This window comes from Paenibacillus sp. NEAU-GSW1 (assembly GCF_009737085.1).
GTDB lineage: Bacteria > Bacillota > Bacilli > Paenibacillales > Paenibacillaceae > Pristimantibacillus.
In genome coordinates this window covers 115,344-164,696 of the sequence record NZ_WOVL01000013.1, presented here as the reverse complement: position 1 = coordinate 164,696, position 49,353 = coordinate 115,344, and the positions used below count along the sequence as shown (strand labels likewise).

Below are 49,353 nucleotides of genomic sequence, written 5' to 3'. Positions count from 1 at the left end.
ACACAACAAATCCGATCGAGCGTATGAACAAAGAACTACGCAAACGATTAAAGCCGATGAATAGCCTTACTAATATTGAAGCGGCAGAAAAGATCATTTACCTGCAAGCACTAGATTACAACGAAAAGTGGTGTGGCAGAGCCATTCGCGGCTTTGTCGATCCTGATACGAAGGTCGCGTTTGAGCAGATGTACAACGAGCGATATGCGAGAGGGGCAGACTAAGACCTTTAATCTCCCGCGCCTGCGCTTGGGCTACGCCCTCCAACCGAACAAGCATCATATTCTTTATCCAACGTTCCGATGGATAATCTTACTACACAAACTACTTGACGCTACCCTCATCCACTCCATTTGCATTCCTAGAACCAACTCTTCCTCGGTTAAATCAATAGTTCCCTGTACGCTCGCAACTACTGCTATATAGCAATGTGACCTTTGCAAAAATCGATTTTTCACTTTGTGTTCATCTATGTAGCCCAAATAAAGTTTGATGACGGCATCATAGCCTGTTTCTTCTTTAATTTCTCGCAGGAATGCCACCTCTGCTTTTTCTCCATCCTCTATACCTCCGCCAGGCAGCTTATACAGATGAGTAGCAGACAATTTCATAATTGCAATTTGCCCTTGTTCATTTAGTAAAATGCCTCTTGAAGCATCACGGGATACTTCATCCATGAATCTAGCTTCGCCGCCGTATAAATCACTTTCCGTAATGTTTCTGATAAGATGCATCTATTCGCCGCCTCTTCTTATAATTATTTCCCACCCAAAAGATGTTGGATTCATTATATTTCCAGCGTTTCATAAATTGCAATAAAAAACCACTCCATTAGTGGGCCAGTGCGATCCCAATAAAGATGTGGTTAAAATATTGTCTTTTCTCTAATCGTCTAATCTTTCGAATCCCAAAAAGAAAACCGCCATTATCGGATGCGTCGAATCCGATAAATGGCGGTTTAAGTTGCTAGCTCACCTTATGCTCGATCCGCAGCTTGTCAGCGACCATCGCGATGAATTCCGAGTTGGTAGGCTTTGATTTGCTGATGTTGATCGTATAGCCAAACAGGTGGCTGATGCTGTCGATGTTGCCGCGAGTCCAAGCGACTTCAATCGCGTGGCGGATCGCACGTTCAACGCGGGAAGGCGTTGTTTTGAATTTTTCGGCGATTGCTGGATACAGCGTTTTTGTAATTGCGCCAAGAATTTCAATGTTGTTATACACCATTGTGATCGCTTCGCGCAAATATTGATATCCTTTAATATGTGCAGGTACGCCGATTTCATGTATGATGCTCGTAATATTCGCATCCAAGTTTTTACCCTTAGCAAGCGGCACAACATTGGATTTAACCGTTGTCGTCGTCGAGCTGTAAGTAGAAGTGGAAGCAAATGCGCTATTGCCGACTAGCTGGCGAATCCGATTTGCCAAAATTTCCATATCAAATGGCTTCAAAATATAATACGATGCGCCCAATTGTACTGCTTTTTGCGTAATGTTTTCTTGGCCGAAAGCAGTCAGCATAATAATTTTCGGCATTGGAGACAAGTTCATTTCTTTCAGTCGCTCCAACACGCCAAGTCCGTCCAAATGGGGCATAATTATATCGAGAATAAGCACATCCGGAATTTTTCCCGTTTCTTCAAGGTGGGCCAATACTTCTTCTCCGTTGTACGCGATTCCGCATACGCTCATATCACTTTGTTCCGATATGTACTCCGATAACAGGTTAGTAAATTCACGGTTGTCATCTGCCAACAAAACTTCGATCTTGTGCAAGGTATGGTCCTCCCTTAAATTGTTTGTTTATTCGATTATGATTACCTTCCCATAGTTGTCTTGCTTAATGGTTTCGACATGGCCAACCAAATTCCTCCTGTCGAAAATTATTTATCTTTATTTTTTTTCAGATTTTCGTTATAATTAATAATTTATTACATTTAGTGATTTTGTTCGTTTTATTTCGACAGTTTCAGCATCGTCCTGTCGTTTAATCTATGAAGCAAAAAACCGCTGCCGGCAACGAGGTCACGTTAGCCATCAGCGGTTTCTTTATTGATACGTTAAGCTGCTGTTCCGATATTAGATGGTTTATGACCGGACTTGTCCGAACGCATCAAAACACCGGCATCCTGCAACATCCATTCAATAAAACATCCGTATCCAGAAGATGGATCATTAACAAATACATGAGTTACAGCCCCGACAAGCTTGCCATTTTGAATAATTGGACTGCCTGACATCCCTTGTACAATTCCGCCTGTTTTATCAAGGAGTCTCTTGTCTGTAATCTTGATAACCATTCCTTTTGTTGCAGGGGCAGGCTGTTTGGTTACATGGGAAATTTCAATATCGAAGCGTTCGACGCGTTGACCGTTTACGACGGTCAATATTTGCGCAGGACCTTCCTTTACTTCTTCGGCAAAAGCAACGGGAATCGACTTTTCACTATAACTGTGGTTCGGATTCTCGTTCATTTTACCGAAGATGCCAAATGGCGTATTGCGTTCAATATTCCCAAGCACTTTGCCTTCTTTGACAAAATGGGCTCGTTTCTCGCCCGGATCGCCATTTTGGCTCTTGTTTATGGAAGTTACGCTTGATTGCAATATTTGACCGTCACCAACTTCGATTGGCGTTTGCGTGTCCATGTCGGTAATTACATGACCAAGCGCACCATAAACCCCTTGATCCGGCGCATAGAACGTCAAAGTGCCGACACCTGCAGCGGAATCGCGAATATAAAGTCCAAGCCGCCAATTTCGCTCTTGTGCGTCAAGTACCGGGCTTAAACGCGTTTCCGCTAATGTACCGTTGCGTTTGTAAGTAATAGCCAGCGGTTTCTTCGCAATACCGGCTTGTTCAACGATTTCGGCTACCTTACGTACTTCATTAATGACTTTACCGTCGATTTTAACGATGAGATCGCCTAACTTTAAACCTGCTTCTTCACCTGGAGATTTCTTGATTCCGTTGTTGTCTGCAACTTGATGATGACCAACCACAAGAATACCAGCTGATTTCACCTTAACGCCAATTGTCTGACCGCCTGGAATTACCTTTAAATCTGGAACGACATTCACTTTAACGGTCTTGAAAGGAATTTTACCAAATAATTTCACTTTCATGCTTGTCTGGCCGCTATGATAAGGCTGCAGTGACAAAGTGTCGTTTAAATTAACGGACAACGATTGCTTCGGTGAACCGTTAATTTGAAGCATTTGAGGATCTACAGTTACTTCGGCATGTACGGGAACCCCATAATGCAGTCGTTTCAATTGGCCGGAAAACAAACGGATTTCATTTGGGAATGCGGCAAAATGTTGAAACGGTGCGGAGAGCCCGCCTATGCAAACGAAGAAAACGAGAACCAGGCCAAACCATCTCTTCCTTGGGCTGGAGTTCAATGATTTCACGCTCCCTGTTATTCCATCGCATGACGAGAAAGGCATCATCGCCATTGGCGTACCTATAAGGTACCCTGCACCGTTTGTTTTATGACCGCAAAAACATTCCCTGAATACCTTCCATTAGGCTCCCTTCTGCCGATTCGCCAAATCAAGCATTTCTTGTGCATGATGACGTGTTTTTTCCGTTACTTCGACACCGCCAAGCATTCGCGCAAGCTCCTCGATTCTTGTCTGCAAACTAAGCTTAGTGACTGAAGTGCAAGTCCGCTGTCCAACCACTTGTTTGCTTATTTCATAATGATGATCCGCCATGCAAGCCACTTGCGGCAAATGCGTAATCGAGAAAATCTGGCACCGCATGGACAGCTGCGACATTTTCTCCGCGATCGCTTGCGCTGCACGTCCGCTAACGCCTGTATCGACCTCATCGAATATAAGTACGGGAATTTGATCAATCTCTGCAAAAATTGATTTCAAGGCAAGCATAATGCGCGACATTTCACCGCCAGAAGCAATTTTGCTGAGCGGCTTTAACGGTTCGCCTGGATTCGTCGACATCATAAAAACGGCCTCATCCATTCCGTTGCCGTTCAGGCTGATTTTCGCCTCCTCAACGCTTTCATGTTGACCGATTCGATCCAATTGTACACAAAAGATTGCTTTATTCATTTGTAATTGAACGAGCTCTGATTCAATCGACTCCGATAATCGTTTCGCTGCATGCGTTCGAAGCTGCGAAAGCTCTGCAGCAAGCTCAACCGCACGCTCATACAATACACGTTCTTCTTTTCGCAGCTTGTCTAAATAGTCATCGCGATTTTCAATTTTATCGCGCTCGAGCGAGGTTCTCTTCAAATAAGCAAGTATATCGGGAATGGTCTCTCCATATTTGCGCTTTAAGCTGTTGATCAAATCAAGACGATCATCTATAAAAGCCAACTGCTCCGGATCCGAATCAATGCTGTCGCGATAATCCCTTAGCTGAAATGCCGCGTCTTCTGCCTGATAATAAGCGGATTGCAGTTGCTCCAGCAATGGCGATATTCGTCCGGGATCAAACGTCTGTATGTCCATCAGCTTTGTAATTGCCTTATTCAAAGCATCTATTCCTTTGCCGCCGGTCAGATAGCTGTAAGCGTCGGATACGCTGTCCATTCGTTTGCCTGCATATTGAAGCTTTCTCTTCTCTTCCGCGAGCTTCTCATCTTCACCAGGCTTTAGCTGAGCATTCGTAATTTCTTCAATTTGAAACCGATATAGATCAAGCATTTGCACATTTTGCCTTGTCGATTCCTCGAGCTCGCGAAGACTTGATCTTGTTTTCTGAAGCTCGTGAAATACGGCACGATATGCCTGTTTCCGCTCGATCAACAAATCGCCCGCGAACATATCCAGCCATTCCAAGTGCTGTTCTGTCCGCAGCAATGATTGATGCTCGTGCTGGCCATGAATATTGACGAGGCATTCGCCGATTTCTCGCAGCATCGTCATCGTAACCAGTTGTCCGTTCACGCGGCTGCTGCTCTTGCCTTGAGACGTTAATTCCCGGCGAATAACGAGCATCTCATCGGCTGAAGCATGAACGCCAAGCTTGTCCAGTACGCGCCAAACCGGATGATTGCGATGAAGATCAAACATCGCTTCCATCTCCGCTTTATCGCAGCCGTATCTGACCATATCTGCTGAGCCGCGTCCACCGACGATCAAGCTGAGCGCATCGATTATGATGGATTTACCCGCTCCCGTCTCTCCCGTCAACACATGGAATCCATGGTGAAACGAAACGTTTACCTCTTCAATAACCGCTAAATTTCGAATGGACATCTCACGCAGCATGGCGCAAATACCTCCTATATTGTTCTTCATTGTATAAACATGTGAAATGCGCTTAATTCCGCCAGTTCTAATTCAACAGCTCCAGCAGCTTCTCAACAAGATCCGAGCTCATTTCTTTATTTCTGCAAATAATGAGGATAGTGTCATCTCCGCAAATCGTTCCCATAACTTCAGTCCATTCCATATTGTCAATGAGTGCCCCGATTGCATTCGCAGTTCCCGGCGAGCATTTCATGACGACCAGATTGTCCGTGTAATCAATATGTACGAAATGATCCAGCAGCGCCCTCTTCAATTTATTTATGGGGTTGTGCCGCTGCTGATCCTGAGGAAGAGAATATTTGTACCGGCCGTCGCCGACCGGGATCTTAATGAGCATTAATTCCTTCATATCGCGAGACACCGTAGCTTGAGTAACCTGCAAACCGGTTTCCCTCAACGCTTCGACCAATTCCTCTTGAGTCTCGATCACTTGATTGGTAACTAATTCTTTAATTCTGTACTGCCGAATTCCTTTCATAAAATCCCTCGATTCGTATGGAATAATTATTCTCCGACATGAAAACGAATGGTTCGAATAGCCTGTTCCTTCACATCTACGAACAAAACCCCTGCGCATTCCGGTGCGATCAGCGAATAAATGAGGAGCCTGTCTCTCACTCCGCTGCCTGTCCAATCCATCGGCATCCGATCACGCGCAGTCTTTACTATATACATTGTGCCGTCTTGCTCGGCAATATAATCGATATACAATCGGCTTGCAAGCGGTTCCCCATCAAGCTCGATGCCTACCGGCACCCGATGCTTGCCTGAAACAACCTCAAAGCCTGCCTGTTCCAAAAAAGCAATGTTCTCATCGTTATCGTCAAGCTGTCCGCCTTTCCCAAGCTTTATGCGATTGACAGTATAAGGCGTGTGCAGCCAACGGTAAAATGAGCGATAGATCCATATCGCCAGCAGCGAGCCGGCAATCAGCATTACAAACCATTCAATAAAGCTCCCCACATGTATGCCTCCCTCTCACAATCTCGATCATAATCGCTTCTATAACATTTCGAGATGAAGGATAATTTTCCCTGTTCGGATTGGCAACAGAAGAAGCGAACGCATGTTTGGTGTTTTTAGTTTATCAAATAGACCGCCCTTCTGTAAAGTGCGAAGACGCAAAAAAAGAGTCTTGCCGCCAAGATGACGCAGACTCTGTAGCCTTTTATAGCTATTTCTTTTTGACCGTAAACGTATCGCTCGCTTCCCGCACCACCGATAGAATAACGGAATCGTCCGGAACAGCTTGATTGGCGCGCCCCGTCCAAACCCAGTAAGCAAGAAACTCAATGTTTCCTTCACCGCCCGTAATCGGCGAGAACGTTAATTGATTCAAATCAAAACCGATTTCCGCAGCCGCTCCAAGCACGCTCCGCAGCACTTCAGCATGAACAGACGGCTCGCGCACGACGCCAGACTTCCCGACTTGCTCGCGTCCCGCCTCAAACTGCGGCTTAATAAGCGCGACAACGCCGGAGCCTTCGCTGACAAGCTGTCCGAGTGCAGGCAAGATCAGTTTTAGCGAAATAAATGAAACGTCAATCGATGCAAAATTAGGCGCAGGACCGGTCAAATCCTGTGACGTCATGTAACGAAAATTCATTCGCTCCATCACATTGACGCGCTCGTCCTGCCTGAGCGACCAATCCAATTGATTGTAACCAACATCAATCGCATAAACATATGAGGCGCCGTTTTGCAGCGCGCAATCGGTAAAGCCGCCTGTTGAAGCTCCGATATCAAGCATCACACGGCTATTCATATCGATGCCAAACTGACGAATTGCCTTCTCCAGCTTCAATCCTCCGCGGCTTACATAAGGGTGTACAGCTCCCCTTACTCTTATGTCGGCTGTACGGGGAACTTTCATTCCGCTTTTATCAATCGGCACATTGTCGACGAGCACAAGACCGGCCATTAGCGCGGCTTTTGCTTTTTCTCTGCTTGGATAAAAGCCGCGCTCGACCAGCAGCACATCGATTCTTTCCTTTGGTGTATTGGTCATTTTTCTCCTTAAACAACGTACATATAGAACGTATAGACTAGCTTAATGCTGACTTGATGCTTTCATTTTACGGGCAGGCAGCATAGTTTTAAATTCCGTTGATACGCGTTCGGCTGTTAAGCCGACTTCGATCTGCTGCTCTCTAATGGAGCCGTGCTCGATAAATTCATCCGGTATGCCAATAATTCGAATCGATAAACCATAAATATTGCGCAGCGAGTAAAATTCAAGCACAGAGCTGCCGAAACCGCCAAGCTCCGTCCCTTCCTCAAGCACGACAATCGGCTTGCCTTCCTCAGCAAGGCCGAGCAACAGCTGTTCATCAAGCGGTTTAATAAATCTTGCGTTTACAATTCGAATGTTCAAGCCGTCGCGCTTCAACAGCTCAGCAGCTTCATGAGCAACTTGAAGCATTGGTCCGATTGCCAAAATAACGCCCGATTCGCCTTCGCGAATGGTCTCCCATTTGCCAAAAGGCAGCGGCTTAATGTCCGTTTCCATCTCGACGCCGAGGCCATTAATCCGCGGATAGCGAATAGCAATCGGTCCGTCGTTATAGTCGATTGCCGTTTTCATCATACGGCGCAGCTCATTTTCGTCCTTAGGCATCATAATGGCCAAATTTGGCACATGGCGCAAAAAGGCGATATCGTATATGCCTTGATGCGTATCGCCGTCCGGACCTACGAAGCCCGCGCGGTCGATTGCAAACACCACATTAGCGTTATGACGGCAAATATCGTGGACAACTTGGTCATACGCGCGCTGCAGGAAAGTCGAATAAACGGCATATACCGGTTTCAAGCCTTCCATTGCCATTGCAGCGGATAACGTTGCCGCATGCTGTTCCGCTATGCCGACATCGATCATGCGATCCGGAAACTTCTCAGCAAACTTGAGCAAGCCGGAGCCGCCGGGCATCGCCGGCGTAATCGCAACGATCCGTTCGTCCTTTTCCGCCAGCTCGATAAGCGTACTGCCGAATACTTCTGTATACATTGGAGGCCCTACAGCTTTCAGCATTTGGCCCGATTCGATTTTGTAGGACGTAGCGCCGTGCCACTTGAACGAATCCGCTTCCGCTGGCGAGTAGCCTTTGCCTTTTACCGTAATGACATGGACTAGCACTGGTCCTTCAATCGAGTCGGCTTGCTTCATCAATTCGGCCAATTGCTCGATATCGTGACCGTCTACCGGTCCCAAGTACGTAAAACCAAATTGCTCGAATAGAATGCCGCTGACAAGCAAATACTTCAAGCTGTCTTTGAAACGCTCCGCTGTTTTGGCCAGTTTGCCGCCAATCGCAGGGATTTTGTTCAGAAAATGCTGAAGCTCATCCTTGGCCTTCTGATAATGGCGGTCCGTCCGGATTTTGCTTAAATAATGGTGCATCGCGCCGACATTTGGCGCGATAGACATTTCATTGTCGTTGAGCACGACGATTAAGTTTTTCTTCTCGTCGCCGATATGGTTGAGCGCCTCTAACGCCATACCGCCAGTTAAAGCGCCGTCTCCGATAACAGCTACTACGCGGTTGCTCTCGCCCTTCAAATCGCGAGCCAGCGCCATCCCCATCGCAGCGGACAACGATGTGCTGCTGTGGCCGGCTTCCCAAACGTCATGCTCGCTTTCGGAACGTTTGACAAAACCGCTTAAGCCCTTATATTTGCGTAAAGAATCAAACCGGTCTTTGCGTCCGGTTAAAATTTTATGAACGTATGATTGATGGCCCACATCAAAAATAAACTTATCCGTCGGGCTGTCAAATAAGTAATGAAGCACTAAAGTCAGCTCCACTACCCCCAGGTTAGGCGCAAGATGGCCGCCCGTAACGGAGAGCTTTTCGATTAGAAATTGACGAATTTCCCCCGCCAGCTGTTCCAGCTCGGGGACCGATAAGCTTTTCAAATCCTGAGGTCCGTTTATATGGTCAAGCAGCACGTTGCTTCCTCGCTTTCTAAAAACGCTGTATGCGTTCCACTGTCCGAAGACGAAAGAATATTGCTATAAGTATAGCATATTGCATATTTTTTTCCCAATCGACAACATTCGCCGCTCTGGGAAATCAATTAATATTCCCGTTGCACCAAATAATCGGCTATTTCAAGCAAACGCTTCGGCATCGCAAGCTCCGCTTCGAGTACAGCAGCTTTCGCTTCGCGCGTTAAACGCTTCACTTGCGACTTGCTCTCGTCAATTCCGATCAAATACGGATACGTAACCTTTTGCTGAGCGACGTCGCTGTTCGTTTTTTTGCCTAGCTTTGCCTCATCGCCAATTAAATCGAGAATATCGTCTTGAATTTGGAAAGCCAAGCCGATATTGCGTCCGTATTGCTCGAGCAATTCCAGCTGCGCCGGTGACGCCCCGCCGATTCTTGCTCCTGCAGTGACAGAGAACACGATCAAATCGCTTGTTTTATGCAAATGGATATATTCCAGCTCTTCAATCGACGTTACGCCTTGCTCGCCAAGCACATCGGCTACCTGACCGCCAACCATTCCCCGCGCTCCCGCTAACATAGCAAGATCTTCGACGATATCCAAAGCCGCTTGAGCGTCAATGCCGCCTTTGCGAGCCGCTTGCGGGATCAGATGAAACGCGTGCGTTAGCAGTGCGTCGCCTGCAAGAATCGCCATCGCTTCGCCGAATACTTTGTGATTCGTCAGCTTCCCTCTGCGGTAATCGTCATCATCCATAGCCGGCAAATCATCATGAATCAGCGAGTAGGTGTGTATGCATTCGATTGAACAGGCAACCGGAAGCGCATTTTCAGCAGCGCTGCTTTTGCCCTGAATAGCTTCAGCCGCAGCCAATACAAGCGCAGGTCGAATTCGTTTGCCGCCAGCTTCCAAAGAGTACATCATTGACTCCCGAAGTTTGCCCGGAACGTCCCATTCCGCGGGAAGCACATTAGCAAGCGATTGCTCTACTATTGCAGCGCATTGTTGCAAATAAGACTTGATTTCAATCCCGTCGCTCAAAATGATTCTCCTCTGTCATCGTTCGCCGCTGCAAACGGTTTTTTCTGAAAACCTTGCTCCGTTTCAATCAGCAGCTCGATTTTACGTTCAACCTGCTCAAGCTTGCCGCCGCAAAGCTGCGACAGCTTCATCCCTTGCTGAAACAAATCAATTGCCTTCTCTAAAGGAACGTCACCGCTCTCAAGCTGCTCCACGATTTGTTCCAGCTGCTCCATCGCAGCTTCAAAGCTTAGCTCCTCCGTCGTCTCCATCGCTTCCGTCTCCTTTCATCGACCAGACATGACAATCAAGCTGACCGTCCGCTACCATGATTTTGATCACATCGCCAGGCTGTACCTGCGCAATCGATTTAATTAAACGCTTTTCCTCCTCGTCATAAACGAGGCTATATCCTCGAGACATCACTTTAAGCGGACTTAACGCGTCAAGCTGACGCATCGTTCCGTGCAGCTGAAGCCTTCTAACCTTCACAGCTCCTTGCATCGCCTGCTCTAATCGTTTGACGCCCGCATTCAGCCGATTAGCCGCAAATGCGGCTTGCTCTCCCGGATGATGCCCCATAAGCGCGCTGTTCAATTGCAGCAAACGCGCTCTGCCTCTCTCTGCCGTCCGCTCTGTCCGCTGCGCGAGCCGTTCGCGCAAGCGGTCCAGCCGCTGGGCTTGATCAAGCAAATATTTGCGCGGGTGCACGAAAAACGGAGAACGGCGAGCACGCTGCAGCCTTTCTTTGCGTCCTTGAAGCATCATGCGAAGCGCCTGCTCCAAACGCTGCCGCTGCCTGTCTAACTGCTGGCGAAGCTCCGCTGCATGAGGTACCGCAAGCTCAGCCGCCGCTGTTGGCGTAGCCGCTCTAAGATCGGCGACAAAATCAGCGATTGTAAAATCGGTTTCATGTCCGACGGCACTAATGATCGGAATTAGCGATGCAGCTATACTTCTGGCAACCGCCTCTTCGTTGAATGCCCAAAGCTCTTCAAGCGAACCGCCGCCTCTTCCTACAATTAATACGTCAACTTCGGCAAAACGGTTCATCGATTCAATGGCTTTCGCAATAGAAGGCGCAGCCTGTGCGCCTTGCACAAGAACCGGCAATATGTATACTGGCACCGATGGATGCCGACGTTGCAACGTTATAACAATATCGCGCACCGCCGCCCCTGTAGGGGAGGTGATTACGCCAATTGCTTTCGGAAAACGCGGAATGGGCCGTTTGCGCGTTTCGGCAAACAAGCCTTCCGATTCAAGCTTTTGTTTCAACTGCTCGTAAGCAAGATACAAGCTCCCGATTCCGTCAGGCTGCATCGTCGTAACGTAAAATTGATAGTTGCCGTCCCGCTCATAAACCGAGACATTTCCTCTTGCCATCACTTTCGTGCCTTCGCGAGGTAGAAAAGGAAGCCGCTGATTATGCGAGGCGAACATAATGCATTTTAGCCGGCTGTCTTTATCCTTTAGCGTAAAATACATGTGGCCGCTGGAGTGATGGGTGAAATTCGAAATTTCACCCCGCAGCCACACGTCTCCGAGCAGCGAATCCGACTCCAGCTTCATACCGATATAACGATTAATTTCTTTAATCGTGTAAATGCGAGGCTGATTCGCCATAGAAATCGTCACACTCCGATTTTATGGGCTTTTTTTGCCGCCTTAATCGTATTGGACATCAGCATCGTAATCGTCATTGGACCAACGCCGCCCGGAACTGGCGTAATATAACCGGCGGTTTCCAAGCAATCTTCATAATCAACGTCGCCTGCAAGCTTGCCGTCCGGCAAACGGTTAATGCCCACGTCAATTACGATTGCGCCCGGCTTCACATATTTGCTGTCGATTGCTTTCGCTTTGCCGATGGCAACAACTAGAATGTCAGCTTGCTTTGCGATTTCTTCCATATTCGCAGTGCGCGAATGGCAAATCGTAACCGTTGCGTTCTCGCGCAACAGCAGCATGGCTACCGGTTTGCCGACAATGTTGCTGCGGCCGATAACAACAGCATGCTTGCCCGAGATGTCAACGCCGCTGCGTTTAATCAGCTCAATACAGCCGGCAGGCGTACATGGCAGCAGGCTGTCGTCGCCGATTACCAGGTTGCCGACGCTTTCCGGGTGGAAGCCGTCGACGTCTTTGCCCGCGTCAATCGCATCGATAACCGCTTTTTCATTAATATGCTTAGGCAACGGCAGTTGCACCAAAATTCCGTTAATTGTAGCTTGGTTGTTCAGCTTGTCAATAAGCGCAAGCAGATCCGCTTCAGACGTGTCTGCAGGCAGACGATGCACCTCGGAGTAGAAACCGAGCTGCTGACAAGCTTTTTCCTTCGAGCCGACATAAACCTTGGAAGCTGGGTCCTCTCCAACAAGTACGACGGCCAGTCCTGGTACTACGCCTTGCTCTTTCAATGCAGCTGTTTCTAATTTAATTTCTTCACGGATCAAATCGGAAATTTTTTTGCCTTCAATAATTTGTGCGCTCATTCGTTTCTCCCCCTGTTGGTTGTCTGATTTATAAATCGACCCGGATGATTATTCAGCCGTCGTTTCCGAGTTCGTCTTCGTTCCGTCTGGATCAATGCTTTGCAGCAGCTTGCCGAGAACGCCGTTTACAAACTTGCCTGATTCTTCGGTTCCGAAATGTTTCGCAAGCTCAATCGCCTCATTAATGGATGCTTTAGGCGGCACGTCGTCACGGAACACCATCTCGTAACACGCAAGGCGAAGCACTTGACGATCCACGCGAGACAAGCGATCTATTTGCCAGCCTGTTAAATGCTGCTGAAGCATATCGTCAATAGCCGCTTTACGCTCGGCAACCCCATTAACAAGCTCACGCACATAACGATCCGTGTTATCGCTCTCAACAAACTCAGCGCCAATCTCGTTCTCCGAACGCGCTTCCTCCATAAGCATATCGACTGCTTCTGCTGCTGTTACATCATTCATTTCCATTTGATATAAGCTGGATACTGCAATTTCTCGTGCTAATCTTCGTTTCATAATACCTCCGCGGCATTGGCTGCGCCTTATATTTTCAAAAAAAACCTATGATCTCCTCCCTGCCCGAAAACTGGCGGTATTCCGGCTTCCGGAGTACGGAGGAGACCACAGGATCATCTAAACGGTCTGTATCTTTCCATTAACCAATTCCAAATCCGTTGCCATGGAAAAACAGGATCGTTCCCCAAGTCCTTTTTCTTGCCAATCCAATAACCGATTGATACGAGCAGTATGAAGAACAGCATGTCCCAAAAACCGGCAAACAAATAAACAAATCCGAAAAAAAGTCCAGCGATTGCGCCGACCGTACGTTTCCCGTAAGCTGCCCAGAATTCTCTCCACATCGGTCAATTCACCTCTATTCTACGCGGCTCTTCACCGTTCCGGTCTGAATGACGTTGGCTACGAAAACGGCTACGCTCGTAACGGGAATCCCGGCGATCTCCTCTACATGCTCCTTGACGCTGCGTTGGATATCTTCCGTCAAAGCGGGGATCGAACCTTCTCCGTCCACAACGGCGCGAAGAACGATATCCATACCGGAATCCGTCGCGCGAATGCGCACCTTGAGATCTTTAACGCCACGGTTTTTCGAAGCTGCTTTAAGTGCGAGATTCTCAATCGTATCAAGCGAAATGCGAATATCGCCATAATCTGTACGCTGATCGATCGACGGCGCGGATGCTGCGCCTCCACGGTGCAACGATACAAAAAAGAAGCGCAAGCTCATAAGAAAAAGCACAATGCCGATAACGATGAACGTAATTTGGAATGAGCTTGTTGCGTACAATTCGTCTGCTAGCTCGTTAATGTCGCTCAAGGAAATCCAGCGAAATCCGATGCAAGCAATAAAGACGGACAAAGCACCTACGACGAGGCTGTATAGAAACAAAAGCAGCTTGTCCACGATTCTGATCAAAGAATTGCCTCCTCCGTCTGAGCGAATGAAAACCCCCTTGCGCGAATGCGGCATGCCCATCACGAGGGGGTGACATCAGGACATTGAGCGGAGCTCAATGTCACTCATTATACATCAGGACTTTGAGCATGACATCAGAATCTTTGAGCGGAGCTCAAAGTCTCTCTTTATACTCAAAGTCACACCTTTTTATCAAAGTCATTTCTAATTTCTATTTCACGCGCAGATGACTTTCGTCCTCTTCCGGCTTTTCAGCTGCCTTGAAATGCACATCGTGAATATGTACATTCACTTCAATGACATTCAGACCGGTCATCATTTCAATCGAACGCTTCACATTGCGTTGAATTTCCGAGGCGATTTCCGGAATTCGGTTGCCGTACTCCACGATAATCGAAACATCGACCGCAGCTTCGCGCTGGCCGACTTCAACCTTAACACCTTTGGACAAGTTTTTCCGTCCAAGCAGTTCTGCGATTCCCCCTGCCAGTCCTCCGCTCATGCCCGCTACGCCGTTTACTTCTACGGCTGCCAATCCGGCTATCACTTCAATAACTTCAGGCGCGATCTGAATGGTGCCAATGTCCGTCTTCTCATAATCTGCAGCAATCGTATTCATGATGAATTACACCTCCCTAAATTGCGCGTCCCGGCTTTTCGTTACCGGGTGTTGTCTACCGCATCTTATTTCTATACTATAACATTCGACGCGAATTATGACAAACAGTTGTCCCGCCTACACTTCGTACTCTTCCAAAAACTTGATGTCAAAATCGCCCTCGACAAACTTAGGATGATTTAGAAGCTTCAAATGGAACGGGATCGTCGTTTTGATGCCTTCGATCGCGAATTCGGATAGCGCGCGCTTCATGCGCGCAATCGCTTCCTCGCGCGTTCTGCCCCAAACGATGAGCTTGGCGATCATCGAATCGTAATGCGGTGAAATCGTATAGCCCGGATATACCGCGCTGTCCACTCGTACGCCAGTACCGCCCGGAGGCAGATAGAACGGAATGTGACCCGCCGACGGCATAAAGTTGCGTTCGGAATCTTCCGCATTGACGCGGCATTCGATCGCCCAGCCGTTAATTTTCAAATCATCTTGCTTGAAGGACAACGGATTGCCCTCCGCTACGGAGATCATTTCTTTAATCAGGTCAACGCTCGTAATCATCTCCGTTACCGGATGCTCAACCTGAATTCGCGTGTTCATCTCCATGAAGTAGAAATTGCCGTCCGGACCGAGCAAAAACTCCAGCGTGCCCGCACCGGAATAATTAACGGCAAGTGCGGCGCGTACTGCCGCTTGCCCCATCCGCTCGCGAAGCTCTGGCTCCAGCACTGGGCACGGCGCCTCTTCGACAAGCTTCTGGCGGCGGCGCTGCACGGAGCAATCACGTTCAAATAAATGAACGGCATTGCCGTGTTTGTCCGCCATAATTTGAATTTCAACGTGCTTCATGCCCGTCAAATATTTTTCCAAGTATACGCCGGCGTTGCCGAACGCTTTTTGCGCTTCTTGCTGCGCTGTTGTAATTTGCTGCACGAGCGACTCTTCGTCTTCCGCAATGCGGATCCCTTTGCCGCCGCCGCCGGCAGTTGCTTTAATGATGACCGGATAACCGATGCTGCGCGCTATCGTAACCGCTTCATCCATGTCTTCAATCAAGCCGTCAGAGCCTGGAATAACCGGCACGTCAGCCAACTGCATCGTTTTCTTCGCAACCGCTTTGTCCCCCATTTTGCTGATCGCTTCAGACGACGGACCGATAAACGTCACGTTGCAGGATTCGCTGATTTCGGCGAAATCGGCATTTTCCGCAAGAAAACCGTAGCCGGGATGAACGGCGTCGCATTCCGTAATCGTCGCAACGCTCATCAGATTTGTATAGTTCAAATAGCTGTCCTTCGACGCCGTCGGGCCGATGCAGTAAGCTTCGTCAGCCAGACGGACATGAAGGGAATCGCGGTCCGCTTCCGAGTAGACCGCAACTGTCGAGATGCCCAGCTCGCGGCATGCCCGTATAATCCGAACGGCAATTTCGCCGCGATTGGCGATTAGAATCTTTTGAAATTTCACGGTGAATACTCCTTTCAAGTGACAGTTTCTCCTAGCTTCTCGAACTTCTATCAGGAGAAAGGATGCTATTCCGGTTTAACGAGAAACAGCGGTTGGCCGTATTCAACTAACTGGCCGTTCGTTACAAGAATTTCGACGATTTCGCCGCGCACTTCCGCTTCGAGCTCGTTCATCAGCTTCATCGCTTCGAGAATGCAAACGACGCTTTTCTCGTTTACGCGGTCGCCGACCTTTACGAAAGCCGCTGCGTCAGGAGACGGCGAGCTGTAGAAAGTGCCGACCATCGGCGAAGTAATTTGATGCAGGTTGTCCGTATTTGGACGTGCCGCAGGCGCTTCTGGAGCGGCCGTCGTCGGCGCAGCTGCCGGTGCGGCAGCTTGAGGCGCGGCAACCGGAATCGGCGCCGGCGAATATGTATGCGTGATTGGGGCTGCTTGTACATTCACCACTTCTGTTTTGCCCGGTTTGCGGATAAGCAGGCGTACCCCTTCGTTTTCAATCTCCAGCTCATGAACGGAAGTTTGATCGACCAGCTTGATCAATTCTTTAATCTCGCTCAATTTGAACATGAATTGTGTCAACTCCTTAAAATTTTGCGTTAGTCGCGGCAAGCGCAGCTTTACCGGCAAGCGCTTCGCGGTATGCGCTATTTGCCCATTGTAACCAATTCTTTCACATAACGTTTAACATTATATCATAAACCGTTCAGAACACGAATCAATTTTTTATTTTTCGAAAGCAAAGCGGCCGCCCCAATGGGACAGCCGCATGAACCGCGCAAATTGCGCGAAGGTTGCCGCTCATTACGGCACGTAAGTTACGGTAACTTGATCTGCGCGCACGTCGAGCGTTTTAATGACGAGACCGATGATGCTTGCGGCTTGCGTTTTTTCAAGCTTTTCGCTCTCGACAACGACTTTATAGCCGTCATCCTCCCGGTCGATAATTGCCGTATGGAACTCCTTCATGAGCTCCGTTTCGATATCCGTCATTTTCGCAAATTTATCTTCGAGAAGCTCAAGCGCTTTAGATGCCTCTTGCACCTCTTCTGCTGACTTCTTCACATCAGCAATGATTGCATAGTATTTATTCGACTCCTCATCGTATTGCGCTTTTCGTTTCTCTTGCGTTTGCGCAAATACGCTGAGGGCAACTCCGCCTTCCGCTTCCACCTGCTCCAGCACATCCTTGTCCGTCGGTTTGTCCCCGCCGCTTGCATGATCAACCTGGTCGACTACAAGCTGGTCGTTACCAGTTGCGGCTGCCGTTGCATCCTTACCGGCTTTTTGCTCGGTTTGCGTGCCGTCCGAAACGAGATCCGGAGATTTGCTGTCTTGCGTAAACAGGTAATAAGCCGAGAGAACCACCATCAAGCTAAGCATCGATACGAGCCAAATCGTTTGTCTTTTCGTGTTCATGTGAACACCCTCCCCATTTCCATTCGTTTTTTTGGAATTCATTCGATCATTGCTTGCTTGGCGCAACTGAAATCCGATTTGCCGGCACATTTACGCCTTTTTCCACCGCGTCTATAATCAAGCGCCTTACGGTCGCGTTCTCCGCGCCATTGGCGACGACGAGCACGCCGCGAATACGCGGATTGATCGTTTTGGTGACGATCGGCTTTTGATCGCCGGACACCTCGGAAATGACGATTTGCCCTTTTTTTGTAATCGAAGTAATATGTCTTCGTCCTCCGTTGCGATCATTCTCATCCGTAATCGACTGGGTTTCTTCCTCATTCTGCTCAACGACAATCTCCTCGGTTGAATCAACGGTCACGAGAACATCAACCGAGCCGACGCCGACGATCTTCTCCAAAATCTCCTTCAAGCGCTGCTCCAACGGCTGCTCGATCGCATCAAACCGCGTCCCGTCAACGGCTCCTCCGCTCCATGCAGCCTCATCGTTTGCGGGCGACGGATTCGGATCCATAGCCGAAGGCTCGACCTTATCGAAGGTGAGGAAGGAGTTTAAGACCATTAGCGAGGCGCCCACTAAGCCGATGATGAGTAGAATATGCAACGTTTTTATTCGTTTCGGCCCTCCCGGCCCGCCTCCGTCTACGATGGACTCCAGTCCTTTCAACCATTTGGCCAACGCCTTATGCCTCCTTCCGAAAATTACGGATCCGTTATCCTGCCGCTTCTTGGCGAATTTGCACGATTTCCGGACTTATCCCCCAGCCTTTGGCTAACGTATCGCTGATTTTCTCCGCTAATGCCGGGGTCACGCGCGTCCAAGCACTTTCACTGTCCTCGCCGGCCTCTTGCTCTGCGGCGTCATCCAGCCTATTGCCTTCTCCGTTTTCAACGGTCACTGAAACCGCCACATCGACAGGGAGCACTTCCTCCACCTCGACATCCGGCAGCTCTGACGCCGAGCTTGCCGCCGCTTGTTTCTTTTCCTCGGCGGCCATCGTCACCAGCACGCTGCCCAAGTATGGATTTCGCTGCCCTTGATGCGCGATCCATTTCAATGCGACGTCAATCTGCTCAACCTTTGCCTTTGTCCGCTCCTCAACGGCAGCCTCCATCGCCTTCTCCAGCGTTTGCTCCATCAACGCCGCCGCCTCGTCATTGCGCCGGTCGCTCAACTTCTCCGCATTTTTCTGAATATCGGCTAGGCTCGGCATTTGCACATTATTCGTTTGCGAGCCGCGCTCCCAAAGCCCAATGCCTTCCTGAAGCTTGGCGTCAAAGTCGCCTTGCAGCACGCGCAGCAGCGGAGAAAGGATCGTCAGCAAGATAAGAAGACCGACAACAAGTCTCGCATAGCGCTGCATCGCCTTGTTGGGAAGCAGCAGCTCCATTAGAACGGCAAGCATAATTACGGCTATTATGTTTCGGAGCCAATCGCTCAGCCACTCTATCATCCTGCCGTCTCCTTCCGTGCCCGATGCCGTTATTTGGCCATTATTGCCGCGTTCCCCGCTGTCAGGATGATCGTTACGGCCAGAAAAAACATAAAACTTACGGCTGCCAGAGCGGCAAACACGTATAGCATCGTTTTCCCGATCGTTTGCAGGCATCCGACGATCGGCGAATTGCCAAGCGGCTGCATGACAGCTGCTGCTACATTGTAGATGAGCGCCAGCGTCAATATTTTCAAAGCGGGAAAAGCGCACAGGAACAACAGAATAATAACTCCAGCGATACCGATCGCATTTTTCGCGAGCATCGAAGCGGAGATGACCGTATCGGCTGCGTCCGAGAACATTCGGCCAACGACCGGTACAAAGTTGCCGGTAACGAACTTGGCCGTTCGCATCGTAATGCCGTCAGTAACTGCACTGGTCGCGCCTTGTACCGAAATAACGCCAAGAAAGACCGTGACGAGCGTGCCTAGAATGCCTACGCCGATGTTGCGCAAAAGGTTTGCCAGCTGCGTGACCTTGAACTTTTCCGTTAGCGCGCTCACGATATGAAGGACCGCAGAGAAGAACAGCAGCGGAAAAACAATCGTGTAGATCAGCGTTCCGACTGCGTGAATCATAAAAATAATGAGCGGGTGAAGCACCGATACGGAGACAACATTGCCCATCGAAGCGAGCAGCGTCAGCAGCAGCGGAATCATGGCCAGCATGAACTGAATCATGCCGCCGATTGCGTTCTTCGCATAACCGATCGCTACATGAAAGCTGTTTACCGCAATAATGACAAGCACCATATAAGCGATGGCGTAAGCGACTTTGCTGACCGTATTCCGCTCGAAAGCGTTTTGCAGCGTCTCCAGCACCATACTGAATACCGTCAGCATGACGATCGTGACAAGAAGCTTGCCGTTGTAGAGCACTTCATGCAAAAAGTAGCCAAGCAAGCCTTTCAACACCGTTTCGAGCTTTAGCCCTTCGCCGCCCGGCATAATCATCTCCATGAAGCTCGGCATCTGCTGATCTGGAAAGTAGCCGCCGTACTCATCCTTTAATTTGTTCCAGAACGATTCTACGGCTTCCGTATCGATCCCGCTCATCTCGTTGTCCATAAGCCCGTCTGCCGCCGAATCTTGTTGCGGATCAGACCGTGCCTCCTCTTGTCCAACTAAAGCTTGGCCGCTTGCCGGAACTGCCGTCCATAGCAGCCATACGGCCATAATCGCAAACATGAGCCGCCACGCTCCGACCGCCATCCGATTCCTTTCCAGTTCCGATCACCCCCCTGCCGGCAAAAGGCCGATAACGGTTTCGACAATAACGCTGATGATCGGAACGGCCATGACGAGAATAAGTACTTTGCCTGCAAATTCCACCTTGGAAGCGATGCTTTCCTGACCCGCGTCTCTTACAATCTGCGCGCCGAACTCGGCGATATAGGCGATACCGATTATTTTCAATATCGTCTTCAAATAAATCGACGGGATGCCGGATCTGTCTGCCAAATCTTCCAGAACGGATATAACCGCGTCGATTTTGCCGATCAGGTACAAGAAAATAAAAATGCCGGTAAATGCCGCAAGCAGGAAAGCGAACATCGGCTTTTGCTCTCGTACGACAAGGATAAGGACGGTGGCAATAAGCGCTAATCCGACGATTTGAATGATTTCCACTTCGTTCACCTACTCGCGGCTTTCGATAAAGTCTATTGACTATTGAAACAAAAAAATCGTTTTGATTTCTTGAAACAAGTCATTCAATAGCCGAACGACCATAAACAACACAACTACAAACCCGATAACCGTTACCCAATGCGCCATATCTTCTTTCCCCATTTGCTTCAGCACGGTATGAATCATTGCGATAATGATGCCGATACCTGCAATTTGGAAAATGGCGCTCACATCCATGTTCATTTCCGCGGCACCCCACTAAACCATCAAAATGACAACGAGCACAGCGATCAGGATGCCAAGGCTTTTCCACATTTTCTCGTAACGCCCTTGATCGTCCTTGGCCGCATCTTCCTCAGCCTTCAATTGAAGCAGCGCCAGCTTAATATGCTTCAATTGATCGTCCTTGTCGCTAATGCCCAGCGCGGAGCCAAGCCGGATCAGCACCGCCTGCTCGCCCGCCCGCATGGCCGTTGCTTCCCAGCCTTGTCTCACAGCGTTTTCCCAGCTTTCACGGAAAGAGATATCCGTTTGGCCAGTCACCCCTTCAGCCGCAAGCCGAAACATATCGGCCACCGGAGGCGGGATACTGTGCGCAACACGGTAGAGCGCCTCGGGCAACGGCGTATGGCCGTAGCCGATTTCGGTCTCGAGCCGCTGCAGCGCATGCGCCAGCTGGCGCAGCTGGCGGGGCCTTGCCGCAAATCGGGCTGCCTGCTGAAAGCCGATCAACGTTCCTGCCGTCAGAATGAGCACAGCGCCAAGCAGCTTAATCAACCGGCACCGCCTCTTTGCAGCCCATTCGCGAACGACGGCCGTTCGAAGCTCCGTGCTGCAGCTCCCGCTCCGCTTGCGGCAGCCGTTAGTGTAGGCTCTCGCGCGGCCGGTCCTCGGAACGACGATTCCGCATTAACGATACGGTGCATAAAACCAGAAGGCGATCGGCGCAATTCGACGATTTGCGAGAAAGCCCCTTCCTCCAGAAGACGCCGCAGCACCGGTCTGCCTAACGCGTCCGGCACGTCATAGGCGTGTGCCGTAGCGATCACGCTAACGCCGGCATGGCTCGCCTCGCGTATCGCCTCGCCATCCTCGTCGCGTCCGATTTCATCGGCGACGATCACTTCGGGCGACATGGAACGAAGCAGCATCATCATGCCTTCCGCTTTCGGACAAGCATCCATCACATCGGTGCGCGGCCCTATGTCGAAGGTCGGGATACCGCGCACGCATGCTGCGATTTCGGATCGCTCATCGACGATGCCAACTTTCCTCCCTTGCCATCCGGCGATCTCGCCATGCCCCCATAAGCCATAGCTGACGGAACGAGCGATATCACGAATCAATGTCGTTTTCCCTTGTTGCGGAGGCGCGAGAATGAGCGTTGAATGGATGCTCTTTCGGCTTCGATCAAGCAGCTTCGGCAGCAAATGATTAGCTGATCCCACAACCTCGCGGGCGATCCGGATATTAAACGCCCCGATATCGCGAATGCCCCGGACGTTGCCGCCGTCTAGTATGGTTCGGCCGGCTAGTCCAATCCGATGGCCTCCCGCGACTGTTATAAAACCTCTCTTAAGCTCTTCTTCCATTGCATAAAGCGAATAATTCGTAATTTTCTCCAGCAGTTTGCGGCATAAATCTCCCGTTGGCTTGAAAGCGCCGTCCGCCGACATCCGAAGTGTGCCGTCGGTTGCGGCAAATCGCGATTGTCCGCGAAAGCCAAGCTCCAGCGGCCTGCCTTCACGAACGCGAATTTCTTCCAGCTGCTCTAGCATCGATTCTGGCAAACGCTCCAGCACCGCTTTCAGCTCTACCGGCAGCAAGTGCGCCACTCGGTTCAGCATGCTTTCATCACCCCCTGATGTTTGTCCTTCGTAGTACCCATTGTATGCTTGGACATCGATAATATGTCCAAGTCTGCATATTTAATAGAATCTATTATTTTTTCAATATGCCGATGAACAAACAGCCAATTCCGAGCGCAATCCAAGCGATCTTTGCAAAAGAAAGCTTATCCGATAAGCCGACCAGCCCAATCGTCGTCGTTGCAATCAGAATAAGCGGTCCGACAAGCGCGAGTGAGGAGTTTACAAGAAGCGCTTTATCGATTTGATTCAACCTAAGCATAAGCAGCGCCGCGCAAATCTCTATCATCCCCGACGTCAGGCGAAGCGAAGCCATGCTGAGCACGATTTTATTCAACACCTGCGCAAACCTCCTAATTCATAATGCGAAGCCGCAGCTATAAATGAAGCTTGCGTTTCTCTATTACTCTATGCAGGCTTGTCTCCTATCTATTCCACTCAGGGCGCAATCATTCCGCAGACAGTCGGGCACACGCCCAGCCTCCTTTGCATATATTGCTTGCATGATTCGCTGTGATCGCGAATGCATGGGAGAAAGAAGTTTAAGAGAAGGAAGGCTCATTCGAATGCGGGTGCAAGTCATTTCGAGCGTAAACGAAGCAAGCTCGGCGCGGTTCCATCATAAAACGGCGATTATCGTCGATGTGCTGTGCGCCACGAGCACAATCGTCTCCGCGTTGGCATCAGGGTCATCGGGCATCGTACCGGTTGAGACAGTGATGGAGGCGCGCGCTGCGCGGCAAGAGGGCGACTTGCTCGGGGGAGAACGATTTAGCCGAAAAATTCCCGGGTTTGATCTCGGCAATTCACCGGAAGAATATTGCAGTCCGGCTGTAAAAAATAGAAGAATTATTTTTACGACCACGAACGGAACGCGGGCCATCCATAAATCGTCAAGAGCCGATTATGTATTGACCGGCGCATTGCTTAACGCTACAGCATGCGCGAAAGCCGCCGTTGATCTGAGAAGAGATGTAGTCATCCTTTGCGCAGGGAGCAACGATGAATTCGCTGTTGAAGACGGGCTGTGCGCCGGACTGCTGCTAGACCGTTTTCAAGCGTTGGCCGGCAGCGCTCTGGAGCTGGACGACTTCGGCCATGCCATGCTGTCGCTCTATTGCGACCGGGCCCAATCGATTCGAGAGACGCTCCAACACGGCATGACCGGCAAAAAGCTGCTAAAGCTCGGTTTGCGCCGCGACTTGGAAAGCTGCGCGATCATTGATCGCTACAACGAAGTACCGCGCTTATTCGGCGATATGTTGATCAACGCTTGATGGAAAACCGTCTGGTTCCGGGCCGATTCCCCGGGTACCCGACGGTTTTTTATTGCATTATTGGCGTATGTTTGTACGATGAGCTCAAGGAATGCGGACATCCATGTCGAATCAAGAAGCGAGCAGCAGTCCTATTTCGTCTTAGCCGGGAGGTATGCTTTTGAACAAAATCGGAAAAACAAGGGATTTAATCTATGTCAGCAAAGAGGATCATACAAACTGTTTTTACTCCTATGGCATTGAATTTCATGAATTTATGAGCTGCATACCTGATAGGCCGGACAACCTTTTACTGATTAAACACAATTTTGAAGAAGCGCTTATGAATCGGCATACAGGATTTGAATATGTAACAAAGCAGGAAATAAATAAACTGATTGAAGATGATGTTTATGGTTACGGGGATTTTTGCTGGGTTGACTTCATTGACGAAGAGGAGCTGGACGCTTTAAGCAGCGATCAAATTGCGCAACTTTTGTTTTTTGGCCATCTCGCCAGACCGCTCCACAAAATACCGATGAATCGATTCGCCTATTTTGCACATGATGACGGTTGGTTTAACAAGCTGTATATTACGGAGCATCAAGATTATGAAAACCTTTTAGCAAACGTTATTCCTATGAAACTAAGACGTTTGACCGGAAGGAAAGTTAACGGCATCCCGTCTGCGATTGCCTCGAAGCTTGTCACTTGCGCCAAAGACGGTTTATTCATTGACCTTTCCAACGTTATAAAAAGCAGAACTCAATTAAAAATTCCAATGACAGCGATCGGTCATTGGACGGACATGGATCAAGTTTACAACTTAAGAGAAGAAATAAATCATTATCAGATTTGGCTGCTGTATTCAAATAAAGTATGGCGGATCGTAAAAGAAGACTAAAACACGGGCAGCGCATGAACCCGGATAACTGCTGCCCGCACTCCTGTTGCCCGATAATGCTGCCAGACAGCGTTATTTCCACAACTAAGCCCCTGCGCGACCGTTTAACGCTTTGACACAGCGTTATTCGATCTCACCCACTCAGAAACAAAAAAAGGCTAACCAGTCCTCATCTACGATGACAGCGGGTTAACCTTTTCCTATTGCACCAATAACTTACTATCTGCGGTCTTGAGGGCCGCCGACGAACACTTGCTCAGCCGTATCCAGGCCGTATGCTGTGTGAAGCGCGCGGACAACGTCCTGCAACGGTTCAGCCGCAATAATGCAAGACACTTTAATTTCCGAAGTGCTTACCATTTTGATGCTTACGCCGATTTCCGAAATGGCTGCGAACATCGTTGCAGCTACTCCAGGGTTGCTGACCATGCCTGCGCCAACGATCGACACTTTCACGAGATTGTCTTCCGAAGTCACTTCTTCGAAAGGCACTTGCTCGCGTACACTTTTAATTACCGATACAGCCTTCTCTTTATCGTCACGGGACAATGTAAAGGAGAAATCGGCTTTGCCGTCCTGCACACCGCTTTGAACGATAATGTCTACATCGATTCCGTTGTTTGCGAGCGCGCCGAACACATTCGCAAGGACGCCCGGTACGTCTTGAACGCCAAGAATGCTGATTCTTGCTACGTTTTTGTCAAACGCGATGCCGCGAACGACTACTCCCTGCTCCATAACCGCTTCCTCCTTCACACTTGTGCCTTCGTTTTGCGTAAAGCTGGAACGAACGACAAGTTTTACATTGTTGTGCTTTGCGTACTCTACTGCGCGCGGATGCAGCACCGCTGCTCCGAGATGTGCAAGCTCCAGCATTTCGTCATACGAAATTTCATTGAGCTTGCGTGCGCATTTGACGACACGCGGGTCTGTCGAATAAACGCCGTCTACGTCGGTATAAATCTCGCACACATCCGCCTTAACTGCGGCTGCCAGCGCTACGGCTGTCGTATCCGATCCGCCGCGGCCAAGCGTCGTAATGTCTCCATCCTCCGTCATGCCTTGGAAGCCGGCTACGATTACGATATTGCCTGCATCAAATTCCTTGAATAAACGATCCGGACGAATGTCCGTAATCTTCGCTTTACTGTGTACCGCTTCCGTACGGATGCCCGCCTGCCAGCCGGTAAGAGACACCGCTTGATGACCCATCTGATGAATCGTCATCGCCAAAAGCGCTACCGATATTTGTTCGCCTGTCGTAAGAAGCATATCCATCTCACGCGCCGGCGGGTTCGGATTAAGCAGCTTCGACTGATCAATTAAATCATCCGTTGTATCTCCCATTGCGGAAACGACGACAGCTACGCGATTGCCCGCTTTATGGCTTTCGATAATCCGCTTTGCTACACGCTGCATCCGCTCAGGCGTACCTACCGAGCTTCCGCCAAACTTCATCACAATCAACGACAAAGCTGATTCACTCCCCAACCTTGACATATACATACAAGACAATATTATAGCACAACATCTGCATGTCTGGGTATATGCGTACGCAAAAAAACCGCCCATAGGACGGTTTTTTTGTTTCCTGCTAAGCGCGGGAAATGTATTTGCCTTCGCGAGTATCGATCAGAAGAACGTCGCCTTCATTGATGAACAGCGGAACTTGTACGTTCAGGCCCGTTTCAACCTTCGCGTTTTTCGTTGCGCCTTGAGCCGTGTTGCCTTTTACGCCCGGCTCTGTTTCAACAACTTTCAGATCAACGCTGTTCGGCATTTGAATACCGATAATTTCACCTTGATAGCTGGAAATATTAACTGTCATGTTTTCTTTCAGGAAATTCAATTCCCATTCCAGCTGTTTGTAGTTAAGAGCAAATTGGTCGTAAGTTTCGTTATCCATGAATGTATACTCGTCGCCGGAGTTGTACAGGTATTGCACTGCGCGGTTTTCGATGATCGCACGGCCGATGTTCTCGCCAGCACGGAATGTTTTCTCTACAACGTTGCCGTTGCGCAGGTTTTTCAATTTGGAGCGCACGAATGCCGCGCCTTTGCCCGGTTTAACGTGTTGGAAATCCGTTACCGAGAAAATATCGCCGTCCACTTCGACGGTCAAGCCTGTTTTAAAATCGTTTACAGAAATAGTCACTGCAAATTCCCTCCTGATATCGTTCGCTTGGAATAGTCCTTAACCCACAGTAAGAAGCTCTTTCGGGGATGAGGTTAATATTTTAATACCGGAATCCGTTATAACGATATCGTCTTCGATCCGTACGCCGCCAAAGCCGGGGATATAGATGCCAGGCTCTACCGTTACCGTCATTCCAGGGGTTAAAATCGTATCGCTTAATTTGGACAAGCGAGGCTGTTCATGAACTTCCATTCCCAATCCGTGTCCGGTGCTGTGTCCGAATTGATCGCCGTAACCGTACTTTGCGATAATGTCTCTGCAAAGCGCGTCGGCTTGCTTGCCGGTCATGCCCGGCTTTATTTGCGCCAGTCCGTTCAGCTGCGCTTCCAGCACAATGCCATAAATTTCCCGATGCTTGTCTGACGGCTCGCCGACGATGACTGTACGGGTCAGATCGGAGCAATATCCTTTGTAATAAGCGCCAAAATCAAGCGTGACAAACTCGCCGTATCCGATCCGTTTGTCGCTGGCAACGCCATGCGGCAATGCGGAACGTTCACCCGATGCGACAATCGTATCGAACGATGATGAAGCAGCGCCGCCCTTGCGCATAAACAGTTCAAGCTCCAGAGCGATGTCTCTCTCCGCCGTGCCGGGTTGCAGCAGCGGCAGCACATGCCAGAAAGCTGCGTCCGCCAAATCGGCCGCTTCTTGCATGACGGCAAGTTCTTGCTCATCCTTGATCATACGCAGATTTTCGACGAGACCCGATGTCGGTTTAAGCTTGATCCCGCCAAGCGCAGCTGTCCAAGCGGCAAATTCGCCGTAGGATACCTGTTCCTGTTCAAAAGCCGCCTCTCGAATGCCCTTCGACGCCAACAGATCTCGAACGCTGTCGATCGCTTTGGGCCCATGCTCAACGACCTGGAATCCGATCGCTTGCTGCGGAGCTTGCGTCATATACCGGAAATCGGTCAGCAGAATGCTGTCTTGCAGCGTAATGACAACTATACCCGAGGATCCCGTAAAACCGCTCAAATAAGCCCGATTATGCTCGCTTCCGATAATGATGGCTTCCAAGCCTTGATCAGCCAGCGCTTTCCGCAGCCGTTCCACTCTTGCATTGGCCATACGCATAACTCCCTTCTAAAAAGTTTACTGCGCAAAACTTGCTTCGAAGCATACGCTTAAAAGCTTGCCATGCAAACTTACTTTAAAAGCATCGTTTAGCTTTGCGAAACAAACCTTCTTTAAACAGATTGTTGCTTCAGCTTGCTGACGAGCGCACTCAGTCCAAGCTCATAGCTTTGCCCGCCGAAGCCGGCAATTTGCCCGACTGCAACCGGGGCAATAACCGACACATGTCTGAACGCTTCCCGTTTATGAATATTCGACAAATGCACCTCGACAACCGGCAATGCGACCGTACTAAACGCATCGCGAAGCGCGTAGCTGTAATGAGTCAATGCTCCCGGGTTGATGAGAAAGCCATCCGCTATTCCGTAAGCGCTATGTATCCGGTCAATTAACGCGCCTTCGTGGTTCGATTGGAAAAACTCCAGCTCCACACCCAGCTCCGCAGCTTGATGCCGAAGCCTCTCTTCAATCTGAGGGAGCGTTTCCGTTCCGTACACGCCAGGCTCGCGGACGCCAAGCATATTCAAATTCGGTCCGTTCAACACAACGATTTTCAGCAAATTCGCACCTCCCAGTCGGCACACTATGCCGTAATGCCAAAGATCACAAGACATTTTACCACAAATGCCCGCCGCTTGAGAAGCCGAACTTGTTTAACGCGCGCCAATCGGCTCGCGAGAAGCCTCGTCCGTATATTCGAATGCGGTCGAATAACCGATAAACAGCCCCCACAGCATAAAAATGCACAGTTCGGTCGTCAACGTATTCCATCCCGCTTCCGTGATCGGCTTTGTCATTTGCAGCATCGGTCCGGTAAACACAAACAGAATGGCCCACCATAATAAGCCGTAAAGCACGCCTGGCCATGGTCCGCGAAGCTTGGCGAACAAGAAATAGTAAATCAGCGCGGCTATAATCGAAAACACAATAAAGCCGCTGATTCCGATTGTGATGCCCCAAGGCGACTTCAAAAAGCTGTTGCGGAAAAAAGGCTCAACCAGAAACCCGGGAAGCTCGACCGTAAAATTGATTTCATAGAGAAGCCACCGTACAACGCCCCAGAATAATCCGGCAAACAATCCGATCGTCAGCTCAAACAGCCACGGGTTCGTATGATGGTTTGCCGGATCGTCATAATCGCCTCGCCTTTTTTTAACTTGCGGTCCTTTGCTGTTATTCGCCGTGCTTTTTTGTGCCATCGATTAAACCTCGCTTCATTCGTGTAATGGTTCTATTATGCGAAAAACCAGACTCACCTAACCGCCATATCTGGAATCTTCGTTTCACGCTGCCGCTATCTTTCGCGTCGCTGCGTCCAGTGGCTTTTACACCATATATCAAGTACAATAGAAACAAAGCATAGACAGCGGCGTTCGGCGTTTGCCAGGACGGCGCAAGCAACTTAAGGATGGTGACGGGTCTCTTGTCTCAAAACTCCAAAAGCATTTATGGCGGACAAGCGGTAATTGAAGGCGTCATGTTTGCTGGAAAGCATGTAAATGTAACAGCGGTAAGACGTAAAAACGACGAAATCGTTTATCTTGAAGTGCCCAGAACGACGATCAATTGGGTTCAAAAGCTAAAGAAGATTCCGTTGGTGCGCGGTGTTGTCGGCATTATTGAGTCCAGTGCCAAAGGCTCGCAGCATTTGAACTTCTCTATGGAAACGTATGCGGAAGATGAAGCAGCCGAGGAGGCCGCTAAAAATCCGAAAGAAGCAGCTGCGATTGCTGAAGAAACAAAGAAGGAAAAGTCCGGATGGAGCTTGAGCATGATATTCGGCGTTGCGGTTGCCGGGGTTCTGTCGTTTATTTTCGGCAAATTAATTTTCACCGCAGCTCCCGCCGCGATTGAAAGTGTGCTGTTCGAGCATGTATTTGAGAATAAAGTCGGGCATAACCTTTTAGAGGGACTTATTAAAATTATTCTCCTTCTGGCTTATCTCTATTTCATGTCGATGACGCCAATCATTAAACGGCTGTTTCAATATCACGGGGCGGAGCACAAAGTGATTACCGCTTATGAAGCCGGCGACGAACTGACGGTCAGCAACGTGCAAAAGCACAGCAGGCTTCATTATCGCTGCGGCAGCAGCTTCATTATTTTCACAGTTATCGTAGGCGTCATTATTTACTCGCTGCCGATTTTTGATTGGGAAACGATTTGGGAACGCGTTTATATTCGCATTTTGCTTCTCCCGATTGTTCTCGGCCTTTCATATGAGGTGCTTCGCTGGACGAATGCGCTTCGCGATGTGCCGGTGCTTCGTTATCTCGGCTACCCGGGCTTGTGGCTTCAGCTGCTTACAACGAAAGAACCGAAAGACGATCAAGTCGCTGTATCGATCGCTTCCTTTAACCGGATGCGCGAATTGGATCAGCAGCTCAGTAAATCTTAATTTAGGTGGGTGGGCATAATGGGCAAATGGCCGCGAGGATGGAATGCTTCAACCGTAGTTGTCATCGTCTTGTTCATCATCGGACTGCTCTACGGATTCTCGTTAAACCCGAGCGGGTTTCTAATCCCCCTTATTGTTTTAGGCGCGATCTTCCTGCTTTATAAATATCCGCCGAACAAATGGGGATCGAATGCCCGTTCAAAACAGCCTTATGTCAAACAGAATCGTACGCAGCCTCGTCAGAAGCCGAAGTCGCGCACCGTTCCTTTTCGAGTGATCGACGGCGGCAAGGATGATGACGATACGCCGAAGTACCATTAACCAATTCAAAAAAGCCTGCCGCGCCGGCAGGCTTTTTTCTTTCTCATATGGGCTATTCCGAATTATCCAATTCGTCGCGGATGCTTCTTAACTCGTCCATGCGAACGGAATCACGGCGGAAATATTCCACAAGCGTCTCAATGCACGTAATTGAATCCCAGCTCAAGTGATGCTCAATGCCTTCAACATCGCGATAAATGTTCTCTTCCTGCACGCCGATCAGCGTCAGAAACGATTCGAGCAGTTGATGGCGGTCGACAAGCCTTTTCCCCATCTTCTTTCCCTTATTCGTAAGAACAAGCCCGCGGTATTTCTCATAGATCAAATAATTGTCTTTATCCAGCTTCTGAATCATCTTCGTAACGGAAGACGGATGCACTTCCAATCCTTCCGCAATATCCGATACGCGAGCGTATCCCTTCTCATCAATGAGCTTATAAATTCGTTCCAAATAGTCTTCCATGCTCGGAGTCGGCAATGAAGAACCCCCTAACTAAGCTTCTTACACCTTGTCTCCTCGGCGTTGCTTCTAGTATCATACACTGTATTCGAACGGCACTGCAACTTCAAAAGCCGAATTAAAATTTCAGCCACTCCGGCGTAATCTGATTAAGCCAGATCGTAATGGCTGTCATACGGTCGGTGAACAGTAAAACGCCCATCAGAATCATAATGCCTCCGCCGATCTTCATGACGAGCGACGAATATTTGAGCAGCCAACGAGCCGAACCGAGGAAAAAGGCGAGCGCAAAGAACGGGATAGCGAAGCCTAGCGCGTAAGCGGTCGTCAGTTGGAACCATGTGCCCGGCTCGGATGCTGCAAGCGCAAGAATCGCTGTGAGCGCAGGACCGATGCAAGGCGTCCAGCCTGCCGAGAAGCCGATGCCAAAAATAAACGAGCCGATAAAGCCCGATTTCTTCGTCGGATCGATTCGAAAACGACGTTCCTTCATCAGCACTTGCGGCTGAAAAATGCCAACGAGGAAAAGCCCCATCAGCACGATCAAAATAGCGGAAAGCTGGCGAATGATGGCCGCATACTCGCTGAAAAACTCGGCGAACACGTTTGAGCCGTAGCCCAGCGTGTAATAAACGGTGCAAAAGCCGAGAATAAAAAAAAGCGTATGAGTCATCGTACGAAGCCTCATTTTGCCCGAATGTTGATTCTGTCTTAAATCGCTTACGGAAATACCGGTTATGTAAGATAAATAGGACGGATATAATGGCAGGCAGCAGGGTGAAATAAATGAAGCAAAGCCGGCGCCGAACGCCAGCCAAATGTTAATGTCTGTCACTGAAACACACCTCTATTGCATGGTATGGCACTGTCTATTGTCGCACCGCAAACAATGCCTCTTATTTAATTGCCCGTCCGCATTCCGCGTTTCAACAGCATGAGCGCGAGCAATATCACGATGAGCAGCAATACAATCGTTCCGCCTGGCGCAAGGTTCCACACTCCGGCAATCAATAAACCGGCAACAACGGCAAGCTCGCCGATAACGACGACCGTAATGATGCTTTGGCGAAAGCTCCGGGCAATGATCAGGCTGCATGCCGCTGGGATCGTAAGCAAAGCCGATACGAGCAGTGCGCCGACAATTTTTATAGATGCGCTTATTACAAGTGCGGTAAGCACACTAATCATAACATTATAGAATCGGACGGGCAAGCCGCTGACAGCAGCCGCATCCTCGTCAAACGTCAGCAAAAACAGCTCTTTCAGCTGTGTCCACACTGCAACGAGAACAACAACCGTTACAACGGCGATCGTAATCAAGTCGGCTGAACCAAGCGTAAGGATACTGCCGAACAGATAGCCGTTTACATTAATATTAAAGCCTTTTCCCACAGTAAAAAGGATTGACGCGAGCGCTACGCCGCCCGACATTATAATCGCAATCGACAGCTCGGCATACGTCTTATAAGCCTTGCGCAGCTTCTCGATCGCAAATGATGCGGCGATAGCAAACAGCAACCCGATTGCTACCGGATAAACGCCAATGAGAAAGCCAAGCGCAACGCCCGCGATCGACACATGCGACAGCGTATCGCCAATCATAGACAGCCGCCGCAGCACCAGAAAAATGCCGATCAACGGGGCTGTTATCCCGATAATCATGCCTCCTAGCAGCGCGCGCTGAAAAAATTCAGTAGTGATGATCTCCAACTGCAACAACCTCTTTCCTGCTCTCCATTTGCTGACGCAAACCTTTAAGGCTATGCGTCAAATCATTTACGACACAATTTTGCAAATCATGGGAATGCTTCTTGTAAAATTTCAATTTGCCGCTCTCCGCCGCCGGTTGTTCACCCAAGTAGGAACGAATCATTTCCATATCATGCGACACCATTAAAAACGTAATGTTATGATGCTGATGCATATGCTTGATCATATGGAAGAAACCTTCCTGCGTTTCAATATCGATACCGACCGTCGGTTCATCAAGGATAAGCAGGGATGGATTATTAATGAGCGCTCTTGCAAGAAACACGCGCTGCTGCTGGCCGCCCGAAAGCTGTCCGATTCGTTTTGCCGCCAAATCTTCAATGTTCATCGCATGAAGCGCATCTTCGCATTTGATTTGATCGCTTTTTGTTATGCGGCGGAAAATTTTACTGCGCCCGTACAGGCCGGATAAAACTACTTCCTTTACGGTAGCGGGGAACAACGGATTAAAGGAATTTTTTTGCGGCACATAACCGATACGCTCCCAGGCCTTGAATTGCGACACCGGCTCGCCGAACAGGCGAATAACGCCGCTCTCTGGCTTGAGCAGACCTACAATCATTCGAAGCAGCGTCGTTTTCCCAGCGCCGTTCGAACCGATCAGCCCGATGAAATCACGTTCTTTTACGGAAAAATCGAGATCGGTAATGACACGCTGCTGCTGGTAGGAGAAGGTTACTTTCTCGAGCGTAATTATATCTTGATGACAAGCAGCCGCCTCGGCGCCGCCCGTTTGTACATGTTTCGTTAGCATCTTGCACCTCTTCTTTCCCAAACGTAAACGGAAAACTTATCTATAGACAAAAAGAGAAACCCGGCCCTCGGTCCGAGTTCGTCCTATCTCCCTATTGTAAAGCCTTAAGCAAATTTTGCAAATTGGCTTCCATCACTGTAATAAGGTTGTCTCCGTTTTTTTCTTGCTCAGGCGTCAGACCTTCCACCGGGTTAAGCACCAGCGTCTCGACATCCGCCTCGCTAGCCAGCGTATTCGCCAGTTCCGGAGAAACCAGTTCTTCAAAAAAGATATATGGAATATCATTCTCTTTGACGAACTTTGCAATTCGCAGCAAGTCCTGCGCTCTTGGCTCCGCGTCAGGCGACAAGCCCATGACCGCTGTTTGCTTCAGTCCGTAATCTCTCGCTAAGTAACCAAACGCTTGGTGTGATACGACGATATCTTTTCTAGCCGTATTCGACAATGCTTCGGTATACTTCGCATCCAGAGCTTCCAGCTTGTCTCGAAGCGCCTCGTAGTTGTTTTCATAATTGTCCTTGTGGGACGGATCGACTTGAACAAGGCTGCTTTTCACGTTTTCCGCCATGATGAGCATCGATTTCGGGCTAACCCACACATGCGGATCGACATCAAGAGCATGCTCATCACCGTCACTGTCAGCATTATGCTCGTCATGAGCCTCGCTATCTTCATGGCCTTCGTGCGCATCGTGCTCTTCTTCGCTCTCTGGGTTGCCTTGGATAAGCGTAATGCCTTTGCTCATTTCCGCCGTTATCAGCTTGCTGTCCTTCGACAAGCCTTCCAAGAAATCTTCCGTCCAGCCTTCCAATCCGGCGCCATTGTATAAAAATAATTGCGCTTTCGATGCGATATCGAGATCTTTGCTCTTCGGCGTCCAGTCATGCGGCTCAACGCCGGTTGGAATTAAATTAATGACATTTGTATAATCGCCGCCGATTTCCGATGCCAAATAATAAAGCGGATAAAAGCTGGTAACCACATTTGTCTTATTCTCGACAAGCTTACTGGAGTTGCTGCCGCACGCCGCTGCCGTTGCCGCTAAAATAATCAATAGCGCAAATGCGCTCAATCGTCTCATTCGTATAAAAGTATTCATATCGCAAGTCTCCATTCCTATGTGCTTGTTAGTAATCGTTACTATTACGATTTAAATTATACGAAGGAGAGTTCTGACTGTCAACACCATTATTCTCTCAATTGTTGGCTCCAAGCTATGCATCGCAGCGGAAGGTATATTTGTACTTCGGATCCGCCTCCTGCGCGTGCGCGACAGCTGGATTGGCCAGTCTTAGGTACAGTTGTACCTTAGACCACCATCAGCAGCTGATTCAACACGCGCTAAGGTACATTTGTACCTTGGATTCGCCTCCCGAGCAACAAAAAACCGCCGAAAAAATTAAAATTCGGCGGTTTTCATTCCGTTCATTATTTCACGATTGCACCGTTCGGCATTTCGTCCGGGACGGTTGCCAGCGTCAACTGGTCGCCATGCGACGCGGCTAGAATCATGCCTTGCGACAGTTCGCCGCGCAGTTTGACCGGCTTCAGGTTCGTCACGCAAATGACTTTGCGGCCAACCATCTGCTCCGGCGTATAAAACTTCGCAATGCCCGAAACGACCTGGCGCTGCTCATAGCCAAGATCAAGCTGCAGCTTAAGCAGCTTATCCGCTTTTTTCACCGGCTCGGCCGCGATGACTTGCGCAACGCGCAGCTCAACCTTGCCGAAGTCTTCAATGTTGATTTCCTCCTTCGGCTCAGCCGCAACCGGTTCAGCGGCCGAAGCAGCAGCACCCGCTTCCGGCGCTGCCTGCGCTTCCGGCTGTGCGGCAGCAGCAGCGCCGCCTCCCATAGCCGCGGCAATGTAGGCGACTTCTTCCGCCGCTTCCAAGCGAGGGAAGATCGGCGCGCCTTTGCTTACACGCGTGCCGCCAGGCAGCTCGCCGAACTGCTTAGCGCTATCCCAAGCGGTCAGCTCGCCTTCTTCAATGCCAAGCTGCTTCCACAGCTCGCGCGGCGCATGCGTCAAGAACGGCTGCAGCAAAATCGATGCGATGCGCAGCGACTCGGCCAAATGATGCATGACCGACGCCAGCTCATCGCGTTTGCTCTCGTCTTTCGCAAGCGCCCAAGGCTGAGTTTCGTCGATATATTTGTTCGTGCGGCTCACAAACTGCCAGATCGCAGCGAGCGCCACCGAAAACTCCATGTTTTCCATAGCCGTCTCAACTTGATCGATCGTTTGCACGGAAAGCTGCTGCAAATGCTCGTCGAATGCCGTCACCTTGCCGGCAAATGCCGGAATGCTGCCCTCGAAATATTTGTCGATCATCGCAACGGTACGGTTCAGCAAATTGCCAAGGTCGTTTGCCAGATCGAAATTGATCCGATCGACAAAGTTTTCCGGCGTAAACGTGCCGTCCGCTCCGAACGGCACTTCGCGCAGCAAGTAGTAGCGCACCGCATCAAGGCCGTAACGGTCGATGAGCGTAACAGGGTCAACGACATTGCCCTTTGATTTGGACATTTTGCCGTCTTTCATGAGCAGCCAGCCGTGCGCAAACACCTTTTTCGGCACCGGCAAGCCAAGCGCCATCAGCATGATCGGCCAGTAAATCGTATGGAAACGAACGATCTCCTTGCCGACGAGATGTACGTCAGCAGGCCAGAACTTTTCGAATTTGGCGCCTTCCTCGCCGTCAAGACCGTAGCCAAGCGCCGTAATATAATTGGAAAGCGCGTCGATCCATACATAAATGACATGCTTCGGATCGCCAGGCACTTTAACGCCCCACTCGAAGGTCGTGCGCGATACAGCCAAATCTTCCAAACCCGGCTTAATAAAGTTGTTAATCATTTCATTCTTGCGGGACTCCGGCTGAATGAAACCCGGGTTTTCCTCATAAAGCTTGAGCAGACGATCCGCATATTTGCTCATCCGGAAAAAATAGCTCTCTTCCTTCACAAGCTCCACAGGGCGACCGCAATCCGGACAATTGCCGCCTACAAGCTGCCGTTCCAGAAAGAACGATTCGCAAGGCGTGCAATACCAGCCCTCATATTCGCCTTTGTAAATATCGTCTTGCTTGAGCAATTGGTCGAAAATGCGTTCAACAACCGCTTTATGCCGGGGCTCTGTCGTACGAATAAAATCATCATTCGATATTTCCAGCTTGGTCCACAGCTCTTTAATGCCGACAACGATATCGTCCACAAATTGCTGCGGCGTCTTGCCTTTCTCCTCGGCCTTGCGTTCAATTTTTTGCCCATGTTCGTCAGTTCCGGTCAAATACCAAACCTCGTAGCCGCGCAGACGTTTATATCTAGCCATCGCATCGCCTGCTACCGTCGTGTATGCGTGTCCGATATGCAGCTTGTCGCTCGGATAATAAATTGGCGTCGTAATATAGAACGATTTGTTTGCTGTCATCTGAATTCCTCCTAAAAATCTTGTTAAATTGTGAAAACGCAAAAAACTCCCGTCCATCATGGGACGAGAGTTGACACTCACGCGGTACCACCCAAATTCCGATCTTGCCGCTCCAATCAATCGAGCAGGCATGATCGCTTCGTGGCCGTCTTTATTGACGGCAAGCCGATAACGCCGGCTTTGCGCCGCTCCCTTACCATTGCTGGCTCGAAAGCAGTTCCTCCAGGACCATATTCCGATGTTGTCCCATACCGGCTTGCACCGCTTTGCCCGGCTCTCTGTCATAGGACGGCGTTTCGCATTCATCGTACTTATCCGTTCATTGGAAGCATATATGCACTATATTCAAAATATACTCAAAACGGCGCCCCTCTGTCAACAATCCGCCTCTTCCGACACTTCCTGAGCAGGCGGAACGGGATCAAAACCGCCCGGATGGAACGGATGGCAACGCGCAATTCGTTTCGCAGCAAGCCAAGCGCCTCTGGCTGCTCCATGCTTCTCGATCGCTTCCAGCGCATACGCCGAACACGTCGGGTAAAACCGGCACGAAGGCGGCTTTAGCGGCGAAATGACTTTTCGATAAAAATGGATTGGACCTTGCAATACAATCTTTGCGGTACCCCTTCCGCCCATTAGCCTTCTCCGCCGGTTGTTTCTTCGGATTGGCAATCTTTGCAGTAGCCGAACACCTCAAACTTATGCTTGACGATTTTGAAATCATCGGGTGCGCTCGTCTGCTCCATCGGACAATAGGTAATCGGATAGGTTTTCCCGCATTGCAAGCAAATGAGATGGTGATGGTGATCATGCTCGCGGCAATGCAGCTTGAACTTCACGCCTTCCTCGAAAACGACTTGCTCCAGCACGCCAAGCTCTTCCATGACGCGCAAATTGCGGTATACCGTATCAAAGCTCAGACCGGCATACGATTTCCCCATATATTCATAAACGGCTTTTGGCGCCAAATAGCCCGGCGATTCAGCGAACAGCTTCGCCAGCGTTTTACGTTGATCGGTTATTCGCAAGCCCTGGCTTGCCATCTTCTGAACGATTTCCTCATAAGTATGCAAGGTATGAAACCTCCGGTTCATCAATCTTCTACTTCCATAATGCCGAAAAAAAAGACTCTCGTCAATGAGAGCCCTTTCTCTGCCACTGTTGCATATTTGTTGTTTAATCTAGCCGTTCAAGCGCATATTGATCAAAAAGCTGGCGCACATTGCGAGAAAGAGCAAAACCGAAATGGCCGCTGTCGCATTGCGTCCCCGCTTGGCGCGCTGCAGCTTGTCTTGATCGGCTCCCGCCGACTGTTCCTTAACCGAACGCTGCAAAAACAAAAATACGATAATCGAAACGACAAATAATATATTGATTAAAAACCAGATTGCAGTCCACTGCATATGTAAGTCCTCCTACAGGAACCACTTGTTTAATATAAGCATAAACACGATAAAGCTGACAATTGCGCCGCCAAAGCTGATCCAGCCCGCTTTAAAGCGCTGCTGAAACATTCTCAAAATCCCGAAGCTTAACAATCCGAAAATGAGCAATAAAAAAACGACTCCGAGTATGAATAGTACCGCCGAGACGCTGCTGACATCGACCAATGACACGACTTACACTCTCCTTAATTTTCCGTTCCGCTTGCTATATAGCATTATAAGGGATAGAGCGGCTATAATCCAGCTGTAAACCCGGTCGATTTCGTGACAAAAACGACCATTGCCTTCTGCCGGCTTACCGAGCCCGCTACCAGCGAATGGTCGTTTCATAATAGGTGCGTGTGCCTGGCCGCTTGCGCAGCTTCACCTGCAAAATTCCGTTTTTGACGAGTGCCCTGCATATGCGCGGCTTTACCGGCCTTGGCAGCTTAATCGTCTCCGTCCTGTTGTCCGGCAAGCCTTCCACCTTGATCCGATCCTCCCGAACGAACAATTTCAAATCGTCTCGTTTCGTGCCTGCCGGCAATGGAAATTTGACAAGTATAAAATGATGCGTTTCAAAGGTGGTCGCTTCCTCCGCGATCCCGTTCATCGCTTGAGCAGCTTCGGGCAGCGCTTTTGTCATCATTTTGCGAACAAATTGCTCGACCCAATCCGGCTCCTTCAATACTTCGAACCCTTTCGGCAGCTTCTGACCTTCCATCCATCGCTCCAAATCATCCCATTTTGAAGCCATAGCCCGCACCTCCCGTTGTAGCATATGCCGCTCTAGGCGCAGACGCTACATCCAGCCGAGACGGCTCGAGAGCAGTGAAATGTCAGCGGAACCTCTGGGCGAATGCCGCATACGATGTACGATAAATGCAAAACAATTTTCTCGAAAAGTCCAAGAGGTGATCCCGCATGCCAGCAGTAGTCGGATTTGTAAAATTCGTCAGTATCGGTTCCAGCTCCATCGTGCAGTTTGGCGATTCCGTGCAGTTGTCGCCTTCCAGCATTTCTAAAACTTACGCCGGATCAGGCTCTTTCCTAACCGGCAGTCTCGCCAACTCGAATAATGCCGTCAGTGCGACAAATACGCTGGACCCTGACGTGCAGGACGCAACGCAAAATGAAATCGGCAACGGAGTGAACCTCATATGAACTGGACGGTTCATCAGACCATTACGATAGGGCAGCTGCGCGTCGATAGCGTCTCGAACAGCTCCGTACTGCAAGTCGGAAGCGCAGGCTCGATCCGTTCTTTATCGCAGCTATACAATACAGGCGGGTTTACTGGCCCCGCCGCTCAGCTTGGCGAGGAAGACCCGCTTTCTCTCGTTCCCTTGCCAATTCCTTCGTAAACAGGAGGTTATCGTTCATGCAGCAGCAGCCGAACGGCTTCTCCCCATGGCAAGCATGGTCGCATGAGGTACAGCTAAAGCTTCAGCGGCAAGAAGCGCAAATACTGTCGCTTGAGCAACGGCTGGCCGCAGTGTGCGAGCAGCTGAAACAACTGGAAAACAAGCCGACATATAACATCGAAAATTTGCAATATCATTTCGATCAATTAAAGGTGGAAAAGCTGGAGGGCACGCTAAATATCGGCATGACGCCGCCAGGAGACAACTCGCTTCACGATGACATCGAGCAGTTGGCCGTACCGAATGTGAATGCCTATCCGAAAGCAGATTCCAGCATAACGCCGCCGGATGCTCCATTCGCCGAGGTTCGCGCAAAGCTGGATCGTTACCTGGAGGCCGACGCGCCGCAAAAGCTGATGCAATACGAAAAGGAAGTCGGGCTCCCGCTTGATCCTTACCATCGGCGGATGATCATAAACGACATCCGCAAGCAGCTTCCGACGCGGATTCAATACTATATGGAAAAAACCAAAAGCGATTTCTCGGATCTGACCGAAGAGGATATGAAAACCGTTCTGTTTGCCAAAACAGCCAAAGACGCCGACGCCGCTATGCTGCAATATTTGCGGCAGCTTCAAAATTCATAGCGATCTCATTCCTATACGGTTAATTTAGGAGGACTTTTCAAATGATTCATTTCACAGTCCATAATCATGCTTTAACTGTAGGCTCAATTGAACTGCTAGGCGTCTCTAGCGCCGCTTCTCTGCAAATAGGCGATACGAACTTTGTGACGCTCTATTCGATGTTCGATACGCCTCCGGAATCGCTTATCGTCGGGCCGCTTGCTCCATTTCCGGCGCCGGAGGGCGCAGGCGAAGCGCTCGGCGAATCATTGGAAGAAGAGGATGTCGATTAAGTCATGCAACCGAAATGCGATTCGCAGGAAACGGTTTTGGATCGGGACTTTCCGGTGCGCACAGCCGAAATCGGGTTTGTTAACATAGTAAGCGTCTCTTCGGCAGCGATTATCCAGTTTGGCGATCGGGGCGAATATACGCCGACGCTTACTGCCCTTGCCGTGCAGCGTGAAGAAAGCCATGCGACGGCCGGTCAAGTTTACTTTGAATCGTATTCGATTTTCAGCCGGCCGTTGCCTGTGCTGCAGGATCCCGCATTCGACACTTACGAATCGGTATCGATTGCAAGAAGCAACAGTACGCCGCGAATAAGCGTCGGCTGTATCATCATAACGGCTGTCGGCTCAAGCGCAAGCTTGCAAGCAGGCAACGCCATGCGCACTATGGCGGTGTCCCGAATCAAGCATATCCGCCAGTATAAAAAAACGAAAATGACGCCCGGCATATGCTAAGCTGCGCAAACCGCATTTTAACGCAATTCAGGATGGGCATTTGTTGAAATGCGAATATACCCGTACAAACGTCCAAGTCAAATGCGCGCCTCCTTCATACATTGTTTATGTGAGCTTGAGCTTCACACTCTCAATAATTTTAGGAGGTATGAACTGTGGGATACCCTGTAGCAGGCGCTAACGTTGGTTGCGGTAATGTAGGCGGTCTCTGGACGAGTACAGGCGTTGTTCTCGTTCTTTTCATCTTGCTTGTTATCATTCTGCGCTCTTGCTTCTGCTAATGCTTAGAAGCGGCAGCCAGTGCAGCCAAATAGGAATGAAAAAGGCTGGCCTTTTAATAAGGTCAGCCTTTTTTATCAAATAGCCGGCGAAGCCGACGCTTCTATTGGTTCAAGCTTTTGCCGCGAAAGCATTGGATCGAAATTCAGTAGGCAGCACACCGACAATATCGCGAAACAGCTTGCTGAAATATTTCTCATCCTCGAATCCGACAATAAAGGCAATTTCGTAAACCGGCGTATCGGTCTCAGCAAGAAGCGTTTTCGCTTTTTCGATACGCATGGCGCGCAGCATCACGCCGAAAGGTTCGCCCGCAAATCGGGAGAAGCATTGACTGAAGTAACTGCGGCTCATTTTGACATAGTCGGCGACATCGGTTTGCGTCAGTTTGCCGTTCGATTGATTTCGCATATACCTTACTGCGCGTATTAAGCAATACATCACTTCTTTGGAGAAGGAAAGCTCAAACATCCGACGCTGTGCATGATCGGAGAAACGCCTTAGCCATATTTTCCAATCCTTCCATGAACGGTTTGCCGCTATTTCGGCGGAAAGCAGCTCCGCCTCAGGCGGCTTCATCAACAATCCGCTCCATATGCGGCAAATGGCTTCGCCAAAGCCGACCAAGTGCTTCGCCTCCGGACGGCCTTGCTCAACCTTGCGTATAAAGGCTTCAAAATCCGGCACACTGAGCGTCCATTTCAAATCGAAGCCTTCAGTTTGCAGCTCGTCGATTGGCATCTGTCTGACGTCGGGACGAAGCCGCAGCTCTGTATACGACAGTTGAAGCAATCGATCGGAACATGGCATATAGAACAATTCATTCGCCAGCTTATCGCTAAAGACGCCTTTTACTTCCTCCAGCGGCTGATCAGCCAGGTCAGTAACCATTGCGAAATGCCATCGTTTGTTCAACGTTATGCCTAAATCACGTACAAGCTCCTGTTCCGGTGTCGGATGGATAAGGGGAATCATCCACAAATCGCCTGTTTGGACAAGCGAATTACGGCGAACAGCCTGCAATTGGAACAGCTCGTTTGCATTCGCATCCGGAACAGCCGGAGAAAGCAGCAATGCCGTTTTCGTTGGCACACGCTCCTCCTGCTCTTCCTGCGCGAAACCGCTTCTGCTATTGGCTTCCCAGCCGATCCGATCGACGATTCTGCCGATCACTTCATCTGCTGTATCGGGTTCCAGCAATGTCTTCACAATATAATCAATCGCTCCGAGGCGCAGCGCCTCTTGCACGTAATCAAATTCATGATGGCAGGTTAGTACAACGGACCGTATACGGGGAAAGCGGACTCTCACTTGTTTAATCAAATCAAATCCGGACATACCCGGCATCGTAATGTCGGTAAACAGCAAATCCGGCTCCGCTTGCTCAAGCAGCTCCAACGCAGACTTCCCGTCTGCCGCATCCCCAACGATAACGATGCCGAATGAGGACCAGTCGATCAATGAGATAAATCCTTTACGCACGAGCCTTTCATCGTCGACTACTACCGCTTTAATCATGGCCATCCTCCTTCGGTCAGCATTCATGTATATTCATATCATTGATAGCGATTTCATAATAAACGATGGCAAATAGATTTAATAATTATTTATCTTACAGTCGGAATTTTCATTATACAACCGATAGTCGAATCCATCTATACCGACAGGATACAAAAGCCCGCTCGAGGCGGGCTTTGTACAACTGCATTTTACTTCCATATTACTTTTTACGGTATTCGAACACTTTTTTGTTTTGCTCGATGTTCCAAGCCAGAACCTCGTCATAGCCAAGGCCTTTTGCTTTTTCGATCATTTCTTTTTTCAGCTTCTCGAATTCGGCTTCGTTTTTCGCGAATACCATTTTCCAAGAGAACTGACGAATTACTTGAGCGACTTGACCTTTCTTTTGCTCCAGTTCAGGAGCGATAACTTCTGGCGGAGTACCAGTGAAGAGCGGCTTCATAACAGCCAGCTTGTTGTTTTTCTCCAGCCATTCTTTCGCCGTCAGAGCGCCCATTGCGCTTCTCCAGCTTTCTTCCACTTTCGTCGGTTCTCTTTCGAGCGTCGACGTCCACAATTGATAGTCATACGGTTCGCCAGTCAAAGGATTGACTGTAGTTGTTTTGAAGGTAGTGTTGTTGATTTGGTTACGGCCGTCTTTCCAAGTGCCGCCGCCGAACTCTGCAGGTACCGCTTCTTCGTTTGCAGGCATTGCTTTGAGACCGAACTCCGTCAACGCCGGTTTGCCGTCTTTCAGCTCCCAAGCCAGACCTTCAGGACCGTTGTTCGCGATCATGAAACCTTCCGGGCTGTACAGCCAGTCGAGGAATTCCATTACGCGCTCCGGATGTTTCGCTTTCGAACCGATTGCATATACACGGTTGCCGCCGTATGGGTCGAAGCCGTACGAGAATGTGCGCTCTTCTTCGAATGGAACAATTGCGAAGCCTTTGCCTGCTTCTCTGTGCTCTGGCGTGTCGAAGCTGTCATCCGACCATGGGAACCAAGTGAAGAGAATTTGGCCATCTTTCATTTTGTTTATGAAGTCGTCGAATTTTTGCGTAGGTGAATCCGGGTCAACGAGGCCCATTTGATTCGCGTCAAAGTACAATTTCAGAGCGCGCAGGTAGTAGCCGTCTTCGTCCAGGACGCCTTGTACGTCGTCCGTGTCAGCGGAGATCAGCGAGAAGCCGCCAGGGTTGAAGCCGTCGCCTTCATCATAGCCGTGCAAGCCAGCCCATGCTTTCGTATTCATCATCATGTTGCCGTCCCAATCCGCCCACATCGAGAACGCGTAAGTCGGACGTCCGGAATCGGATTTAGGCTCCAGCTCTTGCATTTGCTTCAGAACCGGCAGGTAATCTTCCATTTTTGTAATCGTCGGACGTCCCAATTTTTCGTACAGGTCCCAACGAAGGTTTGGATGGTACGTCAGCTCTTTTGCTTCAGACGGACCCGGTTTGTCTTCGCCGACATCGAAGCCGATGCCGTAAACGCTCGAGCCGCCGCCGAAGTTGGCTTTATTTTTTTCGATTGCTTTAGGCGCATATTGCAAAATGTTTTTACCGTAGTTGTCGAGCAAGCCGTCTTTCGTCCAGTCAACGATCATGCCGGCTTTAATGGCGTCCAAATATTTTTGGCCGTCATCGCCGAATACGACAAGGTCGCCGAGGTCGCCGGAAGCCATCATTGCAGCGAATTTCACGTCGCCGCCGCCTTCAAGGTTGGACGCGATAATGTTCAAGTTAATATTGAATTTGTCTTTAATGACTTTCGCGAACCAGCCTGTTTGCTCGCCGGAGAAGTTCGAAAGCATCGAGAATACGTCAAGTGTAATTTCCTCGCGCGGCGCTTCTGTCGGCTCCGTCGAAGCCGTATCCGACGCAGTCGGTTTTTCCGACGGCGTGTTGCTCCCTCCGTTATTGTTTTTCGAACACGCGGCTGCCATCGTAAAGACGATAATTAGCGATAATGCAATCATTATACTTTTGCGAATTGAGGTCACGCGGTTTGCCTCCCTTTTTATAAATGGACGATTTGTTGTGTTATGCCTGTTCCAGCTGCAATTCCGTTCGGTTCCCTTCACCTCCCTTCAAATTGCCTGCTTATAGCAAATCATCTCATTAGCCTTTTACTGCGCCGATCATCATGCCTTTTACAAAGTAACGCTGGAAGAACGGATAAACGAACAGAATTGGCAGCACGACGATCATCGAAACGGTAGAACGAATAGATGTAGGCGTCTGCTTATTCGTTAAATCAAGACCGCTCAGCGCCCCTTGCGAGTTGCGGATAATGGCCGCCAGCGACGTCGATTCGTTCAAATATTTGTACAGCACGAATTGCAGCGTATAGTATTTGTTTTCGGTCATCAGGAAGAGCGTATCCGTGAACGAGTTCCATTGCGATACAGCTGAGAATATCGCGATCGTCGCCAAAATCGGCATCGTTAGCGGAAGTATGATTTTCGAGAAAATCGTTAAGTACCCTGCACCGTCAATTTCCGCCGATTCCTGAAGCACCTCGGGGATGGACTCGATAAATGTTTTGACCAGAATAATATTGAATGGCGATACAATCGCAGGCAAAATGTAAGCGAGGTAATTGTTCGTCATGTTCAAATTCATCATAATGATGTACCAAGGAATGATGCCTGCGTTGAAGTACATCGTAATGATCGTAAATCGATACCAGTATTTGCGTCCCCACATTTTGTTTTTCGTAAATAGATAGCCGAGAAACGCCGATGCGAGTACAGTGAGCAGTGTGCCGATAACTGTTCTGCCGACGGAAACGAGCGCTGCGTCAGCAAGTCCTTTCAGCTTGAGCACTTCCATATAGTTCGTAAAATGAATGACCTTCGGATAGAACGTGACAAGCCCTCTGGAACTGAGATCGTTGCTGCTGATCGTGTTAATGAACAAATAGTAGAACGGGAATACGCACAAGAGCGTAAATAAACCGAAGACCGTATAGTTAACCGAATGAAACAGCCAATCGCCAAGTGATCGTTTCAAGCGCATGGATATCCTCCTTTATCAAATAATCGATTCGCCGCGGACGAGTTTGGACATCGAATTGGCGAAGAACAGAAGCATAATACTAACAAGTGATTTCAACATGCTGATGGCTGTCGCGAACGAGAAGTTAAAGCCAAGCAAGCCGGTATTGTACACATACAAATCAAGCACTTCGATATGGTCTTTATTGATCGGATTCTGGAAGACGAAAAACTGTTCCAAACCGTTATTGATAAAGTTAGCGATGGACAAGAGCAGTAAGACAAAGAACGTTGGCATAATGCCTGGAACGGTAATATGCCAGATCATCCGGAAGCGTCCTGCACCGTCAACCTTTGCTGCGTCATACAATTCTTGATCAATAGAAGAAATCGCTGCCATATACAAAATTGCGCCCCAGCCTAGCCCCTTCCAAATGCCCCATAGCGTCATCGAAAGCCAAGTATGATTGTCTGATGCCAGGTAATTGATCGGTGCATCTTGTAAGCCAAGATTAATCATCAATTTATTGATAATACCGCTGTCGGTATTAAACATCATGAATGCGATCGAATAGACAAGCACCCAGCTAATGAAGTTCGGAAGCGTCGTCAGCACTTGCACCAGCTTTTTGTACCAGACCGATTTGATCTCCGTCAGCAAGACGGCAAATATAACAGGAAAAATTGAAGTGATAATGCCCAGAGCGCTCATCGCAAACGTATTCCTCATAACGCGAAGCACTTCTTGTGTTTGCGTTGGGCTTGAGATAATCGATTTGAACCATTGGAGGCCTACAAACTCTGTCTCGCCAAGCGAGAAGCCCGGGCGGTAATTGTAGAACGAGTAAACCCATCCATAAAGCGGAAAATAACTAAACACCAAAATCAGAATCAAAAATGGAAGCGCGAACAAAAACAACCGATAGCGATCCGGGATGAGGCTGCCTCTTTGTCTTGCCAGCGATCCTTGCGTATGATGGACCGTTTTCATGATATCCCCCCGAGTAAATAAGTTTTGCTTGCTAAGCTCTGACCTTTGCAAACGTTTACGTCTAGCTTTCTATGGATTATATAGTAAACGCTTTCTTTGGTAATACGAGAGGGATAGCCGTCTCCATCGTTGCGGAAACCGTTTACATCTATCGAACAAAATTCACCCCTCCAGGAAACCGTTTTCATACTTGAAAACAAAAGTCTCATTTAACTAGTGAACAATAGTCGCCAACCTGCTGTTTATCGATAATTGAAAAACCGACTTCACCTCTTGGAACATATGTTCGATTTTAGTGGGAGTTAGATTAATGAATAAGGTTTAAATGAACAACGGAGGGGGTTATTTGCTTAATCGCTATGATCAGCTCACAAACTTTCTAGTAGAGGCAAAGAGAAAAACTTACGCATCCCAGGGTGACGATGCATCGGTACAGCCATTATTAAACGGTTCGAAACAGCTGGAATACCGCAATGGCGATTACTTTTGTTTTCGATAACGAACACGAAGGAGCTCTTGAATGCTTTTATGGGAAAGAAATTATTTCTCTTGAAGGCCAAAAGGTATATGAATTGCATTACAATGGCGGGATCGTGAGATAAATACACTCAATAATAATGGCGCCACAGGATAATCCCTGTGACGCCATTATTGACAGCTTATTACGGAGCCGCTGCGTATTTCTCTCCTCCGCCTATTAGGGCTTCGAAATTGTGACTAATCGAAGCTTCCTGTATATGCGCATACGCCCAGTGCTGCTCCGAAACATCGCTCCATTTGGACGGTGCTCCAGACAACGGACCTCGGTCAAGCAGACGGTTGATGGTGACAACCGCCTCTGCTCGGGTCAGCGGCTGATCCGGCCGGAAGGTACCGTCCGAATATCCGCTCATTATTCCCGCCGACTGTGCTTCAACTATTGCCCCCTGCGCCCAATGTCCGCTTATATCCATGAAACTGCCGTCCGTTACGCTGTCGCTCGCATTCGTAATCCGTGCAATTATTGCCGCCATCTCTGCGCGGCTAATCTGTTGATCCGGCTTAAAGCTGCCGTCCGGATAACCTGTCATCAGTCCGAGCATTGTCGCTTCGCCAATCTCATTTTTCGCCCAATGCGTTTGAGCTACGTCTAAATAGGCAATGCCGTCCGCTCTGCCGCCTTTGCCAATAACGCGTACGAGCATCGCCGCCATTTCCGCGCGAGTAATGCTGCGTTCAGGTCCGAAGCTGCCATCCGGATAGCCATGGATGTATGCTTCATGCAGATCGCTCTCTCCGTTAAGCAGCTGTGACCAGCCTTCCATGTGCACAATTGTAAACGTGCTGAACTTGTTGATCGTAAACTGAATGCTTAGCTTTCCGGAACGGTCATATGCAACAACTTCGCCTTTGGCCAGCTCGATCTCCCCATCGCTGTGCTCGATGTATACGCCCATATCCAAAAGCTCCGCTTCGCTATAGGAACGTTCTTCGAGCGGCAGCACTAACGTGACCTGACGACTTTGCATATTCGTCTCAATCGTCATCGGCCGACCGATAATGTTGATATGTTCAGCATTGTCATCAAACGCTTCCCGAACGACTTGCTCCGTCTGTGCGCGCAATTCGATTTCTTCCTGTTTCGACTTCTCTTTAACCGGCACGACGCGGAAATAGATATCTTCCGTCAATCCTTGCAGCGAATCGTTCGGAATAATAATTTTTGCATTCGCTGTATTAATTTCCAGGCTTACGCCGCCTTCTGCAAGCAACCGCGCCGAAGCTTTCGGAATGATAACATTTAGCTCCGACACTTCGTCTTTCGGATCCGGAATAACAATGGTTGCCCGATTGGATCCAGCAGCCGCAAGCTGCTGAATCGTCCGCTCCGCCTGCTCAGAACCGAATGTCACTGCATCTTCAACCCGCCCATTCACATCCGTCGTGCGGACTATCTCAGCGGTTGCTACGACCGCTCCGGCATTGCCGCCTTGCTCCACATTCACCGTAATGATCTGGGTCTGTGAAGAGCCGGTGCTTGAATCAGATGGCATGCTCTTCTTTTTATAACTCACGCTGCTTCCGTCTGTCGTTGCGGTTACTTGTGCGCCAATATAGTTTTCCATATCGCTGAAATCGATAGTGAAGGCAACCTTACCTTCAACTTCTTCGCCAGTAAAGGTGTAGTC

General features: G+C 49.4%; 59 protein-coding genes (1 of these 59 cut by a window edge). 11 read left to right on the top strand and 48 right to left on the bottom strand.

Annotation, left to right across the window (positions count from 1 at the left end; all coding sequences use genetic code 11):
- Positions 1-224 (top strand): transposase (locus GOM71_RS12605; protein WP_173275340.1); only part of this gene is annotated, 224 nt, incomplete at its 5' end.
- A 63-nt stretch (positions 225-287) separates the two neighbouring features.
- Here GOM71_RS12605 and GOM71_RS12600 read toward each other — a convergent pair.
- The 27 genes from GOM71_RS12600 to GOM71_RS12465 form a co-directional block, all read right to left on the bottom strand.
- Complete coding sequence (locus GOM71_RS12600) at positions 288-734, bottom strand: NUDIX hydrolase (RefSeq protein WP_156281538.1); 447 nt, start codon at positions 732-734, stop codon at positions 288-290.
- 232 nt (positions 735-966) lie between these two features.
- Positions 967-1,779 (bottom strand): sporulation transcription factor Spo0A, encoded by an 813-nt coding sequence (spo0A, locus tag GOM71_RS12595; protein WP_156281536.1) that lies wholly within the window; start codon positions 1,777-1,779, stop codon positions 967-969.
- A 284-nt stretch (positions 1,780-2,063) separates the two neighbouring features.
- Complete coding sequence (gene spoIVB / locus GOM71_RS12590; protein ID WP_173275561.1) at positions 2,064-3,407, bottom strand: SpoIVB peptidase; 1,344 nt, start codon at positions 3,405-3,407, stop codon at positions 2,064-2,066.
- A gap of 123 nt (positions 3,408-3,530) precedes the next feature.
- Positions 3,531-5,246, bottom strand: a complete 1,716-nt coding sequence (gene recN, locus GOM71_RS12585) for a DNA repair protein RecN (RefSeq protein WP_156281534.1) — start codon at positions 5,244-5,246, stop codon at positions 3,531-3,533.
- A gap of 67 nt (positions 5,247-5,313) precedes the next feature.
- A complete protein-coding gene (gene ahrC / locus GOM71_RS12580) occupies positions 5,314-5,766 on the bottom strand; it encodes a transcriptional regulator AhrC/ArgR (protein WP_156281532.1) in 453 nt (150 codons plus the stop codon).
- Positions 5,767-5,792: 26 nt separating this feature from the next.
- Complete coding sequence (locus GOM71_RS12575; protein WP_367649578.1) at positions 5,793-6,251, bottom strand: hypothetical protein; 459 nt, start codon at positions 6,249-6,251, stop codon at positions 5,793-5,795.
- Positions 6,252-6,462: 211 nt separating this feature from the next.
- Positions 6,463-7,296 carry a TlyA family RNA methyltransferase gene (locus tag GOM71_RS12570; RefSeq protein ID WP_156281530.1) on the bottom strand — a complete coding sequence of 278 codons (834 nt, stop codon included), beginning with the start codon at positions 7,294-7,296 and terminating at the stop codon, positions 6,463-6,465.
- A gap of 42 nt (positions 7,297-7,338) precedes the next feature.
- Positions 7,339-9,237 carry a 1-deoxy-D-xylulose-5-phosphate synthase gene (dxs, locus tag GOM71_RS12565; protein ID WP_367649577.1) on the bottom strand — a complete coding sequence of 633 codons (1,899 nt, stop codon included), beginning with the start codon at positions 9,235-9,237 and terminating at the stop codon, positions 7,339-7,341.
- 128 nt (positions 9,238-9,365) lie between these two features.
- Positions 9,366-10,280 (bottom strand): polyprenyl synthetase family protein, encoded by a 915-nt coding sequence (locus GOM71_RS12560; RefSeq protein WP_483311040.1) that lies wholly within the window; start codon positions 10,278-10,280, stop codon positions 9,366-9,368.
- Positions 10,277-10,531: an exodeoxyribonuclease VII small subunit gene (xseB, locus tag GOM71_RS12555; RefSeq protein ID WP_156281528.1), complete on the bottom strand. Its 255-nt coding sequence runs from the start codon at positions 10,529-10,531 to the stop codon at positions 10,277-10,279. The genes GOM71_RS12560 and xseB overlap by 4 nt, the downstream gene beginning before the upstream one ends.
- The gene (gene xseA, locus GOM71_RS12550) at positions 10,503-11,885 is read right to left on the bottom strand and encodes an exodeoxyribonuclease VII large subunit (RefSeq protein WP_156281526.1); all 1,383 of its coding nucleotides are present in this window, start codon (positions 11,883-11,885) and stop codon (positions 10,503-10,505) included. Before xseA ends, xseB begins: the two co-directional genes overlap by 29 nt.
- A gap of 8 nt (positions 11,886-11,893) precedes the next feature.
- Positions 11,894-12,754 carry a bifunctional methylenetetrahydrofolate dehydrogenase/methenyltetrahydrofolate cyclohydrolase FolD gene (gene folD / locus GOM71_RS12545; RefSeq protein ID WP_156281524.1) on the bottom strand — a complete coding sequence of 287 codons (861 nt, stop codon included), beginning with the start codon at positions 12,752-12,754 and terminating at the stop codon, positions 11,894-11,896.
- 48 nt (positions 12,755-12,802) lie between these two features.
- Complete coding sequence (nusB, locus tag GOM71_RS12540) at positions 12,803-13,273, bottom strand: transcription antitermination factor NusB (protein ID WP_156281522.1); 471 nt, start codon at positions 13,271-13,273, stop codon at positions 12,803-12,805.
- Between the two features lie 113 nt (positions 13,274-13,386).
- Positions 13,387-13,617, bottom strand: coding sequence for a DUF2273 domain-containing protein (locus GOM71_RS12535; RefSeq protein ID WP_156281520.1), 231 nt, complete (start codon positions 13,615-13,617; stop codon positions 13,387-13,389).
- A gap of 14 nt (positions 13,618-13,631) precedes the next feature.
- Entirely contained in the window at positions 13,632-14,192 is a 561-nt protein-coding gene (amaP, locus tag GOM71_RS12530) for an alkaline shock response membrane anchor protein AmaP (RefSeq protein WP_156281518.1), read from the bottom strand.
- Between the two features lie 211 nt (positions 14,193-14,403).
- On the bottom strand, positions 14,404-14,811 hold the full coding sequence (locus GOM71_RS12525; RefSeq protein WP_156281516.1) for an Asp23/Gls24 family envelope stress response protein: 408 nt from the start codon (positions 14,809-14,811) through the stop codon (positions 14,404-14,406).
- A 117-nt stretch (positions 14,812-14,928) separates the two neighbouring features.
- Positions 14,929-16,272, bottom strand: coding sequence for an acetyl-CoA carboxylase biotin carboxylase subunit (accC, locus tag GOM71_RS12520; protein WP_367649576.1), 1,344 nt, complete (start codon positions 16,270-16,272; stop codon positions 14,929-14,931).
- Between the two features lie 65 nt (positions 16,273-16,337).
- Positions 16,338-16,841, bottom strand: coding sequence for an acetyl-CoA carboxylase biotin carboxyl carrier protein (gene accB / locus GOM71_RS12515; protein WP_156281512.1), 504 nt, complete (start codon positions 16,839-16,841; stop codon positions 16,338-16,340).
- A 234-nt stretch (positions 16,842-17,075) separates the two neighbouring features.
- On the bottom strand, positions 17,076-17,690 hold the full coding sequence (locus tag GOM71_RS12505; RefSeq protein WP_173275552.1) for a SpoIIIAH-like family protein: 615 nt from the start codon (positions 17,688-17,690) through the stop codon (positions 17,076-17,078).
- A gap of 46 nt (positions 17,691-17,736) precedes the next feature.
- On the bottom strand, positions 17,737-18,372 hold the full coding sequence (spoIIIAG, locus tag GOM71_RS12500) for a stage III sporulation protein AG (protein WP_156281508.1): 636 nt from the start codon (positions 18,370-18,372) through the stop codon (positions 17,737-17,739).
- Between the two features lie 34 nt (positions 18,373-18,406).
- Positions 18,407-19,147, bottom strand: a complete 741-nt coding sequence (gene spoIIIAF / locus GOM71_RS12495; RefSeq protein WP_156281506.1) for a stage III sporulation protein AF — start codon at positions 19,145-19,147, stop codon at positions 18,407-18,409.
- Positions 19,148-19,176: 29 nt separating this feature from the next.
- Positions 19,177-20,400 carry a stage III sporulation protein AE gene (spoIIIAE, locus tag GOM71_RS12490; protein ID WP_253944818.1) on the bottom strand — a complete coding sequence of 408 codons (1,224 nt, stop codon included), beginning with the start codon at positions 20,398-20,400 and terminating at the stop codon, positions 19,177-19,179.
- 21 nt (positions 20,401-20,421) lie between these two features.
- The gene (gene spoIIIAD / locus GOM71_RS12485; protein WP_367649581.1) at positions 20,422-20,817 is read right to left on the bottom strand and encodes a stage III sporulation protein AD; all 396 of its coding nucleotides are present in this window, start codon (positions 20,815-20,817) and stop codon (positions 20,422-20,424) included.
- 39 nt (positions 20,818-20,856) lie between these two features.
- Positions 20,857-21,060 carry a stage III sporulation protein AC gene (gene spoIIIAC / locus GOM71_RS12480; RefSeq protein ID WP_042162702.1) on the bottom strand — a complete coding sequence of 68 codons (204 nt, stop codon included), beginning with the start codon at positions 21,058-21,060 and terminating at the stop codon, positions 20,857-20,859.
- 15 nt (positions 21,061-21,075) lie between these two features.
- On the bottom strand, positions 21,076-21,594 hold the full coding sequence (gene spoIIIAB / locus GOM71_RS12475; RefSeq protein WP_156281504.1) for a stage III sporulation protein SpoIIIAB: 519 nt from the start codon (positions 21,592-21,594) through the stop codon (positions 21,076-21,078).
- Positions 21,591-22,664 carry a stage III sporulation protein AA gene (gene spoIIIAA, locus GOM71_RS12470; protein ID WP_156281502.1) on the bottom strand — a complete coding sequence of 358 codons (1,074 nt, stop codon included), beginning with the start codon at positions 22,662-22,664 and terminating at the stop codon, positions 21,591-21,593. Before spoIIIAA ends, spoIIIAB begins: the two co-directional genes overlap by 4 nt.
- Before the next feature lie 94 nt (positions 22,665-22,758).
- A complete protein-coding gene (locus GOM71_RS12465; protein WP_367649574.1) occupies positions 22,759-23,025 on the bottom strand; it encodes a YqhV family protein in 267 nt (88 codons plus the stop codon).
- A 187-nt stretch (positions 23,026-23,212) separates the two neighbouring features.
- On the opposite strand from GOM71_RS12465, the gene GOM71_RS12460 reads away from it, so the two are divergent.
- Positions 23,213-23,962 (top strand): 2-phosphosulfolactate phosphatase, encoded by a 750-nt coding sequence (locus GOM71_RS12460; protein ID WP_253944817.1) that lies wholly within the window; start codon positions 23,213-23,215, stop codon positions 23,960-23,962.
- Positions 23,963-24,122: 160 nt separating this feature from the next.
- Positions 24,123-24,845, top strand: coding sequence for a hypothetical protein (locus GOM71_RS12455; protein WP_156281498.1), 723 nt, complete (start codon positions 24,123-24,125; stop codon positions 24,843-24,845).
- Positions 24,846-25,064: 219 nt separating this feature from the next.
- Here GOM71_RS12455 and GOM71_RS12450 read toward each other — a convergent pair whose 3' ends face one another.
- From GOM71_RS12450 to GOM71_RS12430, 5 genes are all read right to left on the bottom strand, one after another.
- Positions 25,065-26,318: an aspartate kinase gene (locus GOM71_RS12450; RefSeq protein WP_156281496.1), complete on the bottom strand. Its 1,254-nt coding sequence runs from the start codon at positions 26,316-26,318 to the stop codon at positions 25,065-25,067.
- Positions 26,319-26,439: 121 nt separating this feature from the next.
- Positions 26,440-27,000 carry an elongation factor P gene (efp, locus tag GOM71_RS12445; RefSeq protein ID WP_367649573.1) on the bottom strand — a complete coding sequence of 187 codons (561 nt, stop codon included), beginning with the start codon at positions 26,998-27,000 and terminating at the stop codon, positions 26,440-26,442.
- A 39-nt stretch (positions 27,001-27,039) separates the two neighbouring features.
- Positions 27,040-28,113, bottom strand: coding sequence for a M24 family metallopeptidase (locus tag GOM71_RS12440; RefSeq protein ID WP_156281494.1), 1,074 nt, complete (start codon positions 28,111-28,113; stop codon positions 27,040-27,042).
- 119 nt (positions 28,114-28,232) lie between these two features.
- Positions 28,233-28,679: a type II 3-dehydroquinate dehydratase gene (aroQ, locus tag GOM71_RS12435; protein ID WP_156281493.1), complete on the bottom strand. Its 447-nt coding sequence runs from the start codon at positions 28,677-28,679 to the stop codon at positions 28,233-28,235.
- A 93-nt stretch (positions 28,680-28,772) separates the two neighbouring features.
- A complete protein-coding gene (locus tag GOM71_RS12430; RefSeq protein WP_156281492.1) occupies positions 28,773-29,318 on the bottom strand; it encodes a YqhR family membrane protein in 546 nt (181 codons plus the stop codon).
- A 209-nt stretch (positions 29,319-29,527) separates the two neighbouring features.
- Between GOM71_RS12430 and GOM71_RS12425 the strand changes: the two genes are divergently transcribed.
- Both GOM71_RS12425 and GOM71_RS12420 read left to right on the top strand, forming a co-directional pair.
- Complete coding sequence (locus GOM71_RS12425; protein ID WP_156281491.1) at positions 29,528-30,517, top strand: DUF1385 domain-containing protein; 990 nt, start codon at positions 29,528-29,530, stop codon at positions 30,515-30,517.
- Between the two features lie 18 nt (positions 30,518-30,535).
- Positions 30,536-30,838 (top strand): hypothetical protein, encoded by a 303-nt coding sequence (locus GOM71_RS12420; RefSeq protein ID WP_156281489.1) that lies wholly within the window; start codon positions 30,536-30,538, stop codon positions 30,836-30,838.
- Between the two features lie 52 nt (positions 30,839-30,890).
- Here GOM71_RS12420 and mntR read toward each other — a convergent pair whose 3' ends face one another.
- From mntR to GOM71_RS12365, 11 genes are all read right to left on the bottom strand, one after another.
- Complete coding sequence (mntR, locus tag GOM71_RS12415; RefSeq protein WP_156281487.1) at positions 30,891-31,316, bottom strand: transcriptional regulator MntR; 426 nt, start codon at positions 31,314-31,316, stop codon at positions 30,891-30,893.
- A gap of 100 nt (positions 31,317-31,416) precedes the next feature.
- A complete protein-coding gene (locus GOM71_RS12410; protein ID WP_367649572.1) occupies positions 31,417-32,133 on the bottom strand; it encodes a cytochrome c biogenesis CcdA family protein in 717 nt (238 codons plus the stop codon).
- A gap of 65 nt (positions 32,134-32,198) precedes the next feature.
- On the bottom strand, positions 32,199-33,008 hold the full coding sequence (locus tag GOM71_RS12405; RefSeq protein WP_156281485.1) for a metal ABC transporter permease: 810 nt from the start codon (positions 33,006-33,008) through the stop codon (positions 32,199-32,201).
- Positions 32,989-33,822 carry a metal ABC transporter ATP-binding protein gene (locus GOM71_RS12400; protein ID WP_156281483.1) on the bottom strand — a complete coding sequence of 278 codons (834 nt, stop codon included), beginning with the start codon at positions 33,820-33,822 and terminating at the stop codon, positions 32,989-32,991. The genes GOM71_RS12405 and GOM71_RS12400 overlap by 20 nt, the downstream gene beginning before the upstream one ends.
- Positions 33,823-33,913: 91 nt before the next feature.
- Positions 33,914-34,903: a metal ABC transporter solute-binding protein, Zn/Mn family gene (locus GOM71_RS12395; RefSeq protein ID WP_156281558.1), complete on the bottom strand. Its 990-nt coding sequence runs from the start codon at positions 34,901-34,903 to the stop codon at positions 33,914-33,916.
- 347 nt (positions 34,904-35,250) lie between these two features.
- Positions 35,251-37,254, bottom strand: a complete 2,004-nt coding sequence (metG, locus tag GOM71_RS12390; RefSeq protein ID WP_156281481.1) for a methionine--tRNA ligase — start codon at positions 37,252-37,254, stop codon at positions 35,251-35,253.
- Positions 37,255-37,629: 375 nt separating this feature from the next.
- Complete coding sequence (gene yidD / locus GOM71_RS12385) at positions 37,630-37,890, bottom strand: membrane protein insertion efficiency factor YidD (RefSeq protein WP_156281479.1); 261 nt, start codon at positions 37,888-37,890, stop codon at positions 37,630-37,632.
- On the bottom strand, positions 37,890-38,348 hold the full coding sequence (locus GOM71_RS12380; protein ID WP_483311039.1) for a Fur family transcriptional regulator: 459 nt from the start codon (positions 38,346-38,348) through the stop codon (positions 37,890-37,892). The genes yidD and GOM71_RS12380 overlap by 1 nt, the downstream gene beginning before the upstream one ends.
- A gap of 87 nt (positions 38,349-38,435) precedes the next feature.
- Positions 38,436-38,657 carry a hypothetical protein gene (locus GOM71_RS12375; protein WP_156281475.1) on the bottom strand — a complete coding sequence of 74 codons (222 nt, stop codon included), beginning with the start codon at positions 38,655-38,657 and terminating at the stop codon, positions 38,436-38,438.
- Between the two features lie 12 nt (positions 38,658-38,669).
- A complete protein-coding gene (locus GOM71_RS12370) occupies positions 38,670-38,870 on the bottom strand; it encodes a hypothetical protein (protein ID WP_367649571.1) in 201 nt (66 codons plus the stop codon).
- Between the two features lie 136 nt (positions 38,871-39,006).
- Entirely contained in the window at positions 39,007-39,435 is a 429-nt protein-coding gene (locus tag GOM71_RS12365) for an Hsp20/alpha crystallin family protein (RefSeq protein WP_156281473.1), read from the bottom strand.
- A 167-nt stretch (positions 39,436-39,602) separates the two neighbouring features.
- Between GOM71_RS12365 and GOM71_RS12360 the strand changes: the two genes are divergently transcribed.
- From GOM71_RS12360 to GOM71_RS12340, 5 genes are read left to right on the top strand one after another with little or no spacing between them, the layout of a single operon-like run.
- On the top strand, positions 39,603-39,842 hold the full coding sequence (locus GOM71_RS12360; protein ID WP_156281471.1) for a spore germination protein: 240 nt from the start codon (positions 39,603-39,605) through the stop codon (positions 39,840-39,842).
- Positions 39,839-40,042 (top strand): spore germination protein GerPB, encoded by a 204-nt coding sequence (locus GOM71_RS12355; RefSeq protein WP_156281469.1) that lies wholly within the window; start codon positions 39,839-39,841, stop codon positions 40,040-40,042. The genes GOM71_RS12360 and GOM71_RS12355 overlap by 4 nt, the downstream gene beginning before the upstream one ends.
- A 17-nt stretch (positions 40,043-40,059) precedes the next feature.
- Positions 40,060-40,689 (top strand): spore germination protein GerPC, encoded by a 630-nt coding sequence (gerPC, locus tag GOM71_RS12350; protein WP_156281467.1) that lies wholly within the window; start codon positions 40,060-40,062, stop codon positions 40,687-40,689.
- Between the two features lie 41 nt (positions 40,690-40,730).
- On the top strand, positions 40,731-40,961 hold the full coding sequence (locus tag GOM71_RS12345; RefSeq protein ID WP_156281465.1) for a hypothetical protein: 231 nt from the start codon (positions 40,731-40,733) through the stop codon (positions 40,959-40,961).
- A gap of 3 nt (positions 40,962-40,964) precedes the next feature.
- Entirely contained in the window at positions 40,965-41,414 is a 450-nt protein-coding gene (locus GOM71_RS12340) for a spore germination protein GerPE (RefSeq protein WP_156281463.1), read from the top strand.
- 390 nt (positions 41,415-41,804) lie between these two features.
- On the opposite strand, the gene GOM71_RS12335 is transcribed toward GOM71_RS12340, so the two are convergent.
- The 4 genes from GOM71_RS12335 to GOM71_RS12320 all read right to left on the bottom strand — a co-directional run bounded on the left by GOM71_RS12335 (position 41,805) and on the right by GOM71_RS12320 (position 47,185).
- Entirely contained in the window at positions 41,805-43,211 is a 1,407-nt protein-coding gene (locus tag GOM71_RS12335) for a response regulator transcription factor (protein ID WP_173275546.1), read from the bottom strand.
- A gap of 202 nt (positions 43,212-43,413) precedes the next feature.
- The gene (locus GOM71_RS12330) at positions 43,414-45,198 is read right to left on the bottom strand and encodes an extracellular solute-binding protein (RefSeq protein WP_367649570.1); all 1,785 of its coding nucleotides are present in this window, start codon (positions 45,196-45,198) and stop codon (positions 43,414-43,416) included.
- A gap of 118 nt (positions 45,199-45,316) precedes the next feature.
- Complete coding sequence (locus GOM71_RS12325; protein WP_156281459.1) at positions 45,317-46,216, bottom strand: carbohydrate ABC transporter permease; 900 nt, start codon at positions 46,214-46,216, stop codon at positions 45,317-45,319.
- A 15-nt stretch (positions 46,217-46,231) separates the two neighbouring features.
- Positions 46,232-47,185: an ABC transporter permease gene (locus GOM71_RS12320; protein ID WP_156281457.1), complete on the bottom strand. Its 954-nt coding sequence runs from the start codon at positions 47,183-47,185 to the stop codon at positions 46,232-46,234.
- Positions 47,186-47,658: 473 nt separating this feature from the next.
- Here GOM71_RS12320 and GOM71_RS24435 point away from each other — a divergent pair, with 473 nt between their 5' ends.
- Entirely contained in the window at positions 47,659-47,787 is a 129-nt protein-coding gene (locus GOM71_RS24435; RefSeq protein WP_253944816.1) for a DUF5680 domain-containing protein, read from the top strand.
- Positions 47,788-47,847: 60 nt separating this feature from the next.
- Here the strand turns inward: GOM71_RS24435 and GOM71_RS24100 are convergent, their stop codons facing one another.
- Positions 47,848-49,353: the 3' end of an NHL domain-containing protein gene (locus GOM71_RS24100; RefSeq protein ID WP_216651749.1), read on the bottom strand. The gene runs 2,118 nt beyond the window's last position; only the last 1,506 of its 3,624 coding nucleotides appear in the window; its start codon lies beyond the right edge, outside the window — the gene reads right to left on this strand; its stop codon occupies positions 47,848-47,850.

Excerpts from the sequence above, each read along its gene's own strand:
- GOM71_RS12600 (WP_156281538.1), bottom strand. The coding sequence starts at position 734 with ATGCATCTTATCAGAAACATTACGGAAAGTGATTTATACGGCGGCGAA.
- recN (WP_156281534.1), bottom strand. The coding sequence starts at position 5,246 with ATGCTGCGTGAGATGTCCATTCGAAATTTAGCGGTTATTGAAGAGGTA.
- ahrC (WP_156281532.1), bottom strand. The coding sequence starts at position 5,766 with ATGAAAGGAATTCGGCAGTACAGAATTAAAGAATTAGTTACCAATCAA.
- GOM71_RS12570 (WP_156281530.1), bottom strand. The coding sequence starts at position 7,296 with ATGACCAATACACCAAAGGAAAGAATCGATGTGCTGCTGGTCGAGCGC.
- xseB (WP_156281528.1), bottom strand. The coding sequence starts at position 10,531 with ATGGAGACGACGGAGGAGCTAAGCTTTGAAGCTGCGATGGAGCAGCTG.
- xseA (WP_156281526.1), bottom strand. The coding sequence starts at position 11,885 with ATGGCGAATCAGCCTCGCATTTACACGATTAAAGAAATTAATCGTTAT.
- folD (WP_156281524.1), bottom strand. The coding sequence starts at position 12,754 with ATGAGCGCACAAATTATTGAAGGCAAAAAAATTTCCGATTTGATCCGT.
- nusB (WP_156281522.1), bottom strand. The coding sequence starts at position 13,273 with ATGAAACGAAGATTAGCACGAGAAATTGCAGTATCCAGCTTATATCAA.
- GOM71_RS12535 (WP_156281520.1), bottom strand. The coding sequence starts at position 13,617 with ATGTGGAGAGAATTCTGGGCAGCTTACGGGAAACGTACGGTCGGCGCA.
- GOM71_RS12525 (WP_156281516.1), bottom strand. The coding sequence starts at position 14,811 with ATGAATACGATTGCTGCAGATTATGAGAAGACGGACATTGGCACCATT.
- accB (WP_156281512.1), bottom strand. The coding sequence starts at position 16,841 with ATGTTCAAATTGAGCGAGATTAAAGAATTGATCAAGCTGGTCGATCAA.
- GOM71_RS12505 (WP_173275552.1), bottom strand. The coding sequence starts at position 17,690 with ATGAACACGAAAAGACAAACGATTTGGCTCGTATCGATGCTTAGCTTG.
- spoIIIAF (WP_156281506.1), bottom strand. The coding sequence starts at position 19,147 with ATGATAGAGTGGCTGAGCGATTGGCTCCGAAACATAATAGCCGTAATT.
- spoIIIAE (WP_253944818.1), bottom strand. The coding sequence starts at position 20,400 with ATGGCGGTCGGAGCGTGGCGGCTCATGTTTGCGATTATGGCCGTATGG.
- spoIIIAC (WP_042162702.1), bottom strand. The coding sequence starts at position 21,060 with ATGAACATGGATGTGAGCGCCATTTTCCAAATTGCAGGTATCGGCATC.
- spoIIIAA (WP_156281502.1), bottom strand. The coding sequence starts at position 22,664 with ATGCTGAACCGAGTGGCGCACTTGCTGCCGGTAGAGCTGAAAGCGGTG.
- GOM71_RS12460 (WP_253944817.1), top strand. The coding sequence starts at position 23,213 with ATGGGAGAAAGAAGTTTAAGAGAAGGAAGGCTCATTCGAATGCGGGTG.
- GOM71_RS12440 (WP_156281494.1), bottom strand. The coding sequence starts at position 28,113 with ATGGCCAATGCAAGAGTGGAACGGCTGCGGAAAGCGCTGGCTGATCAA.
- GOM71_RS12430 (WP_156281492.1), bottom strand. The coding sequence starts at position 29,318 with ATGGCACAAAAAAGCACGGCGAATAACAGCAAAGGACCGCAAGTTAAA.
- GOM71_RS12425 (WP_156281491.1), top strand. The coding sequence starts at position 29,528 with ATGGTGACGGGTCTCTTGTCTCAAAACTCCAAAAGCATTTATGGCGGA.
- GOM71_RS12420 (WP_156281489.1), top strand. The coding sequence starts at position 30,536 with ATGGGCAAATGGCCGCGAGGATGGAATGCTTCAACCGTAGTTGTCATC.
- GOM71_RS12400 (WP_156281483.1), bottom strand. The coding sequence starts at position 33,822 with ATGCTAACGAAACATGTACAAACGGGCGGCGCCGAGGCGGCTGCTTGT.
- GOM71_RS12395 (WP_156281558.1), bottom strand. The coding sequence starts at position 34,903 with ATGAGACGATTGAGCGCATTTGCGCTATTGATTATTTTAGCGGCAACG.
- metG (WP_156281481.1), bottom strand. The coding sequence starts at position 37,254 with ATGACAGCAAACAAATCGTTCTATATTACGACGCCAATTTATTATCCG.
- yidD (WP_156281479.1), bottom strand. The coding sequence starts at position 37,890 with ATGGGCGGAAGGGGTACCGCAAAGATTGTATTGCAAGGTCCAATCCAT.
- GOM71_RS12380 (WP_483311039.1), bottom strand. The coding sequence starts at position 38,348 with ATGAACCGGAGGTTTCATACCTTGCATACTTATGAGGAAATCGTTCAG.
- GOM71_RS12375 (WP_156281475.1), bottom strand. The coding sequence starts at position 38,657 with ATGCAGTGGACTGCAATCTGGTTTTTAATCAATATATTATTTGTCGTT.
- GOM71_RS12365 (WP_156281473.1), bottom strand. The coding sequence starts at position 39,435 with ATGGCTTCAAAATGGGATGATTTGGAGCGATGGATGGAAGGTCAGAAG.
- GOM71_RS12360 (WP_156281471.1), top strand. The coding sequence starts at position 39,603 with ATGCCAGCAGTAGTCGGATTTGTAAAATTCGTCAGTATCGGTTCCAGC.
- GOM71_RS12355 (WP_156281469.1), top strand. The coding sequence starts at position 39,839 with ATGAACTGGACGGTTCATCAGACCATTACGATAGGGCAGCTGCGCGTC.
- gerPC (WP_156281467.1), top strand. The coding sequence starts at position 40,060 with ATGCAGCAGCAGCCGAACGGCTTCTCCCCATGGCAAGCATGGTCGCAT.
- GOM71_RS12345 (WP_156281465.1), top strand. The coding sequence starts at position 40,731 with ATGATTCATTTCACAGTCCATAATCATGCTTTAACTGTAGGCTCAATT.
- GOM71_RS12340 (WP_156281463.1), top strand. The coding sequence starts at position 40,965 with ATGCAACCGAAATGCGATTCGCAGGAAACGGTTTTGGATCGGGACTTT.
- GOM71_RS12335 (WP_173275546.1), bottom strand. The coding sequence starts at position 43,211 with ATGATTAAAGCGGTAGTAGTCGACGATGAAAGGCTCGTGCGTAAAGGA.
- GOM71_RS12325 (WP_156281459.1), bottom strand. The coding sequence starts at position 46,216 with ATGCGCTTGAAACGATCACTTGGCGATTGGCTGTTTCATTCGGTTAAC.
- GOM71_RS12320 (WP_156281457.1), bottom strand. The coding sequence starts at position 47,185 with ATGAAAACGGTCCATCATACGCAAGGATCGCTGGCAAGACAAAGAGGC.
- GOM71_RS24435 (WP_253944816.1), top strand. The coding sequence starts at position 47,659 with ATGGCGATTACTTTTGTTTTCGATAACGAACACGAAGGAGCTCTTGAA.